This window comes from Rubrobacter tropicus (genome assembly GCF_011492945.1).
Taxonomy (GTDB): domain Bacteria; phylum Actinomycetota; class Rubrobacteria; order Rubrobacterales; family Rubrobacteraceae; genus Rubrobacter_D; species Rubrobacter_D tropicus.
Window position 1 is genome coordinate 4,155,225 of record NZ_CP045119.1, and the last position, 55,306, is coordinate 4,210,530.

56 protein-coding genes (1 of these 56 running past the window's edge) are annotated in these 55,306 nt (G+C 66.8%); 26 read left to right on the forward strand and 30 right to left on the reverse strand.

The genetic code is table 11. The features are described 5' to 3' along the window. Positions 1–50: 50 nt before the first annotated feature. The gene (locus GBA63_RS23825; protein WP_228282212.1) at positions 51–1,010 is read right to left on the reverse strand and encodes a universal stress protein; all 960 of its coding nucleotides are present in this window, start codon (positions 1,008–1,010) and stop codon (positions 51–53) included. A 342-nt stretch (positions 1,011–1,352) separates the two neighbouring features. Between GBA63_RS23825 and GBA63_RS20770 the strand changes: the two genes are divergently transcribed. The 3 genes from GBA63_RS20770 (at position 1,353) to GBA63_RS20780 (ending at position 3,308) form a co-directional block, all read left to right on the forward strand. Then, positions 1,353–2,396 (forward strand): FAD-binding oxidoreductase, encoded by a 1,044-nt coding sequence (locus tag GBA63_RS20770; RefSeq protein ID WP_166179259.1) that lies wholly within the window; start codon positions 1,353–1,355, stop codon positions 2,394–2,396. Continuing rightward, the gene (locus tag GBA63_RS20775) at positions 2,393–2,863 is read left to right on the forward strand and encodes a universal stress protein (protein WP_166179261.1); all 471 of its coding nucleotides are present in this window, start codon (positions 2,393–2,395) and stop codon (positions 2,861–2,863) included. Before GBA63_RS20770 ends, GBA63_RS20775 begins: the two co-directional genes overlap by 4 nt. A gap of 199 nt (positions 2,864–3,062) precedes the next feature. Continuing rightward, complete coding sequence (locus tag GBA63_RS20780; RefSeq protein WP_166179263.1) at positions 3,063–3,308, forward strand: hypothetical protein; 246 nt, start codon at positions 3,063–3,065, stop codon at positions 3,306–3,308. 9 nt (positions 3,309–3,317) lie between these two features. On the opposite strand, the gene GBA63_RS20785 is transcribed toward GBA63_RS20780, so the two are convergent. Continuing rightward, positions 3,318–3,821 (reverse strand): 2'-5' RNA ligase family protein, encoded by a 504-nt coding sequence (locus tag GBA63_RS20785; protein WP_166179265.1) that lies wholly within the window; start codon positions 3,819–3,821, stop codon positions 3,318–3,320. A gap of 98 nt (positions 3,822–3,919) precedes the next feature. Between GBA63_RS20785 and GBA63_RS20790 the strand changes: the two genes are divergently transcribed. Next, positions 3,920–4,417: a protease complex subunit PrcB family protein gene (locus GBA63_RS20790; protein WP_166179267.1), complete on the forward strand. Its 498-nt coding sequence runs from the start codon at positions 3,920–3,922 to the stop codon at positions 4,415–4,417. Positions 4,418–4,440: 23 nt separating this feature from the next. Continuing rightward, the gene (gene ligA, locus GBA63_RS20795) at positions 4,441–6,435 is read left to right on the forward strand and encodes an NAD-dependent DNA ligase LigA (RefSeq protein ID WP_166179269.1); all 1,995 of its coding nucleotides are present in this window, start codon (positions 4,441–4,443) and stop codon (positions 6,433–6,435) included. Positions 6,436–6,565: 130 nt separating this feature from the next. Here ligA and GBA63_RS20800 read toward each other — a convergent pair whose 3' ends face one another. Both GBA63_RS20800 and GBA63_RS20805 read right to left on the reverse strand, forming a co-directional pair. Continuing rightward, a complete protein-coding gene (locus GBA63_RS20800; RefSeq protein WP_207956962.1) occupies positions 6,566–8,152 on the reverse strand; it encodes a sulfatase family protein in 1,587 nt (528 codons plus the stop codon). Continuing rightward, positions 8,145–9,617: a glycosyltransferase family 39 protein gene (locus tag GBA63_RS20805; protein ID WP_166179271.1), complete on the reverse strand. Its 1,473-nt coding sequence runs from the start codon at positions 9,615–9,617 to the stop codon at positions 8,145–8,147. Before GBA63_RS20805 ends, GBA63_RS20800 begins: the two co-directional genes overlap by 8 nt. A 252-nt stretch (positions 9,618–9,869) precedes the next feature. Here GBA63_RS20805 and GBA63_RS20810 point away from each other — a divergent pair, with 252 nt between their 5' ends. From GBA63_RS20810 to GBA63_RS20820, 3 genes are all read left to right on the forward strand, one after another. Continuing rightward, a complete protein-coding gene (locus GBA63_RS20810) occupies positions 9,870–12,011 on the forward strand; it encodes a hypothetical protein (protein ID WP_166179273.1) in 2,142 nt (713 codons plus the stop codon). A gap of 91 nt (positions 12,012–12,102) precedes the next feature. Then, positions 12,103–13,080 carry a formylglycine-generating enzyme family protein gene (locus tag GBA63_RS20815; RefSeq protein ID WP_166179275.1) on the forward strand — a complete coding sequence of 326 codons (978 nt, stop codon included), beginning with the start codon at positions 12,103–12,105 and terminating at the stop codon, positions 13,078–13,080. Further along, positions 13,073–13,648 (forward strand): hypothetical protein, encoded by a 576-nt coding sequence (locus GBA63_RS20820; protein ID WP_166179277.1) that lies wholly within the window; start codon positions 13,073–13,075, stop codon positions 13,646–13,648. Before GBA63_RS20815 ends, GBA63_RS20820 begins: the two co-directional genes overlap by 8 nt. A gap of 135 nt (positions 13,649–13,783) precedes the next feature. Here GBA63_RS20820 and GBA63_RS20825 read toward each other — a convergent pair whose 3' ends face one another. Next, a complete protein-coding gene (locus GBA63_RS20825; protein WP_166179279.1) occupies positions 13,784–14,005 on the reverse strand; it encodes a hypothetical protein in 222 nt (73 codons plus the stop codon). 120 nt (positions 14,006–14,125) lie between these two features. On the opposite strand from GBA63_RS20825, the gene GBA63_RS20830 reads away from it, so the two are divergent. After that, on the forward strand, positions 14,126–14,431 hold the full coding sequence (locus tag GBA63_RS20830) for a hypothetical protein (RefSeq protein ID WP_166179281.1): 306 nt from the start codon (positions 14,126–14,128) through the stop codon (positions 14,429–14,431). 88 nt (positions 14,432–14,519) lie between these two features. Here GBA63_RS20830 and GBA63_RS20835 read toward each other — a convergent pair whose 3' ends face one another. The 5 genes from GBA63_RS20835 to GBA63_RS20855 are packed head-to-tail and all read right to left on the reverse strand — an operon-like array spanning position 14,520 to position 17,809. Beyond that, the gene (locus GBA63_RS20835; protein ID WP_166179283.1) at positions 14,520–14,990 is read right to left on the reverse strand and encodes a GNAT family N-acetyltransferase; all 471 of its coding nucleotides are present in this window, start codon (positions 14,988–14,990) and stop codon (positions 14,520–14,522) included. A gap of 57 nt (positions 14,991–15,047) precedes the next feature. Further along, on the reverse strand, positions 15,048–15,452 hold the full coding sequence (locus GBA63_RS20840; RefSeq protein WP_166179285.1) for a hypothetical protein: 405 nt from the start codon (positions 15,450–15,452) through the stop codon (positions 15,048–15,050). 24 nt (positions 15,453–15,476) lie between these two features. Continuing rightward, positions 15,477–16,460 carry an NAD-dependent epimerase/dehydratase family protein gene (locus GBA63_RS20845; protein WP_166179287.1) on the reverse strand — a complete coding sequence of 328 codons (984 nt, stop codon included), beginning with the start codon at positions 16,458–16,460 and terminating at the stop codon, positions 15,477–15,479. Then, positions 16,461–17,159 carry a metallophosphoesterase family protein gene (locus GBA63_RS20850; RefSeq protein WP_166179289.1) on the reverse strand — a complete coding sequence of 233 codons (699 nt, stop codon included), beginning with the start codon at positions 17,157–17,159 and terminating at the stop codon, positions 16,461–16,463. Positions 17,160–17,194: 35 nt separating this feature from the next. Beyond that, on the reverse strand, positions 17,195–17,809 hold the full coding sequence (locus tag GBA63_RS20855; RefSeq protein ID WP_166179291.1) for an ATP-dependent Clp protease proteolytic subunit: 615 nt from the start codon (positions 17,807–17,809) through the stop codon (positions 17,195–17,197). A 102-nt stretch (positions 17,810–17,911) separates the two neighbouring features. On the opposite strand from GBA63_RS20855, the gene GBA63_RS20860 reads away from it, so the two are divergent. Beyond that, positions 17,912–18,184, forward strand: a complete 273-nt coding sequence (locus GBA63_RS20860) for a helix-turn-helix domain-containing protein (protein WP_166179293.1) — start codon at positions 17,912–17,914, stop codon at positions 18,182–18,184. A gap of 22 nt (positions 18,185–18,206) precedes the next feature. Further along, the gene (locus GBA63_RS20865; RefSeq protein ID WP_166179295.1) at positions 18,207–19,340 is read left to right on the forward strand and encodes a GNAT family N-acetyltransferase; all 1,134 of its coding nucleotides are present in this window, start codon (positions 18,207–18,209) and stop codon (positions 19,338–19,340) included. 378 nt (positions 19,341–19,718) lie between these two features. Here GBA63_RS20865 and GBA63_RS20870 read toward each other — a convergent pair whose 3' ends face one another. The 5 genes from GBA63_RS20870 to GBA63_RS20890 all read right to left on the reverse strand — a co-directional run bounded on the left by GBA63_RS20870 (position 19,719) and on the right by GBA63_RS20890 (position 24,894). Further along, positions 19,719–20,186, reverse strand: a complete 468-nt coding sequence (locus GBA63_RS20870) for a hypothetical protein (protein ID WP_166179297.1) — start codon at positions 20,184–20,186, stop codon at positions 19,719–19,721. 60 nt (positions 20,187–20,246) lie between these two features. Continuing rightward, positions 20,247–21,170: an ABC transporter permease gene (locus tag GBA63_RS20875; protein ID WP_166179299.1), complete on the reverse strand. Its 924-nt coding sequence runs from the start codon at positions 21,168–21,170 to the stop codon at positions 20,247–20,249. Between the two features lie 2 nt (positions 21,171–21,172). Further along, complete coding sequence (locus tag GBA63_RS20880; protein ID WP_166179301.1) at positions 21,173–22,258, reverse strand: ABC transporter permease; 1,086 nt, start codon at positions 22,256–22,258, stop codon at positions 21,173–21,175. Then, positions 22,255–23,754, reverse strand: coding sequence for an ABC transporter ATP-binding protein (locus GBA63_RS20885; protein ID WP_166180464.1), 1,500 nt, complete (start codon positions 23,752–23,754; stop codon positions 22,255–22,257). The genes GBA63_RS20880 and GBA63_RS20885 overlap by 4 nt, the downstream gene beginning before the upstream one ends. Positions 23,755–23,832: 78 nt before the next feature. Then, a complete protein-coding gene (locus tag GBA63_RS20890; protein ID WP_166179303.1) occupies positions 23,833–24,894 on the reverse strand; it encodes a BMP family lipoprotein in 1,062 nt (353 codons plus the stop codon). 262 nt (positions 24,895–25,156) lie between these two features. Between GBA63_RS20890 and GBA63_RS20895 the strand changes: the two genes are divergently transcribed. Continuing rightward, a complete protein-coding gene (locus tag GBA63_RS20895; protein ID WP_166179304.1) occupies positions 25,157–26,149 on the forward strand; it encodes an NAD(P)-dependent oxidoreductase in 993 nt (330 codons plus the stop codon). Positions 26,150–26,152: 3 nt separating this feature from the next. On the opposite strand, the gene GBA63_RS20900 is transcribed toward GBA63_RS20895, so the two are convergent. Next, a complete protein-coding gene (locus tag GBA63_RS20900) occupies positions 26,153–26,350 on the reverse strand; it encodes a hypothetical protein (protein ID WP_166179306.1) in 198 nt (65 codons plus the stop codon). A gap of 140 nt (positions 26,351–26,490) precedes the next feature. On the opposite strand from GBA63_RS20900, the gene GBA63_RS20905 reads away from it, so the two are divergent. The 3 genes from GBA63_RS20905 to GBA63_RS20915 all read left to right on the forward strand — a co-directional run bounded on the left by GBA63_RS20905 (position 26,491) and on the right by GBA63_RS20915 (position 28,308). After that, positions 26,491–27,159: a DUF2225 domain-containing protein gene (locus tag GBA63_RS20905; protein ID WP_166179308.1), complete on the forward strand. Its 669-nt coding sequence runs from the start codon at positions 26,491–26,493 to the stop codon at positions 27,157–27,159. Between the two features lie 62 nt (positions 27,160–27,221). After that, entirely contained in the window at positions 27,222–27,644 is a 423-nt protein-coding gene (locus GBA63_RS20910) for a hypothetical protein (RefSeq protein WP_166179310.1), read from the forward strand. Positions 27,645–27,879: 235 nt separating this feature from the next. Then, on the forward strand, positions 27,880–28,308 hold the full coding sequence (locus GBA63_RS20915) for a class I SAM-dependent methyltransferase (RefSeq protein WP_166179312.1): 429 nt from the start codon (positions 27,880–27,882) through the stop codon (positions 28,306–28,308). 56 nt (positions 28,309–28,364) lie between these two features. Here GBA63_RS20915 and GBA63_RS20920 read toward each other — a convergent pair whose 3' ends face one another. Next, positions 28,365–29,216: an LCP family protein gene (locus GBA63_RS20920; RefSeq protein ID WP_166179314.1), complete on the reverse strand. Its 852-nt coding sequence runs from the start codon at positions 29,214–29,216 to the stop codon at positions 28,365–28,367. A gap of 60 nt (positions 29,217–29,276) precedes the next feature. On the opposite strand from GBA63_RS20920, the gene GBA63_RS20925 reads away from it, so the two are divergent. Continuing rightward, entirely contained in the window at positions 29,277–30,125 is an 849-nt protein-coding gene (locus tag GBA63_RS20925; protein WP_166179316.1) for a hypothetical protein, read from the forward strand. A gap of 182 nt (positions 30,126–30,307) precedes the next feature. Next, positions 30,308–31,396: a carboxylate-amine ligase gene (locus tag GBA63_RS20930; protein ID WP_166179318.1), complete on the forward strand. Its 1,089-nt coding sequence runs from the start codon at positions 30,308–30,310 to the stop codon at positions 31,394–31,396. Positions 31,397–31,447: 51 nt separating this feature from the next. Here GBA63_RS20930 and GBA63_RS20935 read toward each other — a convergent pair whose 3' ends face one another. Next, positions 31,448–33,028 carry a Na+/H+ antiporter gene (locus GBA63_RS20935; protein WP_166179320.1) on the reverse strand — a complete coding sequence of 527 codons (1,581 nt, stop codon included), beginning with the start codon at positions 33,026–33,028 and terminating at the stop codon, positions 31,448–31,450. Between the two features lie 137 nt (positions 33,029–33,165). Here GBA63_RS20935 and GBA63_RS20940 point away from each other — a divergent pair, with 137 nt between their 5' ends. Both GBA63_RS20940 and GBA63_RS20945 read left to right on the forward strand, forming a co-directional pair. Further along, positions 33,166–34,761, forward strand: coding sequence for an SLC13 family permease (locus GBA63_RS20940; protein ID WP_166179322.1), 1,596 nt, complete (start codon positions 33,166–33,168; stop codon positions 34,759–34,761). Between the two features lie 74 nt (positions 34,762–34,835). Further along, complete coding sequence (locus GBA63_RS20945) at positions 34,836–36,509, forward strand: alkaline phosphatase D family protein (protein ID WP_166179324.1); 1,674 nt, start codon at positions 34,836–34,838, stop codon at positions 36,507–36,509. Positions 36,510–36,641: 132 nt separating this feature from the next. Here GBA63_RS20945 and nrfD read toward each other — a convergent pair whose 3' ends face one another. The 4 genes from nrfD to fdh all read right to left on the reverse strand — a co-directional run bounded on the left by nrfD (position 36,642) and on the right by fdh (position 42,042). Then, positions 36,642–37,682: an NrfD/PsrC family molybdoenzyme membrane anchor subunit gene (gene nrfD, locus GBA63_RS20950; RefSeq protein ID WP_166179326.1), complete on the reverse strand. Its 1,041-nt coding sequence runs from the start codon at positions 37,680–37,682 to the stop codon at positions 36,642–36,644. Positions 37,683–37,768: 86 nt separating this feature from the next. Continuing rightward, positions 37,769–38,605 (reverse strand): 4Fe-4S dicluster domain-containing protein, encoded by an 837-nt coding sequence (locus tag GBA63_RS20955; protein WP_166179328.1) that lies wholly within the window; start codon positions 38,603–38,605, stop codon positions 37,769–37,771. Further along, on the reverse strand, positions 38,606–38,974 hold the full coding sequence (locus GBA63_RS20960; RefSeq protein ID WP_166179330.1) for a hypothetical protein: 369 nt from the start codon (positions 38,972–38,974) through the stop codon (positions 38,606–38,608). It abuts the gene before it with no gap. After that, positions 38,971–42,042 carry a formate dehydrogenase gene (gene fdh, locus GBA63_RS20965; protein WP_407690862.1) on the reverse strand — a complete coding sequence of 1,024 codons (3,072 nt, stop codon included), beginning with the start codon at positions 42,040–42,042 and terminating at the stop codon, positions 38,971–38,973. The genes GBA63_RS20960 and fdh overlap by 4 nt, the downstream gene beginning before the upstream one ends. A gap of 410 nt (positions 42,043–42,452) precedes the next feature. Here fdh and fdhA point away from each other — a divergent pair, with 410 nt between their 5' ends. Further along, positions 42,453–43,658 carry a formaldehyde dehydrogenase, glutathione-independent gene (fdhA, locus tag GBA63_RS20975; RefSeq protein WP_166179336.1) on the forward strand — a complete coding sequence of 402 codons (1,206 nt, stop codon included), beginning with the start codon at positions 42,453–42,455 and terminating at the stop codon, positions 43,656–43,658. Positions 43,659–43,765: 107 nt separating this feature from the next. Beyond that, positions 43,766–44,407, forward strand: a complete 642-nt coding sequence (locus GBA63_RS20980) for a Uma2 family endonuclease (protein WP_166179338.1) — start codon at positions 43,766–43,768, stop codon at positions 44,405–44,407. Here the strand turns inward: GBA63_RS20980 and GBA63_RS20985 are convergent. Further along, on the reverse strand, positions 44,404–44,622 hold the full coding sequence (locus GBA63_RS20985) for a hypothetical protein (protein WP_166179340.1): 219 nt from the start codon (positions 44,620–44,622) through the stop codon (positions 44,404–44,406). The genes GBA63_RS20980 and GBA63_RS20985 overlap by 4 nt on opposite strands. Before the next feature lie 86 nt (positions 44,623–44,708). Here GBA63_RS20985 and fdhD point away from each other — a divergent pair, with 86 nt between their 5' ends. The 5 genes from fdhD to GBA63_RS21010 all read left to right on the forward strand — a co-directional run bounded on the left by fdhD (position 44,709) and on the right by GBA63_RS21010 (position 49,614). After that, positions 44,709–45,590, forward strand: coding sequence for a formate dehydrogenase accessory sulfurtransferase FdhD (fdhD, locus tag GBA63_RS20990; RefSeq protein WP_166179342.1), 882 nt, complete (start codon positions 44,709–44,711; stop codon positions 45,588–45,590). Between the two features lie 100 nt (positions 45,591–45,690). Next, positions 45,691–46,962: an L-lactate MFS transporter gene (locus GBA63_RS20995; protein WP_166179344.1), complete on the forward strand. Its 1,272-nt coding sequence runs from the start codon at positions 45,691–45,693 to the stop codon at positions 46,960–46,962. Between the two features lie 97 nt (positions 46,963–47,059). Further along, positions 47,060–47,449 carry a DUF485 domain-containing protein gene (locus tag GBA63_RS21000; protein ID WP_228282219.1) on the forward strand — a complete coding sequence of 130 codons (390 nt, stop codon included), beginning with the start codon at positions 47,060–47,062 and terminating at the stop codon, positions 47,447–47,449. Then, positions 47,446–49,032: a solute symporter family protein gene (locus GBA63_RS21005; RefSeq protein WP_166179345.1), complete on the forward strand. Its 1,587-nt coding sequence runs from the start codon at positions 47,446–47,448 to the stop codon at positions 49,030–49,032. Before GBA63_RS21000 ends, GBA63_RS21005 begins: the two co-directional genes overlap by 4 nt. Before the next feature lie 87 nt (positions 49,033–49,119). Next, entirely contained in the window at positions 49,120–49,614 is a 495-nt protein-coding gene (locus GBA63_RS21010) for a GNAT family N-acetyltransferase (protein ID WP_166179347.1), read from the forward strand. 100 nt (positions 49,615–49,714) lie between these two features. On the opposite strand, the gene GBA63_RS21015 is transcribed toward GBA63_RS21010, so the two are convergent. The 7 genes from GBA63_RS21015 to GBA63_RS21045 all read right to left on the reverse strand — a co-directional run. Beyond that, complete coding sequence (locus tag GBA63_RS21015) at positions 49,715–50,152, reverse strand: OsmC family peroxiredoxin (protein ID WP_166179349.1); 438 nt, start codon at positions 50,150–50,152, stop codon at positions 49,715–49,717. A 62-nt stretch (positions 50,153–50,214) separates the two neighbouring features. Further along, the gene (locus GBA63_RS21020; protein ID WP_166179351.1) at positions 50,215–50,658 is read right to left on the reverse strand and encodes an OsmC family peroxiredoxin; all 444 of its coding nucleotides are present in this window, start codon (positions 50,656–50,658) and stop codon (positions 50,215–50,217) included. Positions 50,659–50,713: 55 nt separating this feature from the next. Continuing rightward, entirely contained in the window at positions 50,714–51,358 is a 645-nt protein-coding gene (locus GBA63_RS21025) for a cysteine hydrolase family protein (protein WP_166180468.1), read from the reverse strand. Positions 51,359–51,468: 110 nt separating this feature from the next. Continuing rightward, the gene (locus tag GBA63_RS21030) at positions 51,469–53,148 is read right to left on the reverse strand and encodes an alkaline phosphatase D family protein (protein WP_166180470.1); all 1,680 of its coding nucleotides are present in this window, start codon (positions 53,146–53,148) and stop codon (positions 51,469–51,471) included. A gap of 149 nt (positions 53,149–53,297) precedes the next feature. Further along, positions 53,298–54,164, reverse strand: coding sequence for a DMT family transporter (locus tag GBA63_RS21035; protein ID WP_166179353.1), 867 nt, complete (start codon positions 54,162–54,164; stop codon positions 53,298–53,300). A gap of 7 nt (positions 54,165–54,171) precedes the next feature. Beyond that, entirely contained in the window at positions 54,172–54,663 is a 492-nt protein-coding gene (locus tag GBA63_RS21040) for a GNAT family N-acetyltransferase (RefSeq protein ID WP_166179355.1), read from the reverse strand. A 48-nt stretch (positions 54,664–54,711) separates the two neighbouring features. Continuing rightward, on the reverse strand, positions 54,712–55,306 hold the 3' portion of the coding sequence (locus GBA63_RS21045) for an SIS domain-containing protein (protein ID WP_228282221.1). Its footprint extends 491 nt past the window's final position; the window shows 595 of its 1,086 coding nt (coding positions 492–1,086); the start codon falls outside the window, past its right edge — the gene reads right to left on this strand; the stop codon is at positions 54,712–54,714.

The following is a 55,306-nucleotide window of genomic DNA, read 5'->3' on the forward strand; positions in this document are numbered from 1 at the left end:
GACCGACCCTTCCCGGCCGCCGCCCGGTCGAAGATCGGGGTGGCGCTGGCCTAACCCTGGGCCGTCTCCTCGGTCGTCCGGGCGGGTGCGCCTTCGTCGTATTGGGTACTCCGCACCACCAGGACGGGGCAGTGGGCGTGACGGACCACGGAATCCGAGACGCTGCCGACGAGCGCGCGGCGGACGCCCCCGAGGCCGCGGCTGCCGATCACCACCATCCCCGCGTCGATCTCTTCGGCGAGTTCCACTATCTCCTCGTCGGGACGGCCCACTCCGAGGTACGTCTGGGCGACCGCGCCCCCGGCCGAGCGCACGCTTTCGGCCTGCTCGTCGAGGAACCTCCTCGCCTGCGCCCTGGCCTCTTCCAGGAGGGACTTCTTTACGTCCTCCGAGTACGAGTGGTGGCCGTAGAGCCGGGACTCGGTCGGCATCACGTAGATCACGTGCACGGGAGAGCCGGAGGCGGCGGAGATCTCGGCCGCGGCCCGGACCGCCCGTTTCGACTCCTCCGAACCGTCCACGGCGAGCACGACCGGGCCGCCCAGATCGGCGCCGTCTCTGCCACCGTCGCGCACGACCAAGACCGGGCAGTGGGCGTGGTGGACCACGGAGCCGGAGACGCTACCCATGACGGCCCGCCTTATGGGGCCGAGGCCCCGGCTGCCCACGACGATCAGCCCGGCCCGAACCTCCTCGGCGACCCGCACTATCTCGGCGTCGGGCCGTCCGACCGGGGCGTGGGTGGCCGCCACTCTGCCCGACGCTCCGACGGCCTCCGCTTCCGCCTCGAGCTTCTCGCGGGCCCTGCGCCTGGCCGCCTCGCGCACCTCTTCCCGAAGGTCCGGGTCGTAGATGACGGCTTCGGGGTAGGCGTGGACGCTCGGCATAGGCTCCGCGTGGATCAGGTGCAGCTCGGAGTCGAGCCCCTCGGCCAGGCTCATCGCCAGGCGCGCGGCCCGGCGCGCCTCCTCCGATCCGTCTACCGCCAGCAGTATCTTCGTCGGGAACATACCCGCCTCCTCCGTAGCCGTTTCCTCACCCGCTCTAAGCATCTTAAGCCCGTGAAACTTCTCGCGCATCTTAAGCCCCCGAGACCGCCGCGTCGTGGTCAGGGAAGCTCATCTGCCTGGGCAAGATTGTTCATTGTCGCCGTGCGGGCCGAGAGGGACGCCGGCCGCGCGCCTGGGCCGCGCGCCCGGACTATTCCGTTTTACGGAACAGCGGACGCGACACGCGGGACGCAACACGCGCAGGATGGTCAATCTTGTTCTACCGAACCGTCAAATCGGCTCAGGCCCCGCCGCCTTCCCGGGCGTAGGCTGACCACGACGACTACAGATGGGGGTGCGACCGTGGCCGAGACCCGGTACCAGGAGGCGATAGAGGCTTTGGCAGCGGCGTTCGGGGACCGCCTCGGGCTGACCCGGCCGGGTGGGGAAGCGTTCTTGTCGCCGGCGGGCGTAGAAGAGGCCAGGCTGATGGCCGAGATCTCCAACCGCTACTCGGTGCCGCTCGTTCCGCTCGGCGCGGGAACGGGGAACGGCTCCACCCCGGAGGGTCCCACCCCGGAGCGCGGCGTCCTCGTCCGCTTCGACCTGATGCAGGACGTTCGCCTGCCGGAGAACGATGAGACCTGGGTCGAGGCCGGGCCGGGGGCGTCCTGGCTGAACCTCGACGACGAACTTCGTGCCCGGGCCAGGGGGCTCGCCGTGTACCCCACGAGCGCCCCACGGGCGACGGTGGGCGGCTGGCTCGCAACCGACGGCCTCGGCGTTGGCTCCTTCGAGTTCGGACGGCTGCGCGAGAACGTCCTGTCGGCGACCGTGGTCTCAGCGCGAGGAGACCTCCGCGAGATACCGGGCGAAGATTTGGCCTCGCTGTCCCGGCCCGAAGGCTCAGGTAGCATCGTCGTGGGAGCGCGGCTGCGGACCAGACGGGCCGACGCGGACGCTCCATTAGCCGCCGCTTTCGGCAGCGCGGCGAACCTCGCGGCAACGGTCGAGAGCCTCTCCGATTCGCGGCCACCGCTCTGGCACCTGGCCTTCCTCAATCCCGTCCTTGCGCGGGCCAGGCACCTCGAAGGCGAGTACCTGCTTTTCGGAGCCTACCCGAGAGAAAGGGAAGAGGGCGTCGCGGGCCCCCTGGGCGAGGCGGTCGGGAAGAACCGGGGCCGCCTTCTCTGCGCGGCGGACGCGTACAGGGTCTGGGGCGAGCGGTTCTTCCCCGTGACGCCGTCCGCCGCCTCCGTGCCGGAGGTCGTCAGGGAGGTGGTGCCACTGACGGAGGTCCGGGACGCGCTGGCGCGGGCCGAGGGCCGGGGGACCGTCGCGACGCAGGGCTCGGTCTCCCGCTCCGGCGAGGCGCTGTTGCTGACGTTCGAGGAGGAAAGGCTATGAGCGGATTCCCGACAAACGTGCTGGCGGCCACCGATGGCAGCCCGCAGGCCCACCTGGCGCTCCAGATGGCGGTAGACCTGTCCTCGCGCACGGGGGCAGAGCTCCACGTAGTCCACGTCGGAGAGCTTGCGGCGATGTACCACCCCGAGATGCGGGGGTACGCGTACAGGCACGAGGCGAGCGAGCAAGAGGCGCGCCGCCTCCTCGACGAGGAGTCGGCGCGTCTCCGGGCTGCGGGCGTAGACGTCGCGAAGGCGCACCTGCGGATGGGCCGCGCCGACGTAGAGATAATCGAGCTCGCAGAGGAGCTCGGCGCTGACGTGATCGTCGTCGGAAGCCGCGGCCTGGGGGGCATCCGCCGCGCGCTCGTCGGCAGCGTCTCCGACTCCATAGTGCATCACGCCCACTGCCCCGTCCTCGTCGTCAGGAAAAAGGATGCCCGTGGCGACCCCGAAGGGCGGGGCTAAAGGCCAATTTTCCGGGGCCGCGGGTCGGGGCAGATCCCGACAGAGCCCCGGCGGGGAGGATGGGAAAACGCCGGGGCTCCGCCACGAATTGTACGCGAGGGTGAAGATTTCCCGACCCCCGAAACGTGACGGCGCCTCTTGCGTAACAAGAGACCACGCGAAAAACTCGGCCGCTTTGTGGGCCGGAAGTGAGGGAAAGATGAACCTGAAAGACAAGGTCCTTGGCTTCGCGCTCAGGGCGGCTGGCTCGGCGGGGGTCGCCTTCAAGGAGTTCGCGCGGTGGCTGTCGCCCTTCGGCTGGACCCGGCGGGACCTCTCCCCCGTGCTGCGCGGGATGCGCGAGGAAGGCCTGGCCGAGCTTACCGAAGACCCGGACGGCGAGATACTCGACGTGCGACTCACCGAGAGGGGCGAACGCAAGATGGCCGAGACGGCCTCCCGCTAAAGGGCGGCACTACCCCCGGAACCCGTAAGCCCCGACCGGCTCCCACGGCCCCCCGAGATACCGCCACAACAGCAGCCCCTCGGCCCCTACCTCGAAAGGCGCGAACGCCCCTTCGAGGCGACGGTGCAGGGCGCGCGCCTCTTCCGGCTGGACCTTGTTCTGGACGGTCACGTGCGGGCGGAAACCTTTTCGGTCCTGGGCGCCGAGCCAGGGCCACCACCCGTCGGCCAGCTCCCTTCTTACGGCCGTCAGCCTCGGGGATTCGAGCCTGTAGCCGACGCCCCTTCCCATAAAGACGAGCCCCGTCGCGGTCAGGGAGAAAGGCTCCTGTTCGCGGCAGTGGTCTCGCAGGTTCTCCCCTATCTCGCCTTCCCGGTCGCCCGGCAGTTTGTGGAAGAGGGTCAGGTGGGCCGGGATGAAGTTGCGCTCTTTCGGGAAGTGGTCTTCGCGCAGGCGGTCGAACCTCTCCTGTGAAAGATCGTCCATCTTGAGCGTCAGGATCAAAGGTTCCATCCTCGTACGGCCCCCTTTGCAGAAGGATTTACAGGGGATCATAGGACGGTCCGGCGGCGGGGGCCGGGTGAGGCCGCACATCGTGTAAGCTCTCCGCAGTGGTACGCCTCGGACCCATCCTGCTCCTGTTCCTGCTCTCCGCCTGCTCGGCGGCCGACGATTCCGGCCCGTCGGAGGCCCCGCCGGAGGCACGGGAACCGCGAGACCTTCGCGTGGATCGCCTGGCCGCCGGGGCTCCCGGCGAGGGTCCCCAGCGTCCCCGGGTCGTGGTGGCCCCATCTGCGGAAGCCCTGTCCGAAGAGCTCGGCGCGGAGATACAGGGCTCCGGAAAGGGCACTTACATCGTCGTTTACTCGGGCGAGAGGCCGACCGGCGGGTACTCCGTCAACGTTGCGGGGGCGAGGATCGAGGGCGACCGGGTTACCGTTCGGGTCTCGCTCAAGGGGCCGCCTTCGGACGCCATCGTCACGCAGGTGCTGACTTATCCGTACGTGATCTCGGTCCTGCACGGTCTGGCGCCGGAGGACAAAACGTTTACTTTCGTGGACGGGAGCGGCGGGAAGCTCGATTGGCCGGTTCGGCGGGTTGGAGGTTAGCGGCCCTTGCGTATAATTCGCGCGTGACGGAGAAGACGGACGTTCGGGGTAAGATCGAGGACCTGCGGGAGCAGGTCCGGTACCACAACCGCCGTTACCACATAGAGGACTCGCCGGAGATCCCGGACGCCGAGTACGACGCCCTCGTTAGCGAACTGGAGTCGCTGGAAGCCGAGCACCCCGAGCTCGTCACCCCCGACTCGCCGACCCAGCGCGTCGGCGGGGAACCGATCGAGGGCTTCGAGGAGGTCCGCCACGCCGTCCCGATGCTCTCGCTGGCGAACGCCCGGAAGACCGAGGACCTGCGCGAGTGGGACGCCCGCGTGCGGCGCCTGCTGGGCGAAGACGAGACGCCGCGCTACGTCACGGAGCTCAAGATAGACGGCCTCGCGGTCTCGTTGCGCTACGAGAACGGCCGGCTCGTGCGGGGCGCCACGCGGGGCAACGGGACCATAGGCGAAGACGTCTCGGCCCAGCTGCGAACTATACGGTCCGTCCCCGACCGGCTCGACGACGACCCGCCCGCCGTCCTGGAGCCGCGCGGCGAGGCGTACATAACCCTCGCGGACTTCGAGAAGCTCAACAAGAGGCTCGAAGCCGAGGAGAAGAAGACCTTCGCCAACCCCAGGAACCTGGCCGCGGGGTCCATCCGGCAGCTAGACCCGAAGGTGACGGCCCGGCGGCCCCTGACCATCCTGCTCTACGGCGTGGGCGAGGGAGGCGAGATCTTCGAGAGCCACTCCGGCATGCTCGCCGCCCTGAAAAGCTACGGCCTGCGCGTGAACCCTTACCGTGTCCACGACGACATAGATTCCGTCGTGTCCGAGTGCGAAAAATGGACCAGGGAGAGGGAGTCGGTCGGGTACCAGATCGACGGTGTCGTGGTCAAGGTCGACTCGCGGGAGCAGCAGCTCGCCCTCGGTTCCGTGGCGAAGTCGCCGCGGTGGGCCATCGCCTACAAGTTCGAGCCGCTGGCCGGACGGACGAAGCTTTTGGACATCATCATCAACGTGGGACGGACGGGGGCGCTGACGCCGCAGGCCGTGCTCGAGCCGGTCAACGTGGGCGGGGTGACGATCTCCAAAGCCACGCTGCACAACGAGGACTACGTAAAGGAGAAGGGAATCCTCATCGGGGATGAGGTGGTGATAGAGCGGGCGGGGGACGTGATCCCGCAGGTCGTCAAAGCCGTCGTGGAAGCGCGGGACGGGAGCGAGCGCGAGTTCGCGATGCCGACCCACTGCCCGGTCTGCGGCGAGCCGGTCTTCCGCCCCGAGGGAGAGGCCGTCACCCGGTGCGTGAACGCCCGGTGCCCGGCGCAGGCGCTGGAGCACATCATCCACTGGGCGTCCAAGTCCGCGATGGACATAGACGGCTTCGGCGAGAAGCTCGCAAAACGCCTCTTCGACCTCGGCTTCATCAAGGACGCGGCCGACGTGTACGGGCTCGAAGCGGGGCAGCTCGTACCGCTCGATGGCTTCGGCGAGAAGAGCGCGGAGAACCTGATCCGGGCGATATCCAAGAGCAAGGAACAACCCTTCTCCCGCGTCCTCTACGCCCTCGGCATCCGCCACGTCGGGGCCGTCACCGCCGAGCTCATAGCGACCCGCTTCTCCGGAGAGGACCTGATAAACGGCGCAACGGTCGACGGGCTGGCCGAGATCAAAGGCGTGGGAGAGGTGGTCGCCCGCGCCGTCGTCGAGTACTTCTCCCTTCAAGACAACCAGGACCTCGTCCGGCGCCTGATGGACGTGGGCCTGAACTTCGAGAAGGAGGCCGGCCGCCCCACGGAAGGACCGCTCGCCGGAAAGCGCGTAGTCATAACCGGCACCCTGGAGAAGCCCCGCAGCTTCTACGTCGAGCGACTGGAAGCGGCCGGCGGAACCTTCACCTCCTCGGTCAGCAAGAACACAGACTACGTCCTGGCCGGAGAAGACGCGGGCTCGAAGCTGGAGAGGGCAAGGGAGCTTGGCGTCCCGCTTCTGGACGAGGCCGGTTTCGAGGAGCTGCTCTCCTAAAGCGGTTTGCGAAGAGGTTGGGCCTCTTTGCAGGGCTATCGGCTTTCGGCGGTCAGCCTTCAGCAAGAACAAAAAGCCGACCGCTGACCGCCGAAAGCGGAGGCGAAGCCGGAGCGGGCCGATAGCTGCTCTAAAGCGGCGGCTTCGAGGTTCGCCTGGGGAACTTCGACCAGGCCCCGGCGAGGTGCATTAGCAGCTCGTTCTGGAGGCGCTCCCTCGTTTCGAGGTGCTTCGGGTCTTCGTAGAGGTTGGTGGACTCGTTGGGGTCGTTCTTCAAGTCGTAGAGCTCGCCTTTGGCCTCGTCTGCGCGGGAGATCGCGCCGGCGGCGGTGCCGGGTGTGTGGGTGATGAGCTTCCAGTCGCGCTCGCGCCACATGTAGGCCGGGGCCTGTTCGCGCGGCTCGTAGCCGGTGCCGTGCATCTCGCAGAAGGCGCCGGAACGGTTGGGCTCGGCGAGGAGGCTCCTTCCGGGCAACTCCGGCGGCTTGGACCCGCCGGAGACGGAGAGGAGGGTCGGCAGGACGTCCACGAGTTCCGCGGGGCGGTCGTCGGTGGTGTTGCGGAGGCTTTCCGGGACGCCGGCTCCGGCCAGGATCATCGGCACCCGCACGCTCGGGTCGTAGAGGCAGTACTTGCTGAAACGCTGGCGGTCGCCGAGCATCTCGCCGTGGTCGGAGACGAAGACAACGAAGGTGTTCTCCGCCTCCCCCGTCTCCTCCAGCCTGTCCAGCACGCGCCCGAACTGCTCGTCTGCGTAGGTGCAGAGGGCGTAGTAGCGCAGGGTCGTCCGTCGGCGCTCCTCTTCGGTGGTCGAGGCGAGCCACTTCTCCCACTGCCACGGGTCGGCGTGGCCGGAGAGGTCAGCGTTCGGAGGGGGTTTTGTGGGCGGCGGCATGTCTTCGAGGTCGTAGAGGTCCTCGTAGCCGGGCGGAACGTTGAAGGAGGCGTGGGGGAAGTCGAAGGAGAGGTAGAGGAAGAAGGGGCGATCTCCGTCCCTGTCGTTCTCCAGGAAGTCTAGGGCTTCGTCTGTCAGCCAGGCTTCGGTGTGTTTTTCGGGTGGGACGGAGCTTGTGAGGCCCCTGTAGCCCCCGATGGTCTCGCCGGAGCCGAAGGGGCGCCGCTCGGCTTCGAGGGCGGCGAAGGCTTCGGGGAGCTCGTCGCCCATCTGGGCGGCGCCCGGCTCGACGCGGCCCGGCTCGTCGGTGTTGCGCATGGCCCGGACCTCGAAGCCGCGCCTGGATGGCTCCACTTCGGCGTTGGGGGCGAGGTTCTCGCCCATGTACCAGTGGGTCTTGCCGAAGCCCGCCGTCTGGTAGCCGGCGTCGAGCAGGCGCTGGGCCATGACGGGGGCCGGGAGCCCGTCGTCGGTCGGGATCATCTGCGCGTTGTGCCTGACGCCGACCTGGGAAGGGTAGAGTCCAGTCATCATGGAGTAACGGCTCGGCACGCACATCGGCGCGTTGCAGACGGCCTGCGTGAACCTGACGCCGCGGGCGGCGAGCCGGTCCAGGTTCGGCGTCCGGACCAGCGGGTCGACGCTCCCCAGCGCGTCGAAGCGGTGCTGGTCTGTCATCAGGAAGAGGATGTTCGGCCCCCTGGCCCCGGGCGCCTCCTCCCCCCCGCAACCGGCAAGGCCCAAAGTGTAGGCCCCGGCGAGCAGGCCGCCCGAGGCCTTGAGGAAACCCCGGCGCGTCAGACGGCGGCCGGGTTCAGCCACGCTCGTCCACGCGGAACTCGGCCACCCACGTCCCGTAAAACGGCCTGTAGCCGACGAGGTCGAACTCCGTCTTTAGTTTGGAGACCAGCTCCGGGGTCGGCTGCTTGTGGGACATGAAATAGAAGATCTCGCTGTACCCGTCCTCCTCTACCCGATCCATCAGGGCGGGAAAGTCCTCCGCGGTGCAGGCGTCCGCGTCCCCGCGCTCGCCCGGCACACCGTCGTTGAGGTAATAGTCCAGGCGGTCGTCGATGTCGCAGCGGACGAGGAGGGTCTGGGGGGTCTCGTTCTCGTTTATGTATGCTGCGGCTGCCCGGATCTGCTCCTTGTTCGGCTGGGAGTAGTAGCCAAGGTTGACGAAGAGGTTGAAGAGGCTCGCGGCGGCGAAAACGAGTACCAAAGACCACTGAAGAGCCGTACCGGCGGTCTTGCCCGGAAGCACGGCGGTCGTCCCGCGCGCGACCAGCAGGTACGCGGCGGGCATCGAGACGAGCAGGTTCTTGTGCGTAAGCAACTGGACCGAGGACTGGGAGAGGGCGTAGCCGACTACGAAAGGCCCGACGAACCAGGCCAGGAGAAGCAGGCCCGTCGGGAAGGGGGCCTGCTTCTCCTCCCGGCGCTTCCGGAAGAAGGAAAGGATCAGGAGCGGGACGCAGAGCGCTGCGGCCATCAACGCGAGGAGTTCGGAGCGTCCGAAAATGAAGAGGACGTAGTTGGGAAAAGTGGAGAGGGTGGCGTCTCCGATCCAGGCCCCCTGGGCCGTGCTGTTGCGCATCTGGTAGGCCATGCCTGGCAACCACGGGGCGTAGGCAAGGGAGATGGGAATATAGATCAGGGCTATCTTCAAGGGAGCGCGGTACGCCAGAAAGACCAGCGCCGCGCCCTGAAGGAAGATCAGGAGCGCCCCGAAGTAGTGGACGTAGGCGCAGAGCGTGGCGGCCAGGATATAGGCGATGGTTTCGGCCGTGGGAAGTCTGCTTTCTTCGCGGAGGCCCCGCATCACGCCCAACCAAAGGTAGGCCGTGACTATGGAGAGCAGGATCAGGACCGAATAAGACCGCGTCTCCTGGCTGAAGTAGACGCCGGCCCAGGAGACGGCGACGAGAAGGGCCGCGATGAGCCCCTCGCGCTCGGAGTAGATCCTACGCCCGAGCAGGTACATCGCGGGTATGCAGAGCCACCCGGCGATGGCCGAAGGCAACCTCAACGCCCACTCGGAATCCCCGAAGACGTTTTGGGCGAAGTGCAGGATAATGAAGTACCCGGGCGGGTGTATGTCCTCCCGCACGTTCGAGACGACGCCGAGCACCCCGTCGGCGCGGCTGAAATACCAGCTCGCCAGCTCGTCGCTCCAAAGCGACTGGATGCCGAGACCGTAAAACCGCAAGGCCCCGCCGAGGACCATGACGGCCCCGAGCGCCAACGGCGCCCAACTTTTTCGCAGGAACACGACGGCGTCCGACACTTACGGACGCATCTCGGATTCCGGATACTTAACGGGAACACGAGGCGGACGGTTGCCGCTTTTCTCTAACGTTCGGGGCTGCAATTCTTTTGCGCTCCGTCTCTTTCGGGTGATCCCCGGCGGGGCTCGAACGGTAGGATGTTAGCGCGATCGCGGCAACGCTATGTAAACGTTCTGTAAAATCTGTTCGAAGGCCTCTGTGGTGCTGGTAAGCTGTTCCGGTGCGGCGGCTGAGGGACACGGGGACCGGGCGTGCTCTCTGACCTGATCCTGACCCTCCCGGTCGCGCTCCTCGTCGGCGTGGCCCCCGGCTACTTCTGGGCTCGACTCCTCTCCCCGAACTCGGGATGGGCCGAACGCCTGGCCTGGTCGTCGGCGCTCTCCCTGAGCCTGGTTACGGTCCTCGCGTTCGCGCTGGCCAGGATTTCGGGGGGTGGCGTCACGCTCCCAATCGCCGTCGCCGCCCCGCTGGTCGTGCTCGGCGCGGGCGTCGCGGCCTTCGCCCGCTTCGGCCCGCCGAAAGGGAAAGACGAGCCACTCCTGACCCCACCACGGGGGATGCCCGTTCCCGCGCTCGCTCTGGTGGCCGTCGCGTTCGCGCTCGTCGCGGCATCCGTCCTGCTTGACCCATCCGGGTTCTGGCTCGCCGGGGCGTGCGAGGGATGGCCCACCGGCACCTGCCGGACGGCCGGGGAGGCGCAGCGGTTCGTGCTGCCCGTAGCGCTTCTCCTGGCAGGCGCCGGGGCCGCGCACCTCGTCTTTTCCCGCCGGGACCGGGAGCCCGGCGAGACCCCGGAGACCGGACCTTCCGCGGCTCTCACGGGCGTCCGGTTCCTGCTTCCTGCGGTGCTCTTGCTCGCGCTGGTGCGGGGATATATCGGGCCGATCCTGCATGATTGGCCCTTCGTCAGGGGGCTCGACCACTACTCACACGCCGTCATGACGGACATGATGCTGACGCGGGGGGACACGGGCTCGTACCTGGTCTATCCGCCCGGGTTCCACGTTTTCACGGCGATCATCTCGCGCCTGACCGGGTTGGAGCCGCTGGAGATCTTCCCGGTCCTCGGCCCTTCCCTGATGGTTCTTCCAGCCCTGGCCCTGTACGTGCTCGGGAACCGCCTCTGGGGCCCCGTCTACGGGATCGCCGCCGCCTTCTTCACCGTGCTAGCCGGCGGGACCTACTACTTCTACAACGACGCCATGTACCCCAACCAGGTCGCATCCCAGTTCCTGATGGTTCTCGCCGTGGTCGCCTTGCTAAAGTCCTATTCCGCGCCCACCATCCGCAACGGCCTGCTCCTCGCCGTTGTCGGTTCCGCCGTCGTCTTCTACCACCAGGTCTCGGGCCTCTACCTCGCTTCGCTGCTCGCGGTCATCGGCCTGATCTTCGTCCCGTACCTCCTCCTGCGCCACGGGCGCACCGGGCTCGTGCTGCTCGCCTCGCTGGCCCTGCTCGGCCTTCTATCGGTCGCCTACGCCTGGGATACCTACGATCTGGGACGGGAGATGGCCGGGCTCATAGGAGCGTCAGAGGCCGCTGGCACGACCTCGGACGTCGGCGCCGTCTTCGGCTCGCAGCCGGCATACAGCGTGGGGTCCTTGATCGGGGCGATACTCTCCCAGCCCGTCGCCTGGCTCGGCCTGCTCGGCGCCCTCTTGCTACTCGCCGATCCGGCAAGACGGCCGCGGGAGGTGCTCGTGCGCGCCACGCTGCTTGCGTGGGTCCTGATCCTGTTCGCCGGCAGCCGGACCTCCCTGAGTGGCTTCCCCCAACGCTTCGGCCGGGACCTCGGCATCCCGCTCTCCCTGCTCGGGGCCCTGGCTTTCGTGGTCCTTCTGGCAACGCTGCTCAAGAGACGAAGCTCCGGGCCAGCGGTCTTCGCCGGCTCGATGGCCGTGCTCCTGGCGGTCTCGCTCGTGGGCCTGCGCGGGGCACAAAGCTTCGACCAGGCCGCCGGAGAGAGCCCCCACCTCTTGATGTCATCCGGCATCGCCGAGGCCGGAGAATGGCTGGCGGCGCGCAACGAGGGCGGGAACATCATGGTCAGCCCGCAGGAGAACCAGGTGCCGAGCCGCATGATGCTCGCCATGGGCCACTACGACGCGCTCCAGTCCTACCCCGAGAACGGCATCAGGGACCCCAGGCACATGCCCCCCTCGGGCCCCGACCCCCTATGGGACACCCTCTGGGTCATGTACCACCCGGTCGGGGAGAAGACGCAAGACCTCCTCGAAAAACACGACGTACGATACGTGGTGCTGTACAAGAAGATGCCGGACCGTCCGGTTACGCCCTTCTGGAGGCTCTTCGAGCCACAGGTCGACCTCTACGAAAACGTCTTCGAGAACGAAGCCGTCCTGATAGTGAGACCCCGCCTCAGCGGGGTCTAGCTGGTCAGCATTTCAGCCGGTCGGCTTGTCAGCTTTTTGGAGGTGTTGGTAGGCTATTGTGGCGGGGTCTCGGTACGGTGATGATGGGAGGATGCTGGGTAGTAGGGAGAAGCGACGAGAACCGCGGCAGGGCGAGTCCTCGTGCTGCGTGCCCACGCGGTCCTCGGGGGAGGTCTCGCGGGCGCCGGGGCCATCGATAGACACGCGCCCTACGCCAGGGATGGTCCGGCTCCCCGGCGGCGAGTTCCTAATGGGCGCGGACGACGGCAAGGGTTTCCCGCGGGACGGCGAGGGTCCCGTCCGAAGGGTCAGGCTCTCGCCGTTTTCCATCTCCCCCCACGCGACGACGAACGCCGAGTTCTCCCGCTTCGTGGAGGAGACCGGCCACAGGACCGAGGCCGAAGAGTTCGGCTGGTCCTTCGTCTTCTACGGGTTCGTGCAGCCTGGCGCGAAGGTGAAGGGCATGATCGGGGACGCCCCCTGGTGGAAGGGCGTCGACGGCGCCTACTGGCGGGAACCGGAGGGACCCGGATCGGGCATAGACGGCCGCATGGACCACCCCGTCGTCCACGTTTCGCACGACGACGCCGTTGCCTACTGCGCCTGGGCGGGCGTGCGGCTACCGACGGAGGCCGAGTGGGAGTACGCCGCCAGGGGCGGCCTAAAGGGACGTCGCTTTCCCTGGGGCAACACCCTGACCCCGAACGGGGAGCACCGCTGCAACATCTGGCAGGGCGAGTTCCCGACCCGCAACACCGCCGAGGACGGTTACGGGGGCACCTGCTCGGTCGACGCCTTCCCGCCCAACGGCTTCGGGCTCCACAACGTCTCCGGCAACGTGTGGGAGTGGTGCTCGGACTGGTTCAGCGCTACGTTCCACAGGGACGGCGGCAAGGGCGTTCGGGAAGATCCCTCCGGGCCGCAGAAGGGGACGGTCAGGGTGATCCGGGGCGGCTCCTACCTGTGCCACAAGTCCTACTGCAACCGCTACCGGGTGGCTGCCCGCTCGTCCAACACCCCCGACTCGTCCACCGCCAACACGGGCTTCCGCTGCGCGGCCGATGGCTAGCATCGCGCTGCCGTTCGCGTTGCGCGGTCTCGACGGCCTCGTGACGGTGGAGAGGGTCGTTAACGACGATCCGCGGCGCTGGGGCTACGACGTGCTTGGAAGATTCCCGGCGGACCAGGCCGAGGGCTTCCCGGTGGTCAGGGCCTCGGTGGGCTACCCCGCCGAGGGCTACCGCTCCGCGATGGGTTGGATCCAGCTCGTGTACCACGGCGAGGACCCGGAGAACCCCGAGGTTCTGGTGGACCTGCCCCCGCAGCACGCCGACGCGGGCACGCCCTACGCATTCTGGGGGTTCTGCCCGTCCTTCTTCGACGCCCCGTCCACGCGGCAGGCAGATATTCACTGGGTCGCGGACGCGTTTTTGGCGACGAGTCCCGACGCGCTCATGACCCGTACGGTCATGCCGGTCTGCGGCTTCAGGTGGGGGTACGCCACCACCCGAAAACCGCCCGTGCTGTCGCCGCTGGAGCGGGTCGGGGCCGAAGCCTGGGACCGGGCACGCGCCGCGCTGATCGAACGCTGCCCGGGCTGGGAATTCCTCGAAGCCGACGAGGCTTTCGGCGTCTAAAGCGGTTTGCAGAGAGTTAGAACCTCTTTACAAGGCTATCAGCGGTCGGCTTTCAGCAAGAACAAAAAAGCCGACCGCTGATGGCTGATAGCTGACGGCGCGGATCGCGGTGGCTCAACGCCACCGCGATCCGCTCTAAGCGGGATCGGCCCCTTCTCGGGATCGCCGGCCCTTCTCCCTGGCCCGTTCGATGTACTTCTCCGCGGCCTCCGGGTTGTTGTAGCTGAGGACTCCGCCGGTCATGGGGTTGTTGATCTCGTAGTGTCCCCCGGCCTCGTGGTCGATGATGACCGGATAGTAGCGGTCGCCCACCTTCTTTATGCCGTACTCCGTGACGCCCCTGTTCTCGTCTTCCATACCGTCTCCTTCCGTCGTGCGAAGTTACCACACGGTCTTTTCGTCCGAGGTTCCGGTTTAAATATCGGGCGTAGTTGGTAGGGTTTAGGTTCGTAATGCACGCTCCGAACGGGAGAAGGCATGATCACGGTAACCGAAGAAGCCAGGGAGCTCTTCCTGAGCGTCGAGCGTCCCGAGGGGACCATCTTGCGCCTCGACCCGGTGATGGACGAGAGCACGGGCGAGACCCAGATCGGGCTCTCCGCGGGCGAACCGCAGGGCGACGACCAGGTAGTCGAGCACGAAGGCGAGAGCCTACTGCACATCGCCGGCCCCGTCAGCGAAGCCCTCGACGGCAGCACCCTGAACCTAGTGGACACCCCCGACGGCCCGGCCATAGGCCTCGCCACTCCCGACCAGGGTCCGTCCGTCAACGGGTCCTCGTAGAGACGCACCACCGGGACGCCATCACGAGGCGGGCGTCGGTCTCGGACGTGCCGCGATCAACCGCGAACGGCACGGGGCCGGCGTCTTCTCAACGGAGGTCCCTCCGAAATAACACCTTCTCCTTACCGTCACCGTCGTAGTCCGAGTGGACGCTCACGCCGTCCGTTTCTAGATCCCCCTCCACCACCTCGAAACCCATCCGCCCGTGAAAGGCAACGGACCCTTTGTTGACCGGGGAGGTGATGGCCCGCACCGAACGGCACCCCCGGCGGCGGACCTCCCCGAAGAATTCCTCGTACAACCGGCGCCCGAGCCCACCCGGCCTGTGCCCCGGATGGACCCCGACGAAGTGAACGTAGGCCTCCTCGCCGTGACTCCCGACGATGCCCACCAGAAACGCGACCAGCTCGCCGTCCTCCTCGACAGCGAAGCTCGTCTCCCGGAAGAGCCGGAAGAAGAGGCGCGGCAGCTTATCCGCCACGCGGCGCCCGCCCCACCATCCATCGACGACGGCGACGACGGCCGCGTGGTCCGATTCGCGGAGCTCCCTGAACTTCATACCCCTGAGTCTATAGGCGACGCCTGTGGATCGCCCGGGGCGGTCTTCGAAACGTCTTCAGACGGCCTGCGTCAGCGCGGCGACCTCGGCGGGGTCCAGGGGTTCGCGGCGTGAGGTCCCGAGGGTAACGCGCCGGACGAAGCCCGCGCCCACGAGCTTCGGGCTGTAGGAGGGGAACGTGTGGAGAAAGTACTTGCCCGGGCCGCGGCGGCGGGCCGGGCGGTGCTCGATCCAGAGTACAGGACGCGCAAGGTCGGGCAGACCGTCTGGAAAGTGGTCCCGGATGACCTCGGCCGCCAGGTAGCCGGTCGTCTCCTTCGTGACGGCGCCCCCGACCTCGGGAAGCGCCTCGCAGACCACGACCGGCGCGTCGCCACCTGCGCCTTTGTAGACCCGGATCCAACAGCAAGAACCGAGCCCGTAACCGGTCCGGTAGTGCATGTACTCGTGCGTGAGGTTCATACCACCTCCCTCTTTCCCGTGCCCCTACAGGTTGGACCCCCGCCAGGCCCGGAGCAACTCCCGCTCCCGATCTCGCGCCATACCCGCCTCGATCCCAGCCTCGTGACCATCGCCTTCGAGAGCGCCGCGAACGGTCTCGGTCAGCGGCCTGAAGGCGAGCCCGGCCCTCAAAGCCTCGTCCACGCTTACGGAGAGGATGCCGGCCATCTCTTCGGGGACCCAGAACGGCAACTCTTCCCACGTCCGCACGCCCGCGTCGAGAAGGAACTCTTCGGGGGTCCACACGAACCCGGCGTCGCTGCCCGTGGCCTCGCGGATACCTTCCAGCATCCCGCGCATGGTGAGCTCATACTCGGGGCCCGTGGCGTTGTACACGCCCGTGCTTCGGCCCTCCGCCATGCGCAGCATCCAGCCCGCCAGGTCGCGGACGTCGATGAGTTGCACCGGCCTGTCGGGGTCCCCGGGGGCCAGGATCTCTCCCCCTTCCGCGACCCGACGGCACCAGTAGGAGAAACGGTTCGTGCGGTCGTTCGGGCCGACGATCATGCCGGGGCGGACCACGAGCGTCCGCCCCGGCATCGCGGCCTCGGCCGCCCGCTCGCACCCGATCTTCAACTCCCCGTAGAGCTCGATACTCGACTCCTCCGGCTCGGGGTCCGGCGGCGCGAGCACCGGCGCGCCCTCGTCCATGCCCACGCGCCCGAAATCCCCGTAGACGGAGATGCTCGATACGAACGTGTAATGCTCGACCGACTCGGCCAGGAGCCCGGCCGAAGCCCGCACGTCGCGGGACAGGTAACCGCTCGTGTCGATGGCCGCGCTCCAGCTTCGCCCCCGCAGCGCGGAGAGGTCTCCCGCGCGCTCTCCGCGCAACTCCTCGACGTCGGGGAACGGGCCGGGGTTGCTCTTCCCCCGGTTGAAGAGCGTGACGCGGTGGCCACGTTCGAGCGCCGCGCGGGTGAGGTGAAGGCCGAGGAACCTGCTGCCGCCCAGGATCAGGAGGTCCACCTACGCCTCCTTCCAAAGTCCGGCCCACCATCCCGCGTGCGGCATGCCGCTGTCCAAGGCTTCGCGCCGGATCTTCTCCGTGTCGAGTGGCAGCCGGCGCAACTCCACCGCCAGACGTCTGTCCTCGAGATCGACGAGCGCGTACTCCGCCACCGGCGGATTCAGCCCGACGCTGCCAGGGTTGATCAGCGTGGTCTCTCCGTACTGCCTCACGAATTGCTCGTGCGTGTGCCCGCCGGCCATCACGGCGGTCTCGCGTTCGGAGAACATACGGGCCAACTCCTCTTCCGGGGTCGTGACGATGATGCTGTCGTCGAACGAGAGCGGCGAGCCGTGGAAGCACAGAAGCTCGCGGCCAGAACCGAGCGAAATCTCCAGCGTCGGTTGGAACTCGCGCAGGTAGTCGAGGTGCTCGGGCGCGAGTTGCTCGGCGCACCAGCGGTCGATCTCGACGATCCTGCGCCCCTCCTCGTCTCTGGCGTCTGGTGTTTCCCGCAACAGCTCGTCGTCCGCGTTTCCCATAACGACGGGGCACCCGACCCCGCGCAGGCGTTCGACGGTCTCGCGCGGTTGCGGGCCGGTGGCGGCCACGTCGCCGAGGCACAGAACGCGGTCGGGACGCCCGCGATAGAGGTCTTCGAGCACGGTCTCCAGGGCGGTCAGGTTGCCGTGGAGGTCCGAGATCAGGGCTACCCGCACGAGCGTCTCCTCCCGTAGGCCCGATTCGGGCCTCGCTAACCCGCCTCTCCGGGCCGGGTGACCACCCTGTCGATGACGCCGTACTCGACCGCCTCCTCGGGGCTCAGGATGTAGTCGCGGTCGGTGTCGCGTTCGATCTTCTCGAAAGGCTGGCCCGTCGCCTCCGCCATGATCTCGTTGATCCTGCGCTTGGTGAAGACGATCTCCTTGGCGTGAATCTCCACGTCTGACGCCTGACCCCCGATCCCACCCTGGATGGCCGGCTGATGAAGCAGTATCCGCGTGTTCGGCAAGGCGCTCCTCTTGCCCTTCGTCCCCGACGCGAGCAAGAACGCCCCGGCCGACGCCGCCATCCCGAGCGCCGTCGTCGCCACGTCGGCGTTTACGAAGCGCATGGTGTCGTGCATCGCGAGCATCGCGGAGATGCTCCCGCCGGGCGAGTTTATGTACATGTTGATGTCCTGCTCGGGGTCCTCGGAGTCGAGGTGGAGGAGCTGCGCCATCACCACGTTCGCCACCTGGTCGTCCACCGGCGTGCCGAGGAAGATGATCCTGTCTTTGAGCAGCCTGGAGTAGATGTCCATCGTCCGCTCGCCGCGCGGGCTCTGCTCCGTGACGTACGGGATTACCAGCCTCGGATCGAAACTCATCGTCAAGCCCACCTCTCTCTCGCCTACGGGCTATACTTCGGGAGAGTAACATTGATGCAGTGTTTCGGCAAGTTTTTTGCAGTGTTTTGGAGGTAAGGGGTTATGGAGCCGGATCGTTTGCGGGTGCTCAGGCTGCGGGCGGTGATGAGCCAGGAGCAGTTGGCGGACAGGAGTGGTGTGGCGCGGGACACGATCTCCAAGCTGGAGACGGGCCAGCGCAGGGCTTACCCTTCCACGATCCGCAAGCTCGCCCTCGGCCTCGACGTGAAGCCGCAGATGCTCATGGGTGGCGTAGAATACCTGGATGAAAGACCCGTGGAGGAGGCTGAGAAGGTTTCGGAGAAGCCCGAGGCCGACAGGAAGATCGGGTTCTAGGACCATCTCTTTCGCGGGTACGTTGCGCGTCGGCCTGATCGACGCCGTGGAGCAGGTAGGCGAGGCGGCCTGGCGCGCGCTTGAGCCCCCGGACTTCCCGTTCTTCGACTACGAGTTCCTCGACGCCCTTGAGAAGTCGGGAAGCGTGGGCCCCGGCACCGGCTGGTCGCCGGTACACCTCGTCTGCGAGAGCGAGGGGCGGCTCGTCGGCATCATGCCCCTCTACCTCAAGACAGACTCTTACGGGGAGTACGTCTTCGACTGGGAGTGGGCGCACGCCTACCACCAGCACGGCGTCCCCTACTACCCGAAGCTCGTCGCCGCCGTGCCGTTCACGCCCGCGACCGGGCCGAGGATCCTCGTCAGGCCAGACGTGGACAGGGAGGCCATCGTCCGTACGTTGCTCGACGCGGCGCGGGAGGTCGGCGAGGAGAACCGGGCAAGCTCCACGCACGCGCTCTTCGTGCCGGAGGGGGACCTCGAAGACTTCCAGGAACGCGGGTTCGCGGTGCGCCACTCGTTGCAGTTCCACTGGCGCAACCGGGGTCACGCATCGTTCGACGACTATCTTGAGACGCTCGTGAGCAAGCGCCGGCGTCAGATCTCGCGCGAGCGCCGCCAGCTCGCCGAAGAGAACCTGACGATAGAGCGCCTGACGGGCGAGGCGCTCGAACCGTCCCACGCCGACACGATGTACCGCTTCTACATGGCGACCGCCGACAGGAAGTGGGGCTCTCCGTATCTGAACAGGGCCTTCTTCAGAGAAGTCTTCAGCACCATGAAAGACCGCCTCCTCTTCGTGCTGGCCCGGGACGAGGCGGGGCGTCCCATAGCCGGCACCATCAACTTCTACAAGGACGCAGCCCTCTTCGGCCGTCACTGGGGCGCCGTCGAAGACCGCCGCAACCTCCACTTCGAGCTCTGCTACTACCAGACCATCGAATTCGCCATCGAGCGGGAGATAAAGCTCTTCGAGGCGGGGGCCCAGGGCGAGCACAAGCTGGCGCGTGGTTTCCTCCCCACCCTCACCCGCAGCGCCCACGAGCTCCGCCACCCGGCCTTCAGGCGGGCCATCGAGCGCTTCGTCGAAGAGGAGAAGGAGTACCTCGATCAGGCCGTGGAGGAGTACTCCAGGCACGACCCTTACAAGAAATAACCGTCCGCGAAGGTTTACTGGTTTTAGAGCGACTCCCGTAAGAGATGAACCGGGAGGTTCGTGAGGCTCTAAAGCGGATCGCAGTGGCATTGAGCCACTGCGATCCGCGCGGTCAGCTATCAGCCCGCTTCGGCTCCGCCTCCGCTTTCAGCGGTCAGCTTCTTTGCTCTTGCTAAAAGCTGATGGCTGATGGCTGATGGCTGATAGCCTAAGGTTCTGAGGCATTCAGGTTCAAAGGGGTGCGTCACGAAACTTCGGGCAAGACCCATCCCCCACCCCCAAGAGCCCAAGAACCCGAAAACCTGAAGCACTCTACGACCCTTGGCCTATTCGCGAAGGTTCCCATCCTTCCGCGAACCGCTGCAGGGGGTATCGCTGTTACGGGCGGTGGCGGGTCAGGGCGGAGAAGATCAGACCCCACGCGGCGCCGAAGACGGCGTGGTCCAGCACGGGTAGAAGGACCTTGACGGTCTGCTGCTCCCACGGCGGCGAATGAACGCCCGCGAGCGGCAGCCAGCTCGACCACCCCACGCCCCAGGCGAGTACACCCAGCGACGAGCCAACCGCGGCCTCTTCGCCCGCCCCGCCGCCCTCCCGGCGCAGGAGGCCGAAGGCCACTCCTGCGCCGACGCCGTAGGAGACGTGCGCGGTGGCGGCCAGGGCCCGCCGGGTGTTCGGCGATAGCCCGTCCGCCGCGAAAACCTCCTCGACCCGGTCGACGACCTGCGTCGGGGCCGTATCGAAGACGACGCCCGTCTTCTTCAAGACCCCGCGCAACGCCGACAGGACGAGCGTGCCCCCTGCCCCCCCGAGCGCCCCGGCAAGGATTCTGCCTCTCGCGTCCATGTGGCATCCTCCTCGTTTGCCGGGCCCCGTCAAATCAGGTTGTACCCAGAGGCGGGGCATCTACTCCTTGCGGTAGGGCTTGCCGATGGCGGCGGGGGCGATGGCGCGTCCGCCGAAAGCGGCGAGGGCGACGATGGTGAGCACGTAGGGAATCATCTGTAAGAACTCGTTGGGTATGACCTCCTGTGGGGCCCTGAAGGTGACGGCCAGGGCGAAGCCGAAAAGCAGGGCCGCCCCCGCGGCGCCTATGGGGTTCCACCGGCCGAATATGAGGGCCGCCAGCGCGATAAACCCCCTGCCGTTGGTCATCCCCTCGGTGAAGGCGGAGAGGAGGCCCATCGAAAGATATATACCGCCCAGAGAGGCCAGAAGCCCCGAGAGCGCGACGCCGTAGTAGCGCATCCTGCCCACGCTCACGCCGGCTGTGTCAACCGCCTCGGGAGACTCGCCCGTCGCCCGCAGCCGGAGCCCGAAGGGGGTTCGGAAGAGTACGAAAAACGTGACGGGGACCATCACGTACATCAGGTAGACCAGAACGCTCTGGGAGAAGAGAGCGGGGCCTACAACCGGGATGCTGCTGAGGAGAGGTATCGGAACCTCGCCGAAACCCTCGACGCGCGGGGAGGTTCCGCCGGAGCCGAAAACCGAGACCATCAGGAAGCCCGTTCCGCCCAGAGCCAGCAGGTTAATGGCGGTGCCGGATATGATCTGGTCGGCCTCGAACGTGACGCACATGAGCGCGTGGATCAGGGCGAAGAGGAGGCCCGCCGCGAGCGCGAAGCCAAGGGCGACCACCGCGCTCCCCGAGAGAAAGGCCCCCACAACACCAGCGAACGCGCTGATAAGCATCAGCCCTTCCAGGCCGATGTTTACCACCCCGCTCCTCTCGCTGAACATGCCGCCAAGGGCGGCGAAGACGAGCGGCGTGGCGTTCCGGATCGTCGAGGCGAGGAGTTGGCCGGGGGCGCCGAAGATCTCGTCCACTACTAACCCAACCCTTTCTCAAGGCGGGCGCCGGCCAGGGCGCGGGCGCGCTTGCCGAGCAGGAGCTCGACGAGCTTGGTGGCGGTAACGAGCAGCAGGATCACCGCGAGCAGCACGTTGGTGAGTTGCAACGGCACGTCCGTCGAGAACTGCATCTCCTGCGCGCCCGAGGCGAGCCCGCCGAAGAGCAGGGCTCCGAGCACCACGCCTGCCGGGTGGTTGCGCCCGAGCAGCGCCACCCCGATGCCGTTGAAGCCCAGGTTCGTGACGAACGGTATCGTCATCTTGCCGTAGACGCCGAGAACCTCGACCCCGCCGCCGATGGCCGCGAAGGCCCCGCCGATGGCGAGGGCGAGGACGGTGTTGGTCCCGATGCCCATGCCGGCGTAGTTCGCGGCGCCCGGCGAGAGGCCGACCGCCCGGATCTGAAACCCCCTTCTGGTCCTCCACAGCAGCAGGTAAGCCACCACCGCCGCGACGAGCGCGAGCAGGAACCCGTAGTTGGCCCGCCCGAGCCCCAGCCCGACAAACGGGATGCGGGCCGCGAAATCTATGGCGTCGGTGCCGGGGACGAGACCTTCGGTTCTCAGGGGCTTGAGCGCCAGGTAGGTGGCCAGGTTGATCCCTATAAAGTTCAGCATGATAGTGGTGATGACCTCGTGCGCCCCGAAACGCGCCTTGAGGACACCCGGTATCGCGCCCCACAAGAAGCCCGTCACGACGCAGGCGAGCAAGACCAGCGGTATCGAGAGGGCGCCGAGGGAGCCCAGAGTCACCCCGAGCCAGGCGGCGGTGATGGCCCCGATATAGAGCTGGCCCTCGCCCCCTATATTGAAGAGCCCGGCCCTGAAGGCGACGGCGACGGCGAGGCCGGTGAAGATCAGGGGCGTCGCCCCGAGCAGCGTCCGGCCTATGGCGGTCGGGGAACCCACGGCCCCCCGCACGAGCGCGGAGTAGGCCGTCAACGGGTTGTTGCCCGTCGCAAGCACGATCAGTGCCCCGAGCACGAACGAGATGAGAATGGCGATGAGGGGGAAAACGAGCGCGCCCCCCGCGTCCACCAGCGCCCGGCGCAGCCTGTTGCTCAAGCGTCCTCCCTGCCAACCCGCCCGGCCATCAACAGGCCGAGCTCCTCGTCGGTCGCGTCCGGGCCGACCTCGCCGACGATCCTGCCGTCGTAGATGACGGCTATGCGGTCGGAGAGCGAGCGGACCTCTTCGAGCTCCAGGGAGATTAGCAGGATGGCCTTACCGCGGGAGCGCTGGTCGAGGAGCTGGCGGTGGATGAACTCGATCGCGCCGACATCCACGCCGCGGGTCGGCTGGGCGGCGATGATGACGCCGGGGTCGCCGGAGAGCTCGCGGGCGAGCACGGCCTTCTGCTGGTTTCCGCCGGAGAGTGAGCCTGCCCTCGCGTCGGGGTCGGGCGGTCGGACGTCGTAGGCGCGCAGGGATTCCGCCGCGCGGCGGCGCATGGCCTTGGGGAAGATCCAACCCCACCTGGAGAACGGGGCTTCATCGTAGGTCTTTAGCGCGTAGTTCTCCGAGAGGGAGAAGTCCTGGACGAGTCCCTTCGTCCCCCGGTCCTCGGGCACGTAGGCTAGCCCGCGGCCCTGGCGGCCGTTGGCCCCCACCCGCGTCACGTCCTCGCCGTCGAGGTAGACCCTGCCCTCCTCGATAGGCCGGGTTCCGGCGAGCGCCTCGGCGAGCTCCGTCTGGCCGTTGCCGTCCACGCCTGCTATACCCAGTATCTCCCCCCCGCGCACCTCTAGGCTGATCCCGTCGACCGCCCTCGTCCCGGAGCCGGACAAGACGACGAGCCCCTCCGCCGAGAGCCGCGGCTCCCCGACCTCGGCCTCCGTCTTCTCGACGCGCAAGAGGACCTCGCGGCCGACCATCAGGCGGGCGAGCTCCCCCTCGTCCGTCCCGGCGGTCTCGACCGTCTCAACCACCTTGCCGTCGCGGATGATGGTGATGCGCTCCGAGATACCCAACAGCTCGCCCAGCTTGTGGGTTATCAGGATTACGGAGAGGCCGTCGGCGACGAGCTCCTTCAGTACGGAGAAGAGGTCTTCGGTCTCCTGCGGGGTCAGGACGGCGGTCGGCTCGTCGAGGACGAGGATGCGGGCCTCGCGGTAAAGGGTCTTCAAGATCTCGACCCGCTGCTGCTCGCCCACCGAGAGTTCCGCGACCCGCGCCCTCGGGTTCACCCGCAAACCGTAGCGCCCGGAGAGTTCTTCGGTGTCCTTTATGGCCCTCGCGAGGTCGAGGGTGGCGCCCTTGCGGGGTTCGGCGCCGAGCACGATGTTCTCGGCCACGGTGAGGGCCGGGATCAGGGTGAAGTGCTGGTGGACCATCCCGATGCCGCGGGAGACCGCGTCCTTGGGGTCCTTGATCTCGGCCCGCTCCCCATCGACGAAGATCTCGCCCTCGTCCGGCGAGTAGAGGCCGTACAGGATCTTCATCAGGGTGGATTTGCCCGCCCCGTTCTCGCCGAGAAGACCAAGTATCTCACCCCGCCCGAGCGTGATCGAAACGCCGTCGTTCGCCCTGACCGGCCCGAACGTCTTGGTTACGCCTCGCATCTCGAGGACGACCGGGGCCTCGACCCTGGCCGCGCCCCCGCTCGCGCGCTCCTCCGTCAACGCCTGATCCCCCGCCCGCTACTGCGGCGCTTCGGGGACCTCGATGTCGCCGTTTATGATGCCCTTCTGGGCCGCGTCCACCTCGTCCTTGACCTCCTGGGGGACGTCGTTGTCGAAGCGGCCGAACGGCGCCAGGCTCAGGCCTTTCTCCTTGAGGCCGAGGTCGATGACCTCACCGCCGGGGAAGTTGCCGTCGTTGGCGTCGCTTATGGCCTGGTAGACCGCGTTGTCCACGCGCTTGACTACCGAGGTCAGGATCGGGGCGTCGGGGACCAGCTTGCCCTGGTCGGCGTCTACGCCGATGGCGAAGGCGTCCTGTTCCTTGGCCGCGTCAAAGAGGCCGGCGCCCGTGGCGCCGGAGGCGTGGTAGATGATGTCCGCGCCGTCGTTGATCTGCTGCAGCGAGATCTCCTTGCCCCTCGCCGGGTCGTTGAACGCGTCAGGCGTCGAGCCGGCGTACTGGACGAGCACCTCGCAGTCCGAGCACACTGACTCGACCCCCGCGACGTACCCGGCCTCGAACTTGCCTATGAGGTCCGACTCCTGTCCGCCGAGAAAGCCCACAACCTTGTCGTCGGGGGTGGTGTACTGCGTCTCTTCCTGGGTCATGAGCCCGGCGACGACGCCGGCGAGGTAGCTGCCCTCCTGCTCCCTGAAGACGAGGCTCGCCGCGTTCTTGGGCTCGACCACGGAGTCCACGATGGCGAAGTTGGTGTCAGGGTACTGCGGGGCGATCTCGTTGACCGCGTCTGTCATGAGGAACCCGACGGCGAACACGGGGTCGTACCCCTGGTCGGCGAGCTGGGTGAGGTTGTTGACGTAGTCGGTGGCGGCGCTTGACTCCAGGGTTTCGGTCTCCGCATTGAACTCTTTCTTGGCCCTCTGCAGCCCGGCGTAGGCCGAATCGTTGAAGCTCTGGTCGCCGAGGCCGCCGACGTCGAGCACGAGGGCCGGGCGCACGTTCGAACCACCACCGCCTCCTCCTCCGCCCTGGTCCCCGCCGCCTCCACCGCCGCCGCATCCTACGGCCACCAGCGCCGCAGCTAGTGCCAGTGAGATCGAACCAACTCTGGTACGCACAGGACCTCCTTTTTCGCCAACCGCCTCCCGCGCGTGACCCGCCGGGCTTCCGGTCTCAACGTGACAGATCGTTGACAGGCATCATATAGAGTCAGGGCCAACCGCGCAAAGGAGAAGACTACTGCAACCTCCACGAGACGACGACTTCGCCCGCGAGCTGGAATGGCTCCGCTATTTCACGCCGGCCACGGCCGAGGCCGCCAGGACCCTGCCCTCTCTAACCGGCGAACGCCTGCTCGTCGTCTGCCACCTCGACCTGAAGATGGTCCCCTACTTCGAGGCCCTCCTCACGGCCGGCGCCGAGGTCCACGCCTGCGCCGCCAACCCGGCCACGACGAGGAACGACGTCGCCGAACACCTCGAGACGCTCGGCGTAAGAGTCCCTGCCCGCAAGGACGACCCGCCGCAGCGCCACGCGGCCCACCTGCGGACGGCCATCGAAGCCGGTCCCACCCTGCTCTCCGAGATGGGCGCCGATGCCACGGCCGCGACGGGCGGGAGGCTCGCCACCGCGCGCGGCGGCCTTGAGGCAACAGGCACGGGCATAGCCCGCCTGAAGGAACTCGACCTCTCCTACCCCGTCTTCGACTGGGATTCGGTCCCCATGAAGCAGGGCCTCCACAACCGCCACCTCGTCGGCCTGATGGCGGCGAACACCTTCCTCGACGTCACGGGCCTCTCCCTCTACGGCAAGACGGTCCTCGTCGTCGGCTACGGGCCCGTCGGCCGCGGTATCGCCGACGCGGCGCGCTCCTTCGGCGCCGTCGTGGAGGTCTGCGACCCGGATCCCGCCGCCCGACTCGCCGCGGCCCACCTCGGCTTCCCGACCCCGACCCTCGAGGCCGGCCTACCCCGCGCCGACGTCGTATTCACCGCCACCGGCCGAGACGGGGTCATCCCCATCGAGGCGCTCTCCTGCTGCAAGAACGATGCCTTCCTCGCAAACCTCGGCCACACGAGCGGCGAGCTACCCGTCGAAGATCTGCGCCGGCACGCCGTGGGCCGTCCGCGTCGCCACGTCGAGCGGATCACGTTGGACGGTAAGGCGCTCTACCTGCTCGCCGGCGGCGCGATGTTCAACCTGGCGGCCGGGCCCGGAGACCCCTACGACACCTTCGACCTCGTCACCGCGCTCGTGATCGAGGCGACGGGCTTTCTAGCGACAGAAGGCGTCGAGTACCCGCCAGGCATCCACCCGCTGCCCAAAAAGGTTCAGGACCGCGCGGCCAGAGGCCGCCTGGAGTCCGGGGCATAGAACCTACTGCAACAACTTCCTGAGGTTCTCTTCGAGGTAGTCGGCCGTGACGGGGCCTTCGGGATGGTAGGCGACGGCCTCCTTGCAGAGGTGGTAGAGGGCCAGGGTGCGGGTCGGGGTGAGCCGGCGGCTCCCGGCCTGCTCCAAGACCAGGCGCATAAGTTCCAGGGCGACCTCGGCCTCGCTCTTCTGTGGCTCCACGCGCGCGTCTCCTCCCCTGGTTTGCCGGCCCGATTATATCGGCCCGGGGCGGCGCTATGGTAAACTTTTGGTCGCTTTGATCTTACCGAGCGGCCCTAGAACGGACCCGGCGACCGTCCCCGACCATGCGTGCGAGAACCGTGGGTAGGTCGGGCCCGAGCCACGTTACGTGTCCCGTCTGCGGGTATGCTTTCAGGGCCTCTCACGTCGGCACCTACGTCACCATCGGCAGGGAGTCGGACTTTTGTCCCAAGATCCCGGGCCGTCCGTCCGACGGCGCGCGCCTGATCCGGAACGGCATCACCATGTGCCCGGCCTGCTCTTTCGCCGCCGGCGAGGACTTCGGCGGCCTCTACCTCTCCTTCGACGAGCGCTACGACGTGGAAGTGCGTTTGGAAGAGGACGGCCTGCTCAGGGTCTTCCGGTCGAACTCCCCGCCGTGGCTCGCCTTCCACGCGGCCGAGATCTGCGGCAAGGCCCGCGGCGCCCGTTCCCGCGACCTCGGCGACCTGTGCCTGCGCGCCTCCTGGGTCTGCCGCAAAGAACGCGAACGCCCCTTCGAGAGCACCTTCCAGCTGAGGGCCGTCCGCCACTTCATCCGCTCCCTCCAGGACGAGAACCTCGTGGGACGCGAACTCTCCGTCACGGCCTACCTCGTCGGCGAGCTAAACCGCCGTCTCGGCAACCACCGGGAAGCCCTCAACTGGTACGTCAACGCGGGCCGCACCACGGAAGGAGACCCCCGCGTCGCCTGGCTCGACAGGCTCATAGACAAACAGAAGAAGCTGGCCGAGGAGCAGGCGGCCTGAACAGGCGCCGGGTTTCGGGGGCCGCACTTGCTCTGCGGTCCGGCCGCGCATAAGATTGGCGTATGTCCTCTAGCTTCATGAGCCTGCCGTTCTGGATCCCGCGCGGCCTGGGCGTCGTCGACGGTATTGCAAGGGTCTACGAATCGGAGCTGGTGCTCGAGTTCGAGGTAAATGAGAGCATGTTCAGGATAGGGACCAGGGAGGTCGTACTCCCCTTCGAAGAGATCGAGTCCGTCTCCTTCAGGAGGCGAGGCCTGCTCAGGAACGCCCTGCTCTTCAGCGCCAGGCGCCTGCACCCGGCCAGCAGCGTCCCCGGCAGCAGGGCCGGGCAATTTGCCCTCTACGTCACGCGCGAGCACAAAAACAAGGCCAGGGAGGTCGAATCCCTGGTGTCCTACGGGCTCGCCCGGAGGGACCTGAGCGGCATGAGAGACGCGCTGACCCCGCGCCGCAGAAACCTTCGGACGTTCGACGACATCACGTAGGACACACCCGGCGACCTCGGGTGTCGACCCGTACCGCGTCACGCCGGAAGACGACCTCCACAACGCCCGGACACGCCGGCTGCTGGAGCGGGCCTACCTGGAGGCCGAAGATCCACGCGCGGGCTCCGGCTTCCGGGGAGACGCGAACCGTTGGGAACTCGCCCGTAGGCCCATCGCCTCCGCGATAGACCGAAACGGGGCCTTTCTCGACGTAGGCTGTGCCAACGGGCTCTTGATGGAGAGCCTCTTCGAATGGTCAGAAGAAGACGGGTTTCGGATCGAGCCGTACGGCCTTGAGCTCATCCCCTCCCTGGCCGCCCTGGCCCGGAAGCGGTTGCCCCGCTGGAAAGGCAGGATCTTTGCAGGCGACGTCATGAGCTGGGAGCCGCCGCTCCGCTTCGACTTCGTGCGCACAGAGCTTGAATACGTTCCCAGGCATCGCCGAAAGGGCATGATCGAACGCCTGCTCCGCGACTACCTGGCCCCCGGCGGACGCCTGATCCTCTGTTCCTACGGCAGCTCCCGCCGCCCCGAACCCAGGGCCGAACCAGTCGCCGATATGCTGAACGATTGGGGCTACGAGATAGCCGGCGAGACCGAAGCCGCCGACACCAACAACGTAGTCATAACCCGCGTAGCCTGGACCGACCGGCCCGCAAGCTGAAACGCTGACAGGCTGAAAGCGCAGGCGAAGCCGAAGCGTGCTGACCGGCTGAATCGTTATTCGACCGTCCGCGCCACCACCTCGTCCCCTGCCTGTTTGTCAGGTACCCAGTAGGAGATGCCTTCTATGTACTGCGGGGCGCCGGGGTAGAGTTCGGCTTCTTCTATGCCGGAGAGGCGGGTGCGGATGCCGAACCGGGCGGCCTGTAGGGGGTTCATGTTGGTGTCGATGTTACGCCAGGTCGCGCGGGCCGTCGCGGGCAGGCGGGGAAGGTTGGCCGGAGACGTGGACTCCCGGGCGAGCTGCTGGAGAAACTTCTGCTGGCGGCCGATGCGGCCTATGTCTGCGGTGGGACCGCCCCTGTAGCGGACGTAGGCGAGGGCTTCAAAGCCGTCGAGCTCGCGGGTGCCGGCCGGGATGGAGACGCGCCGGCCCTCTATGCCGACCTCTATCGGCTCGTTCACTTCGAGGGTGATGCCGCCCATGGCGTCCACTATGTCTTTTACGCCGCCGAAGTTCACCACCACGTAGTCGTCCACGGGGACGCCGGTGAGGTTCTCGACGGTCTCGACGGTGAGATCGGGGCCGCCGGTGGCGAAGGCGGCGTTGATCTTGTCCTCCCCCACGCCCGGTATGTCGACGAGCGTGTCGCGGGGAACGGCGAGCATCCCGCCCCCCGCCTTCGTGAGCACGATCGTGTCCGACCGCGACGCCCCGCCCGCGGACGCGTCGCTACCGAGCAACACGGCCCGCTGCGTTCCGAAAGGGAGGAACAGGTACGCGAGCAGGAGCAGGAAGAGGAGAAGCAGGAAGAGCACCGCCAGTTTCAGCAGACCGCCGCGGCGCTTCTCCCCCGCCGGCCTTCCCGCTTTGAAGACCTTCATGCCCATGGAGCCAACTTCTACCACGCGAAAGGACGCCGCGGCGGGTGGCCGGGTGATATTTCACCCAACTTTGGGGGCCGGCATGTGGGTATACTGGTCGTCATGGAGAAGCTCAGGACAGAGTCGTTCGGGCTCGAAGAGGAGCGGGTGGCCTGGGAGGGCCTGGCCGCCTCCTGCGCCGGGCCGATCCGGCGCGCCGGGGCCTTCTTGCTTGTCGGCTTCGTCTTCTTCGTCGCGGCGACGACGGCCGTCGTCCTGTTCTACAACCTTTTCGGCTCCAGCTACGTCGAGGGCGCCGGCGTGACGGTGCCGCAGGGGGCGTTTTACGCAACGATGCTTCTGGGCCTGGCGCTCGCCGTCGGCGGCTACCTGGTCTGGCTCTTCAAGAGCCTCCGCTCCTTCCGGGGGTTTCGACGCGTGCTCCTTCGGGGCGGGATCGACCCGAAGCGCCCGACCTCCGGCGGCCTCAAGGCATACTCGGACGAGCAGCTACTGGAGTTGCGTTCCAGGTACGAGCGGATGCCCGTGGGCGGGCTCAGGGACCGCTTCGAACGCACCTTCGGCTTCCACAAGGGCGATTCCTTCTCGCTCGGGCCGCTGAGCGTCATGCCCGGCACCTTCGAGATGGGGTCTTTAAGAATGGAGTGGGAGACGCAGGGCATCCTGCGCTCCGGCGAGCCGATGCAGCCGATCGGCTGGTGGACCGAGGGACGCCGCCGCCTCCTGCCGCGCAAGCCGGACGAGGTCCGTAAGCTCGTCTACACCCTCCGCTACACGGACGCCTCCGTGCGCGAGCTCAAGCGCCGCTACGGCTACCGCACCGAGCGCTGGTACGCCACCGTCCCCGAAGGAAAGCTCTTCGATGCCGTCCGCGACCTTGAGACTTCCCAGCGAATTCACGTCGCCCTCGGCCGCCGCTCGCTAGTCAGCTAGTCAGCACGCTCCGGCTCCGCCTACGCTCTCGGCGCGCTTCGCCCTGCTTCGCAGGGCTCGCTTTCAGCTTGTCAGCTTTTTGGTTTGTTGGCGGATGTACTTTGGGATGGGTTTTTCTGTGGGTCGCCGTGTTTGGGCGTTGTGGGCGCGAAGATGCGGCGGGGTGCTGTTAGAGTAGGCGGATGGAGAACGCTTTCGGCGTCGGTCCGGCGTATACCGTTGGGATCGAGGAGGAGTTTCAGCTAGTAGATCCTTCCTCTCGCGCGTTGGTCCCGGCGGTGGAGCGGGTGATCTCATCCGGAGGCGGCACGGGCCTCGTTACCTCGGAACTTTCGCGGTCCTGCGTGGAGATGGTCTCGCCGGTCTTCGGAAACGTCGCCGATCTCGCGAGGGAGTTGCCCCTTCTGCGCCGGGAGGTCTCGGGGCTGGCGCGGAACGGCGGGGCCGAGATCGTCGCGGCCGGCACGCATCCTTTCTCTGACCCGACGGAGCAGCCGCTCGCGGATGGCGACCACAACGCCCGCATAGAGGAGGAGATGGGCTGGGTGGCCCGGACCCAGGCGATCTACGGCCTGCACATCCACGTCGCTGTCTCCGACGGCGAGGCGGCGATAGGGGCCGTCAACGAGCTTGCCCGGTGGGTGCCGCTCCTCGTCGCGCTCTCTGCCAACTCCCCGTTCTGGCGCGGGTCCGACACCAGGCTCGCCTCGACCCGCATCAAGATCTTCGAGATGTTTCCCCGCTCCGGCCTGCCGCCGGCCTTTCGCGACTGGGAGGACTTCGTCGAACACGTCGAGACCCTCATCGCCTGCGGAAGCATCCCCGACTACTCCTGGTGCTGGTGGGACGCCCGTCCCCACCTCAAGTTCGGCACGGTCGAGCTCCGCGCCCCCGACGTCCAGACGGACGCCTCCCACACCGCCTCCCTCGTCGCCCTCGTCCAGTGCCTCGTCGCGAGCGCCGACGGCCGCGAGCCGGAAGACCCCCTCTTCATCGCCGAGAACAAGTGGCGCGCCGTCCGACGCGGCCTCGACGCGACCTTCTACGACTTCCCCGCCGGGGAGTCCGTCCCGGCCCGCGCGATGGCCCGGACGCTCGTCGAAGAATTGCGCCCCGTCTCGCAAGGACTCGGTTGTGAGGCCGAGCTCGAAGGCATCCTGGAGATCGCGGACCACGGCAACGGGGCCGAACGTCAGCGGGAAGCCTTCGGGAGAAACGGCTCGCTGGAGGATCTGGTCGACCACGTCGCGCGCGCCACCACGCCCGGCTGACAGGCTGAAAGCCGCCGTTGGGCGGCGCGCTGACTGGCTGACCAGCTCCCCTCACCCGCCGATACGGGACTCCTCTAGATCCAGGTCTCGTTCGATACGGCGCATGGTCTCGGGGCTGATCTCACCCATGTCCCGCATCCGGATGATGGCCTCCCGCTCGGCCTCGATGAGGTCCCGGCGCCAGTTGCGCCAGGTGGCGGAGCTCTCGGCGTACTCCCGGGTTACGCCGCCGGCCTCGATGCCGGATTCGTAGCGTCGGATGCGGTCTTCGTAGTAGTCCCTCATGCCCTGCTCGTTTTGCGGCGGGAGGCTGTTCTCCGCGCACATCCTCTCAAGCCGGTCGAGGGCCGCGCGGGCGCCTTCGAGGCGGGCCCGAAGCTCGGCGGTGGTATCCGTCTCGCCTTCGAGGCGAAGGCGGTTTATGAGGGTAGGGAGGGTGAGCCCCTGCAGAACCAGCGTAGCCAGGATCACGGCGAAGGTTATGAAGAGGATCAGGTCTCGGACCTCATAGGCCTGGCCGTCGACGACGGTGGGCACGGTAAGGGCCGCCGCCAGCGAGACGCCACCCCTCATGCCGCTCCAGCTCATCACCAGGTACTCCTGCGGGGTGCCGCGCCCGTACCGGCTGCGGAGGAGCCGGTCGAAAACGGGGTGCAGGTAGGGCACCGTGAAGAAGAAAGCCGTGCGCGTGAGCAGGAGGGCGACGTAGACGAGGGCGGCGTAGAGCAGGATCTGCCAGAAGGCGTACTCCCCGAGGTTCCCGATAATCGAGGGTAGCTGCTGGCCGACCAGGACGAACAGCAGCGCTTCCAGAACGAAGACCAGCACGCCCCAGAACGCGACGGCCTGGATGCGCGTCGAGGCGTTCGCGAAGAGCCTCGGGGCCCGCCAGCCCTGGACCATCCCGTAGGCGACCACCGCCAGGATGCCGGAGACGCCGAGAAGCCGCTCCGAACAGATGTAGACGCCGTACGGGATCAGGACGGAGAAGGTGATCTGGATGGACGGGTCCCGCAGCCTCCCCCACAGCGGCAGCACGACCCTGGCGACCACGAGGCCGAAGAGGATCCCACCCCCGCCGACGAGCAGAAAGTCCAACCCGGCCTCCCACAACGAGAACGTCCCCGTGGTCACGGCGACCAGCGCGACCCTGAAGGCGACGAGGCCGGTGCCGTCGTTGATAAGGCTCTCGCCGCCGACGACCGTGCCGACCCTCTCCGGGACGCCGAGGCGGCGGAAGATCGCCTCCGCGGCCACAGGGTCCGTGGGGGCGAGTATGGCACCGAGCACGAAGGAGGCCGCCCACGGCAGCCCGACGACGAAGTGGGCGACCGCGGCGACACCCAAGGTCGTCAGGAGGACCAGGCCCACCGAGAGAAGCGTTATCGCCCGGAGGTGGGCGCGCAGGTCCAGCGGCGAGAAGGCGTAGGCCGAGGAGTTCAGGAGGGGGGGCAGGAAGATCACGAAGATAACCTCGGGCGGTATCTCCACCGTCGGAAGCCCCGGCGTGAAGCCGAGCGTGAGCCCGCCGAGGACCAAAAAGATCGGGTACGGAACCCGGGCGACCCGCGCCAACTGCGCGAGCAGCGCCGCCATCCCGAGCAGGAAAATGAGCGCTTCTATCTGTCCCATGCATTCTCTCTAGAAGCCGTGAGGAACTCCTGACGGAAGCATCTTACAGCACGCCCGCTTCGGGAAAAACGGACCACGGAAACGCTATACTGCGCCGCAGGGTAGGGAAGCATGTTTCGCGCGAGGAGGGGAGTATTTTGACCGAAGACGTGAGGCCGGGCGGCACCTACAAGACCCTTGCAGAGCAAAGAGAGGTGCTCACGCCTGCGGAGGAGCGCTTCGAGAAGATACGCCAGACGAGCGGCCTCTTTCTCGGCCCCATAGTCTTCCTCATCATGTACCTGTTGCCGCTGCCCCTGGACGCGAACCAGCAGACCCTGGCCGCCATCCTCTCGTTCACCATAGTCTACTGGCTCTCCGAGGCGATCCCGATCCCCGTTACGGCGGTCCTGGCGCTCGCCCTGTGCGTGCTCTTCAACGTACCGGGCGTCGGACCGAACGCCGACGACGCTCCGGGCGACGTGGTCTTCGGGGGCTTCATAGACCCGGTCATCTTCCTGTTCATCGGGGCTTTCATTATCGCGCAGGCCATGATCACGCACGGTCTGGACAGGCGCTTCGCCTTCCTGGTCCTCTCCATCCCCGGCGTCGCCAAGTCAACCTACGGCGTCATCATCGCCTTCGGGGCGATAGCCGCCTTCATCAGCGCGTTCATCTCGAACACGACCACGGCCGCGATGCTGCTGCCCATCGGCCTGGGCATGATGGGGGCATTGGGCGGGATGGTGAAGGAGCAGTCAGACACCGACAGGGACACGAGCCGGCTGCGCTTCGGCACGGCGCTGATGCTCATGATCTCCTACGGCGCCGGCGTCGGGGGGCTCCTCACCCCTATCGGCACCCCCCCGAACCTTATAGGCATAGCATTTATCGAGGAGGAGACGAACGTCAGGATCACGTTCTTCGACTGGGTCCTCACCGCCGCCCCGATAGTCTTCCTGATGTTCGTGGCCCTGTGCTTCATCCTGATCCTGCTGAACCGCCCCGAGACTCGCCGCCTCGAAGGCGCCGACGCGTTCATAGCCGAGCAGCGCCGCGGCCTCGGCTCCTTCTCGACGGGCGAACGCAACACCCTCATAGCCTTCTTGGTCGCCGTTACCCTGTGGACCCTCCCGGGTCTCACGGCCCTGATCTTCGGCGACGAGTCCACGGTCTACAGCGTCCTCTACAGCCGCCTGGACGAGGGCACGGTCGCAATCGTCGCGGCGGCCCTGCTGTTCCTGCTGCCGATAAACTGGGCAGAACGCCGCTTCACCCTGAACTGGAACGACGCGGCCCGCATAGACTGGGGCACCGTCATCCTCTTCGGCTGCGGCATCGCGCTGGGCACCCTACTCTCCGACACGGGCCTCGCGGAGGTCATAGGCAAGGGCATCGCAGACCTCTTCGGCTTTACGAGCCTGCTCGCGGTCTCGGCGGTCTCCGCCCTGATCGCCATCGTCATCTCCGAGACGACCAGCAATACCGCGAGCGCCACGATCGTCGTGCCCATAGTCATACCGATAGCCGCCGCCGCGGGCCTCGACCCGCTGGTTCCGGCGCTTGCCGCCGTCTTCGGGGCCTCGTTCGGCTTCATGATGCCGGTCTCGACGCCGCAGAACGCCGTCGTCTACGGATCGGGCATGATCCCGATAACCAAGATGGTCCGCTCCGGCATAGTCTTCGACATCATCGGCCTGATCCTGATAGTCCTCCTGATCCCGATCATGGCGGGTATCTTCCTGGCCGGTTAGCGGGAGCCGGGAAACGGGGATTCGCGTGAACGGACAGGCATGCGCCTGGCCCGTTCCTGACGCATAATCACCGCATGAACCCCAAACTGATACTCGGCCCGCTCTTGCGCTACGCCGGCGACACGGACGCCACGATCTGGGTGGAGACGCAAACTCCCTGCGAAGTCGAAGTGACCGCGGACGGCGCCGCGCACCGCTCGCCCACCTTCGCGGTCGAGGGCCACCATTACGCGCTCGTACGCGTCACGGGCCTGCAACCCGCCTCCCTCTACGAGTACTCGGTCAGCGTGGACGGCGAGACGGTCTGGCCCGAGACCAACTCGGACTTCCCGGCCTCCACCATAAAGACGACGGGGTCGGACGGGGAGATGGTCCTGGCCTACGGCTCCTGCCGGGTCGCCGTCCCGCACGAGCCGCCCTACACTTTAGAGCGCGGCATCGTCAAGCGCGGCGGCCTGGACGACCAGAGCTTCGAGCGCGACGCCCTCTTCGCCCTCGCCCACGAGATGATGGGGAGCCCCAGGGCAGGCTGGCCCGACGCCCTGCTGATGCTCGGAGACCAGATCTACGCCGACGAGCCGTCCCCCGGGACCATGGACTTTATCCGCTCCCGCCGCGACCCGGACCATCCCCCGGGTGTCGCGGACTTCGAGGAGTACACCCGCCTCTACCGGGACGCCTGGGGCGACCCGACGATTCGCTGGCTCCTCTCGACCCTCCCCTCGGCCATGATCTTCGACGACCACGACGTCCACGACGACTGGAACGCCTCCAAGACCTGGGTCGAGACCATGCGCGCCAAACCCTGGTGGGAGGAGCGAATAGTCGGGGCTTTTTCGTCTTACTGGGTCTACCAGCACCTCGGCAACCTCTCCCCGCAAGAGCTCGAAGACGACGAGCTCTTCAACCGCGTCGGCGAAGCGGACGACGCAACCCGCATCCTGCGCGAGTTCGCCTACAGGGCGGACCGCGAGGTGGGGGGTACCCGCTGGAGCTTCCACCGCGACTTCGGCCGGGTGCGCCTGATCGTCGCCGACTCCCGCGCCGGCCGGATCCTGACGCCGGGCAAGCGCTCGATGCTGGACGAGAGGGAGTGGGAGTGGCTCCGCGAGAAGGCGACGGGCGACTTCGACCACCTCCTCTTCGGCACCTCGATGCCCTTTCTCCTCTCCCCCGGATTCCACCACCTCGAAGCGGCGAGCGAGGCGATCTGCGACGGCGCCCTGGGCCGCCGGGCGGCGAAGGTCGGCGAGTTCCTGCGCCAGAACGTGGACCTCGAACACTGGCCCGCCTTCAACGCCTCCTTCAGGGACCTCGCCTCCCTCCTCCGCTCCGTGGCCGCCGGCGAACGCTCCGAAGACGGCGCCCCTGCCACCACGGTAGTCCTCTCCGGCGACGTCCACCACGGCTACCTCGCCAGGGCGACCTTCGGCGACGGCGCCCACAACCCCGTCTACCAGGCCGTCGGCTCCCCCCTGCGCAACCCTTTGGGCGTCCCGGAACGCCTCTTCATGCGCGCCGGATGGTCGAGCCCGGTCGAAAGGTTCGGCAGGTGGCTCGCCCGCCTCTCCGGCGTGACCGACCCGCCCGTCAGCTGGCGCCTCGTCCACGAAAAGCCCTGGTTCCGCAACCACGTCTCGACCATAAGGCTCCGCGGCCGAAACGCCGTCCTGAAGGTCGAGAGAACGACGCCCGAAGACGCAGAAAGCCCGCACCTGGAAGAGCTCCTGGAACACAGGCTTGCCTAAGGAAGCTTGTCAGCCTGTCAGCCCGCTGCGGCTTCGCCTCCGCTCTCAGCCGTCAGCTTTTTGCCCTTGCTGAAAGCTGACGGCTGAAAGCTGACAGCCCTGCGAAAAGGCCCTGCCTCTTCGCAAACCGCTTTAAACCTTATCCTCCGGCTGCGGGGCGTTCTCGCCGCTGGTGAAGGTAAAGTAGGCCTCGGGGTCGTCGGCGCTGATCCTGCCGGCCCGGATCATGGCGAAGCGGAACGCGAGGCCGCCGATCAGGACGAGTACGGAGGCGAGGATGCTCTTCCGCCGGTCCTCCTCGCCACGGAGCAGCGCGAACGGGGCCGCGATGCCGCCGATAAGCGTTCCCCCGACGAAGAGCGGGGCGACGGTCTTCGAGAAGAGGGGTTTCGCCCACCGGCTCATACGGAAGAGGGAGGCCGCAATCAGGCCGGCTTCTATGAGGATGGTAGCCTTCTCCGCCCGGTGAAGGGCGTGCAACGTCTCCGGCCTGCCCGACCGCGTCAGGCGCAGGTAGAGCGAGAGCCAAGAGAGCGCCGTCGATAGGCCCGAGGTCAGAAAGACGGGCCCCATAAAGACCCAGTTGCGCGCCCAGATCGGGACGGAGGTCGCGCTTATGAGGTTGCCGGTGTTCGAGCCGACGTTCAGGCCGACGGGCAGGGCGAGCAGCGAGAGCAGCCGGTCCGGGATGAGCTTCGTGAGGCGCACCAGGACGTTGTCCGTGCCCAGGAGACCGTCTTCCGCGGCCTGGCGGGCGGCTATGAGGCCGGCCAGGTTCCCGAAGGCTACCAGCGACCAGCTCTGGGTGGACATCGGGGAGCGGAGCTTGATGACGCGCATCATGTTGAGGAAGCGTTCCGGGCGGCCGAGGTCCCAGATCAAAAGTATCGGGCTCAGGACCATGGTGACGAGCACGGTGTAGCGGCTGACGCGCTGGAGGTCCTTGTCCCCGTGGCCGAGGATCTGGGCCACCGTCGAGAACATCTGGACGCCGGCCCCGATGCCCCCGATCCAGAAATACACGGGCACCTGCCACGTCCAGTGCGCGTGCTTTATCGGCGGGATCCCGTAGTAGTGCTTGTCTTTCCGGTTGGGATCGGTCTCCGGATGGTGGGAAGTCTGTACCTTCCCGTTGCCCTGCTGCACCGAATCCTGTCGCGTCGTCTCGCTCACTTATATCCCCCTACCCTGTACAAAGGACCGACTCCAACACCGCCACCCGGCAACAAACCCGGAAGCTGTATGTTGAGAGTTGATAGCTAATCCCTGAACGCTAGCGCCACGACCGCGCCGAGCACCGTCGCCGCGACCGCGCTGGCTATGACACCCCCCCTGAACTTCTCTTGCGGCAAGAACGGGTGGCGGGGCAGGTTGTAGACCTCGGGCTCGTCCATGAGGATGAACTTGGAGTGGTTGCCGTCTATGCCGCCCGTCCCCCCGACCTCCGGCGTCCCCCAGACGTAGGCCTGCGTGTAGCCCTTGTCCTGGAGTTCTTGGACGCGCTGCTCGGCTATGACCTTTAAATCTTCGACGTCGCCGAACTGGATGGAGTTGGTGGGGCAGGCCTTGGCGCACGCCGGCTCCAGGCCGTCTATCTGACGGTCGTAGCATAGGGTGCATTTGAAGGCGCGGCCGTCGTTTGGGACCTGGGTTATCACGCCGTATGGGCAGGCCGGGACGCAGTAGCCACAACCGTTGCAGATGTCGGGCTGGATGTAGACGTTGTCGAACTCGTTGCGGATGATCGAGCCGGTCGGGCACGCCTGCTGGCACGGTGCGGCGACGCAGTGCTTGCACACGTCGCTCATAAACGCCCAGCGACCGAGGGCGTCGAGTTCGGCGCCGCCGGGGAGGGGCTCCGTCACGTCCTCAGCTAGCGCGACGAGGTCGACGTCGCCGGTGAGGCGGCGCTTTTTCGGGTTCTCTATGAACGCGACGTGGCGCCAAGTCGTTCCGGACAACTGCTTGGTGTTGTCGTAGGAGTCGCCGGTGAACTCGTAGCCGTCGGCGGGGAGCTGGTTCCACTGCTTGCAGGCCACCTCGCAGGCCTTGCAGCCGATGCAGACCGTGGTGTCGGTCAGGAATCCCGTTGCCATCTACTTCCCTCCCAGGATCTTACGCCGGATCTCCGCCACGGGCGCCGCCGGATCGCTGCTGACGCGGAACATCTTGTGCCCGAGCGCTACGCGTTGTTGCCGGTACACCCTGTCCACCATGCCCGTCCCCATGTTGTAGTAGACGCCGGGCTCGAGCACCTTCGCGCTCCTTATCGGCTTGAGGCGCTTCTTGGCCATCGCGGGGTTGTCCGCGAGGTACTGGCCCAACTCCATGAGGTCCTGGGTTATGGCCTCCCGGCGCGTACTCTCGGCGAGCCACGTCTCGCTCGGGGTGTCTGCCGGGGAGACGCGCGTGCCCCTGGGGGTCCGCACGTCCCCCGCTTCCTGGGTGTCCCTGTAGTCGGTCACACCTTGCCCGCTTCCAGGTTGGCGGTGAAGGCCTTGGCCTCGTGGATGGCGACGTTGGCCTCCAACGCGACCGGAATCAGGTTGTTTACCACGTCGCCCTTGACCACGCCGTTCGGGCCCCAGTGGTAGGGGAGGCCGATGGTGTGGATCTGACGCCCGTCCAGGTTGTAGACGGGGATGCGGTCTGAGACCAGCGCCCTGCAGTGGACCTTGCCACGGCTCGTAGAGACGGTGACGAAGTCCGCGTTCTCGACGCCCACCTCGGCGGCGAGGGTCGGGCTGATCTCGCAGAACAACTCCGGCTGCAACTCCGAAAGCCACGGAAGCCAACGGCTCATCGCCCCGCTGGTGTGGTGCTCGGTGAGCCTGTACGTGGTGACCACGTGCGGGAACCTCGGGTCCATCGGTTTGTTGTACGGGTTGTCGGGCCGGTCGAAGAGCCTGGCGGTCGGGCTGTACTGGACCTCGTCGTAGAGCAGGTTCGGCACGGGGGACTCGACGGGCTCGTAATGGATCGGCAGCGGCCCGTCCTTGAGACCGACCGGCGCGAAGAGCCAGCCCTTCCCGTCGCCCTGCATGATGAAGGGGCCGTCGCCGGGGATGGCGTCGACGCCCTTCGCGTCCGGGTCCGGGCGGTAGTCCGGGCGCTTGTCCGCCTGGAAGTCGGGGACGTCATTGCCCACCCACTTGCCCTGATCCTCGTCCCACCAGACGAACTTTTTGCGCTCCGACCAGGGCTTACCCTCGGGGTCTGCGGAGGCGCGGTTATATAGGACGCGCCTGTTTGCCGGCCACGCCCAGCCCCACTCGGTGGCGACGTTCGGCTGCTCGGTCCAGGGCTTGCGGCGCCTGGCCTGGTTGACGCCGTTGGCCATAACGCCCGAGTAGATCCAACCCCCGCAAGCGGTCGAGCCGTCGTCCTTGAGCGCGGCGAAGCCTGCCACCGGCGAGCCGTCGGCGACGTTGTAGCCGTTGACCTCCCTGGTGATGCTCTCTATGTTGGGCTCGTCGTGCTCGCCCTCCAGGGGGTAATCCCAGGTCATCGCCTGGATGAGCGCGTCGCGCTCGTCGGCCGAGTCCTTGTACAGCTCCTTGATCCTGCGCCCCAGGTGGTAGACGAACCACGCGTCGCTTCTCGCGTCGTCCGGCGGCTCGACGGCCTTGTCGTGCCACTGGAGCATGCGCTGGGTCTGGGTGAAGGAGCCGTCTTTCTCGGCGACGAGGGCGGCCGGGATAAAGAAGACCTCGGTGCCGCACTCCTCCGGCTTTACGCCGTCCATCTTCCAGGCCGTGGCCGTCTCTATCTCGTAGGCGTCGACGACGACCAGCCAGTCGAGGGCGCGCAGGGCGTCGCGGGCGAGGTTGGCGTGCGGCCCGCCGACGGCGAAGTTCTGGCCGAAGTTGAAGGCGCCCTTCACCTCGCGGTCCTTCATCGCCATGATCGAGGGGTAGTACGAGTGGTCCCCGTTTATGCGCGGGAAGCGGTCGAAGAGCGCGCCCTCTTCCGGATCAAACGCCTCACCGTACCAGGCCTTCATCAGGCTGGTGGCGTACTTGGGGAAGTTGGCGAGCCAGCCGGTGCCGGCCGTCCCGTCTTCTATGTAGTCGCGCCAGGTGTCGTGGTTCTTGTTGGCGTCGGGCATCCCGAGGTAGCCGGGCAGGATGTTGTAGAGGGTGGCTATGTCCGTCGAGCCCTGGATGGTCGCGTGCCCGCGCAGGGCCATGATGCCGCCGCCGGGACGTCCGATGTTGCCGAGCAAAAGCTGGAGGATGGCGGCCGTCCGGATCAGCTGCACGCCCTTGGAGTGCTGGGTCCAGCCGACGGAGTAGACGAGCGCGGTCGTCCTGTCGCGGCCGGAGTTCTCGGTGATGAGCCTCGCGACCTCCAAAAAGGCCTCGCGCGGGGTGCCGCAGACCTTCTCGACCATCTCAGGGGTGTACTTGGCGAAGTGGCGCTTGAGGATCTGGAAGACGCAGCGCTCGTGCTGAAGGGTCATGTCCGTCGGGCGAGGCTGGTCGGGGGGCATCTCGCTCTGCCCGCCCGACTCTCCGACGATGTTCCCCTGGCTCCCGCCGACGGCGGCGTAGTCTATGGGGTGGCCCTCGTAGCGCCAGCTCGACGGGTCGTACTGGGTCCTCTCCTCGTCCCACCCGGAGAAGAGGCCCGTCGCCCCCGCGTCTTCGAAGTCCTCGGAGACTATCGTCGCCGCGTTCGTGTAGGCTTTGACGTACTCCTCGAAGTGCTCCTCGTTCTGGAGGACGTAGTTGATCAGGCCTCCCAGGAACGCTATGTCCGTGCCCGGCCTGATGGGCGCGTAGACGTCGCACAGGGCGCTCGTGCGGGTGAAGCGGGGGTCTATGTGGATAAGCTTCGCCCCGTTCTTTTCCTTGGCGATCATGGGGTGGCGGAACCCGACCGGGTGCGCCTCGGCCATGTTCGAGCCCTCTATGAGGATGCAGTCGGCGTTCTGGAGGTCCTGAAGCGAAGTGGTGGCCCCACCCCTACCGTACGTGATGCCCAGACCGGGCACCGTGGAGGAGTGTCATATGCGCGCCTGGTTGGTTATCCGGGTAAAGCCCATCGAGTGGAAGAGCTTGGTGATGAGGTAGTTCTCCTCGTTGTCTATCGTGGCCCCGCCGATGGAGGAGACGGCCTGGGAGCGGCGGAGCTTCTTGCCGCCTTCGTCGTCCTCCTCCCAGTTCGCGTCGCGGGTCTCCTTCATGCGCGCGGCGATCATGTCGAGCGCCTCCTCGAGCGAGAGGTCTTCCCACTCGCCCGAATACGGGCGCCTGTACCGGACCTTCGTCCAGCGGTAGGGCGAGTTGTGCAGGCCGAAGGTGGCCGAGCCCTTGGGGCAGAGGGTTCCCGCGTTCACCGGGGAATCGGGGTTGCCCTCGATATCTATGATGCGCCCGTCGCGGTGGTAGACGAGGGTGGAGCAGCCTACCGCGCAGTACGGGCAGACGCTCACCGCTTTCTTCACGCCGTCGTCCGAAAGACGCGAGCGGATGTTGCGGGTCGCCGGGCTTACCGGGTGTTCGACCGTCGTTCCGACGTGGTTCCGGATCTTCTTCCAGAGCCCGTCCTTTTCCGTGAGCTTGAGAAACACTCCCCGCTCCTCTCTCTATTCCTGGTAAACCCCGGGGCTAACGCGAAGCCGTCCGCAAGACCGGCCTCTCCCCTTCCACCTTCATACTATGCTCCCCCCATTCTAGCGCGGTGAAACCCGCTACGAAACACCCCCTTTCGTGAAGGGCCGAAGGGCGCCCGAATCTGGAGCGCCAGATACGTTGTGCGGGGTCCGGGCATCTGCTACGGTGTCCAGATAACCGGTGAATCGACTACCGGGAGAAAGGGAAAGGAGGTCGTCCAGAAGCAGAAGCCCCCGTCTCTGGCGGAGGGCTTTAGCGACGCGCCAGAGGGGCGCTTACATAGGTCAATGCATGTAGGCGGAGTTCTAGATAGGAGCCTTAGTTTATGGCCGACAACAGAGTAGTGGTCTACAAAGGACCGGGAGAAGTAGCCGTAGAAAACATCGAGTACCCGAAGCTCGAGGTGCCGCAAGAAGTGGCGAGCGCGATGGGGATGAGCGTCGCCGCCCCGCACGCCGTGATACTCAAGATAGTCTCGACCAACATCTGCGGTTCGGACCAGCACATGGTCAGGGGCCGGACGACGGCCCCCGTGGGGCAGACCTTGGGGCACGAGATCACGGGCGAGATCGTCGAGAAGGGCGACGACGTCCAGTTCCTCGACGTGGGCGACATCTGTTCCGTCCCGTTCAACATCGCCTGCGGGCGTTGTAGGAACTGCAAGGAGCGCAAGACCGGCGTCTGCCTGAACGTCAACCCGGCGCGGGCCGGCAGCGCTTACGGCTACGTGGACATGGGCGGTTGGATCGGCGGCCAGGCCGAGTACGTGCTCGTCCCGTTCGCGGACTTCAACCTCTTGAAGTTCCCCGACCGCGAGCAGGCGCTGGAGAAGATCCTCGACCTGACGATGCTTAGCGACATCTTCCCGACCGGCTACCACGGCGCCTACACCGCCCAGGTGACCACGGGATCTACGGTCTACGTCGCCGGCGCCGGCCCCGTCGGGTTGGCCGCGGCCCACGCGGCGCAGTTGCTGGGTGCGGCCGTCGTGATCGTGGGCGACCTCAACGAGGAGCGTCTGGCGCAGGCGAGGTCCTTCGGATGCGAGACCGTCGACGTTTCGCAGGGGCCGCTCGAGGAGCTGATCGCGGGCATCGTGGGCGAGCCCGAGGTGGACTGCGCGGTCGACGCGGTGGGCTTCGAGGCCTCGGCCAAGCCCGGCGAGGAGGCCCCGGCGGTGGTCCTCAACCAGATCCAGACCGTCACCCGCGCGGGCGGCTCGCTCGGCATCCCGGGCCTGTACGTCACGGGCGACCCCGGTGCCGCGGACCCCGAGGCGCAGGAGGGGACGCTCAAGATAAGGTTCGGCCTCGGCTGGGCCAAGAGCCACGCGTTCTTCACGGGCCAGTGCCCGGTGATGAAGTACAACCGCGGGCTGATGATGAGCATCCTGCACGACAAGGCCCAGATCGCCAAGGCCGTCAACGCCACGGTGATCTCCCTCGACGAAGCCCCGCAGGGCTACAAGGACTTCGACAAGGGTGCCGCCAAGAAGTACGTCCTCAACCCGCACGGCATGATCCCGGCCTAAACAGAACGGACATAAAGGCGGTAACGGAAGGGCCGGAGAGATCCGGCCCTTCTTCTTGTCCCTGCGCGGCTATAGAATCACGGCGTAGGCGCCGAAAAGGACCCCAGATGGAGACGGTCAAGAGCCCGGCGGAGCAGAAGGTCATCCTCCACAACGCGAGTTGGGAGACCTACGAGCGCCTCATGGACGAGCGTGGGGATCGTCGGGTGCCGCGGTTTACCTACGACCGGGGAGAGCTGGAGATTATGAGCCCGTCCACGGAGCGCGAGAGCATCGCCTGCTTCCTGGAATTGCTAGTGGCTTTGGTCGCCGGAGAGACGGACGTAAACGCGTACGGTGTCGGTTCCACGACCTTCAAGCGCGAGGACCTGGAACGCGGCTTCGAGCCCGATGCCTGCTTCTACGTGCAGAACGAGGAACGCATCCGCGGCAAGCCCAGGATAGAGCTTGGTATAGATCCGCCGCCCGATCTGGTAATCGAGGTTGATATAACGAGCCCATCGCTGTCCAAGTTCTCTGTCTGCGCGCGGATCGGGGTCCCCGAGATCTGGCGTCACGATGGGGAGCGGGCGTCGGTTTTCGTACTGCGAGAGGGCGGGTACGCGGAGGTCGCAATGAGCGAGGTCCTACCGTCCCTCTCCGGCCCGGTCCTCTCGCGCTTCGTCGAAGAGAGCCGGTCCCTGGGTAGCGCGGCCTGGATACGCGAAGTTCGCGGGTGGGCACGGAGCAACGCCGGGGCATCCGGCTAGAGTTGCTGCCCTCGCCTCACCTCGTACCCGATCTCCTGCAGCCGCGCCATGAGCCACAACTCGGCCGCCTCCTCGTCTCCTCCAACGTATTTCAGCGGAACGGTCATGGTCTGCTCCTGGCCGAGACCGCCGAAGAGGATGGTTATGGCCTCCTCGTCGCGGGAGACCTCGGCCTCCGGGTAGCGGGCGACGTTCGGCAGGCCGGTTAGTCTCAACGCTTCTTCTCCGTTCGGAACATGGCGCGCATATTAGCACCTGGCCCCTGCTAAACTTCGCGAAAGGGTCGGATACGGAGAAACGGATGCTACAGAAGACCGGCAGGGCGCGGAGCGGCAACAAGACCAAGGCGCGGGTGAGGGTCGTCGAAGACGGCCGGGCGCGCGTAAAGTCCGACCACCTCGCGACCGAAGAGCCGATGGAGATCAGGCTCGTGACGGGCGGCGGGAGGCAGACCGTAGCCGTCACCATGCGCACGCCCGGCGCGGACTTCGAGCTGGCGGCGGGTTTCCTGTACGGGGAGGGCATCATCTCCTCGCGGGAGGAGGTAAAGAAAATCAGCTACTGCGTCGACTCCGACGTCGACGCCGAGCAGCGCTACAACATCGTCAACGTGGAGCTGAGGGGCGACCGGGAGTACGACCTGCGCTCCCTGGAGCGCCACTTCTACACCACGAGCGCCTGCGGGGTGTGCGGCAAGGCCAGCCTGGAGCAGTTGGAGTTGCGCGGTTGCCCCGTGGTGCCGCCCGGGCCGGAGGTCTCATCGGAGACGATCTACTCGTTGCCGGAGAAGTTGCGGGAGGCGCAGGGCCTCTTCGAGGCGACGGGCGGGCTTCACGCGGCGGCGCTCTTCGACGCGGAGGGGAACCTTCTGGCGACGCGCGAGGACGTGGGCAGGCACAACGCGACAGATAAGCTCGTCGGGTGGGCCTTGCTCGAAGACAGGTTGCCGCTCTCGGAGAACGTGGTGATGGTGAGCGGACGGAGCTCGTTCGAGATCCTGCAGAAGTGCCTGACGGCAGGGGTGCCCGTCGTCTGCGCCGTCTCCGCCCCGAGCAGCCTCGCCGTCGACGTCGCCAGGGAGTTCGGGATGACGCTCGTCGGGTTCTTGCGCGGGGGGCGGTTCAACGTATACGCCGGGTTTGATAGGATTCTCCTCGGAGAGGGTAAAGAGCCCGCAACGTAGTCCGGCAAAAGAGGAGGCCGGCGGGACAAAGGGGAGGATCTCAGGAGAACATCCGCAGGCTCGTTCGTTCAAGGTGTTTCGATGACAGGGGAGGAGTTAGATGGCAAGTCAGACGGCCAACGATGCCGGTAACAGGGTGATCATTGCTATCGCGGGGGTAGTCATGCAGGTGGCGCTCGGGGCGGTCTACGCCTGGAGCGTGTTCCGCGACCCGCTGGCGCAGGCGTACGGCGGCGCCTCGGCGACCGCCGTCAACACGACGTTCAGCATCACGATCTTCACGCTCGGGTTCGCCGCCTTTGCCGGTGGCCTGTGGATGGGTCGCTCGGGGCCGCGCATCGTGGCGCTCACGGCCGGGGTGCTCTACGGGCTGGGGATCTTCCTGGCGAGCTTCGCCGAGGGTAGCCTGGTGCTGCTGTACCTGACCTACGGCCTGATCGCCGGCGCCGGCATCGGCCTCGGCTACATCGTGCCGGTCGCCACCCTTATCAAGTGGTTTCCCGACAAACGCGGCTTCATAACGGGCATCGCCGTGGCGGGCTTCGGCGGCGGGGCGTTCGTGACGGCGTTCGTAGCCCGCGGGCTCGTCGCGTCCTCAGGACCTTTCTCGGCCTTCGCCATCCTCGGCATCGTCTACCTCGTCATGGTCGTCGGCGCGGCGCTGTTCATGCGGAACCCGCCGGAGGGCTACCGCCCCCCGGGCTGGGAACCGGAGGAGAGCGGGACGGGTGGCGCCTCGGCCGCGAACTACGATCTGGGCGGCGCCCTCAAGACCTGGCAGTGGTTCGCGCTCTGGGCGCTTCTCTTCCTCAACGTCACGGCCGGCATCGCCATCATCACGGAGGCCGCGCCGATAGCGCAGACCATCTCGGGCGTCAGCGCCGCCGTCGCGGCCTCGCTGGTGAGCATCATCTCCGTCGGCAACGCCCTGGGCAGGTTCTTCTGGGCCTGGCTCTCGGACGCCATCGGCCGCAAGTGGGTCTTCTTCGTCATGTTCCTCCTGCAGGCGGTGCTCCTGGTGCTACTGCCGCTCCTGGGAGCCGCGTCGTTCGTGCTGCTCGCGATCCTCGCCTTCATCGTCGTCTCCTGCTACGGCGGCGGGTTCGGGACGATGCCGGCGTTCAGCGCCGACTACTTCGGCTCGGCGAACGTCGGCAAGATCTACGGCCTCATGCTCACCGCCTGGAGCTTCGGCGGCGTGCTCGGGCCGCTCCTGATCTCCTACATCATCGACTCGACCGACTCGTACTCGCTAGCCTTCTTTATCCTCGCCGGGATTATGGTAGGCAGCGCGGTCGTCGCCTTTATCGTCCGCCCGCCGAGGCGCGGCTCGGAAGTCCCGGCCGCCCAGCCCGAAGGGGCCAGGGCTTAAGGACCATCACGGCCGGAGCATCCGAACCCCCCGCGCCTTCGGGCCGGGGGGTTCTCTCTCGCCGCGGCCCCTTTCGTGTACGCCGAAGCGTATACGCTTGACTGTATACAAGGCATCCCATATAGTGCCCATTCGTTCGGGAAAGGACGAAAGGAGCAGGGTGGAGCGTAATGACGAGTGGGTTCGCGTCGAGCGGACTTCAGCGTTCAAGGAATTGATGCGAAAGAAGAAGGCTTTCATCTTACCTGCGATGATCTTTTTCTTCGTCTTCTACTTCACGCTGCCGTTCTTGACGGCTTTTACTACGGTGTTGAACGCCACGGCGTTCGGGCCGATATCCTGGGCGTACGTGTACGCCTTCGCGCAGTTCGTCATGACGTGGGGTCTCGCCTACGCGTACATAGGCCAGGCGAACAAGTGGGACGACCTGGTGGATGACGCCCGGCGAGAGGCGGCGCAGGGGTCCGCGGAAGGGAGCAGGGCATGAGCACGACCGACATCACCGCCTTCGCGTTCTTTATCCTGATCATCGCCATCACGCTCGCCATCACCTACTGGGCGGCCAAGCGGAACACGGACACCAGCCACCACTACGTGGCGGGGGGCGAGATCACGAGTTGGCAGAACGGCCTCGCCATCTCCGGCGACTACCTCTCGGCGGCATCCTTCCTCGGCATAGCCGGGGCGATAGCCCTCGAAGGCTTCTCGGGTTTCTACCTTTCGATCGGCTTTCTGGTGGCGTTCTTGGTGGTCCTCCTGCTCGTGGCCGAGCCCCTGAGGAACCTCGGCAAGTACACCGTCGGCGACGTGCTCACGGCGCGGTTCAACGCCCGCGGGGTGCGCTCGGCATCGGCGCTCAACACGCTGGCGATCAGCATGTTCTACATGATCGCTCAGCTCATCGGCGCGGGCGCGCTCATAAGCCTGCTGTTGCCGATCTCGTTCAACCTGGCGGTCATCATCGTGGGCGTCCTGATGACCGTGTACGTCGTGGCCGGCGGGATGGTGGCCACCACCTGGATCCAGATCACCAAGGCCGTCTTGCTGATCTTGGGCTCCATCGGCCTGTCGATCGCCGTGCTCGCCCAGTTCGGCTTCAACCCGGTAGCGCTCTTCGCCGCGGTGGAGAGCGAGGTCGGCCGCGAGGCGATCGTGCCCGCCCCGCCCGGCGGCCTCGTGCCCGGGCTTGACACGATCTCGCTGAACATCGCCCTGGTCCTTGGGACGGCGGGGCTGCCGCACATCCTGATCCGGTTCCTCACGGTGCCCGACGCGAAGGCGGCCCGCCGCTCGATCATCGTGGCGACGTGGGTGATCGGGGGGTTCTACCTCCTGACCCCTATCCTCGGCTACGGTGCGACGCTCCTGGTCGGCCGGGACACCATCGCCCAGCAGGACCCGGGCGGCAACCTTGCCGCCCCGCTGCTCGCGGAGGCCCTCGGCGGCCCGATCTTCCTGGCGTTCATCTCGGCGGTCGCCTTCGCGACGATCGTGGCCGTGGTGGCGGGCCTCGTCATCGCCGCCTCCAGCGCCTTCGCCCACGACTTCTACACCAACGTGATACGCCACGGCGAGGCGTCCGAGCAGGAGCAGTTCAAGGCCGCCCGCTACACCTCCGCGGGCATCGCGATCACCGCCATAATCCTGGCCCTGCTCCTGCAGGGCGCGAACGTGGCGTTCCTCGTGGCGCTGGCCTTCGCCGTCGCCGCGAGCGCGAACGTCCCGGTCATCCTGCTCCTGATATTCTGGAAAGGCTTCAACACGGCCGGCGCGATCGCCGGCATGCTGACCGGCCTCATATCCTCGGTCGGCCTGGTGGTCCTGAGCCCCACCATCCTTGGCGACGCGGCCATCTTCCCCCTGACGAGCCCGGCCATCGTCTCCGTACCCTTGGGCTTCCTTGCCTGCTACCTGGGCACCAAGCTCGGCGGCAAGAGCGCCGAACGCGAGATGAGAGAGGGGCGCCAAACGTCCTACGACGAGATCTACGTCCGCGCCAACACCGGCATCTCCAACATCGAGCAGGAGATCCGGGAATCCGCCCCGGAGACGGGGCAGCGCACCTCGTAACACCCTGCTAGCCCGCACCAACCGGAGCCCCCGTCTTCACCGGCGGGGGCTCTCCTTGTATGCTCACCCCGCTATGGGAGCCCACCCGTGGACATAACGGTCAGGCACGCCGAACCCTCGGACGCCGATGCCCTGCACCGCATCTTCCAAGCACGCTCCGTCGTGGCAGGCACCCTGCAACTCCCCTTCCCGAGACTAAGCCTCTGGCAGGAGCGTCTCCGAAACCCGCCGGAAGGCCTCTACCAGCTAGTCGCCTGCGTCGAAGACGAGGTAGTCGGAGAACTGACCCTCAGCACCACCCCGAACCGCCCGAGGCTGGGCCACGTCGGGAGCATCGGCATGGCCGTGCGCGACGAGTGGCAGGGCAAGGGCGTCGGGACCGCGCTGATGGAGGCCGCGCTCGACCTCGCACACAACTGGCTGGCCCTCACCCGTATCGAGCTAGAAGTCTACACGGACAACGCGGCCGGCATAGCCCTCTACGAGAGGTTCGGCTTCGAGAGGGAAGGAACCCACCGCCGCTACGCCTTCCGCGACGGCGGGTACGTTGACGCCTATTCCATGGCCCGCCTGAAAGGGTGAGCCTGGAGCCGTCAGCCATCAGCCCGCTCCGGCTTCGCCTCCGCTCTCGGCGGTCGGCTTTTTGCCCTTGCTGAGAGCCGACCGCTGATGGCTGACGGCTTTAGTCCAGGGTGGCGTTTACCCGGACGTCGACGTTGCCGCGCAGGGCGTTGGTTACGGGGCAGACCTGATCGGCCTGCTCGACGGCCTGCTGGAAGCCGTCGGCGTCGAGGCCGGGGACGCGGCCGCGGACGTCAAGGGTCTCGGTCGTGATCTTCAGGCTCCCCATGTCGAGCACGCAGGTGGCGTTTATCCTGAGCTCCTCAGGGTCGTTGCCGCCCTCATGGAGCACGTTGGAGAGCGCCATCGCGTAGCAGGAGGCGTGGGCGGCCGCTATCAACTCCTCGGGAGAGGTGTTGCCGTTCGGGTTCTCCGTACGGGTGGCGAAGCTTACGTTGGCCCCCGACCAGGCCCCGCTGCTCGCGAGGTCGAAGGTGCCGGAGCCGCTCTGCAGGTCGCCGTTCCAGACCACTTCCGCACGCCGTTCCGCTGTAGCCATGCCCTTCTCCAATCTGTTTTTTCGGATACTACGCCGTCCATCCTACCCGGGTGCGGCGGGATCTAATCCGCAAGCGTGGTGTTGACCCTGATCTCGACGTTCCCTTTGAGGGCGTTGGAGACCGGGCATACCTGGTGAGCGCTTTCGGCGGCATCCCGAAAACCCTCGGCGTCCAGTTCGGGCACCCTCCCCCGGACTTCGAGGTCTATCGTCGTGATCCTGAAGCCTTCGGGGGTCTGGTCGAGGGTACACTCGGCCTCGACGTCGATGTTCTCCGGCGGCGTTCCGCGCTCGGCGAGGACGAGCGAGAGGGCCATCGCGTAGCAGGAGGCGTGGGCCGCGGCTATTAGTTCCTCGGGGCTCGTGGTCTCCTCCGCGGGGCTCGTGCGCGAGGCCCACGTCACCGGAACTTCGCCCACCATCCATTTACCAACGGTGAAGCTGCCGCGTCCCTCTTCGAGGGTTCCCTTCCAGTCCACCTCGGCCCGCCGCTTCGCAAGCGCCATAGCGCTCCTTCCCTGATAGGTACGAGCCCGAATGCTACCAGAGCCGGGGGAACGTTTACCCGTTGCGGGCGGCCTCCTCCATCTTGCTCCGGTAGGCCTCGGGGTCTGCCCCTTCCAGACGCAGGGCGCCCGAGGTCGTGATCGCGCCGTTGAAAAGGAAAGCCGTCTGGCGGAGGGATGACTCGAGGTCGAACGGGTCGAGGGCGGAGGTGGCGTCTTTGGGGATGACTACGTCGTACCAGCGCAGCGCGGCGCTCGCGGCCGTGTAGTGGACGCAGATGTTGGCGACCGTGCCGCAAAGTACGAGCGTCTTGGTGTCCCACAGCCTCAAGAAGTGGTCCAGGTGGGTGCCGTAGAAGGCGTCGTAACGGACTTTCTTTATCACGAGCTCGTCCTCGCGCGGCGCCAGCTCGTCGACTATCTCCCAGCCCCACGACCCATCGCGGGCGTGCTCGGGCCAGATCTCCCACTCCGGGTCGCCCTCCGAGTGCGTGTCCTGGGTGAAGACGACCTTCGCCCCGGCCCTGCGGGCCGCCTCGATCAAACCCCGGATCGCCGGGATGGTCCCCTCCGCGTCGGGGACGACCAGCGAACCGCCTTCTTTGACGAAGTCGTTCTGCATGTCCACCACGACGAGGGTCGTGCTCGCCGGGTCGAGGCGAAGCTCCCCGTGTACCTCGTACTGCGGAACCTCCACCATACGGGCCATACGGACCTCCTCAAGATCGCAGGAATCACCGTACAGTCTACCGCCCGGACGGTATGGTACGCCGTCCGGGCGGTCGGGATAGGGCGCGTGAAGAGAACCCGTTAGCGGCGGTTCTTCCTGCGGCCGGCCTCTTCCTGGGCTTTGATCCTCTTGGCGTCCGACTCGACGAGCGCGGAGGAGACGCGCGTGCCCTGAACGGCGTTGGCGTCCACCTGCTGAAGGCCCGGGTTCCCTGCCTCGATGGCGAAAGACGCCCTGGTGTAGACCGGCGCCCCCGGCTGCTTGACGAAAGGCAAGACCCTGTAGTCCGCGCGCCACTGCTCGGGCGTGAGGGTGCAGCGCACGTAGCCGCGCTGGCCGTTGAAGAACTTTATGTGTGGGTTCTCCGCGACTACGTTCTCCTGATTCGGGCTAGTGTCCGCGCCGTCGCCGCCGGAGGTTACGGAGGTGCCGACGAACTCGCTGCCGAACGTCGCGGAAGCCGGATCATCGTAGTTCGCCTTCAGGTCGCACGCCCAGTTGTTGTGAACGTCGCCGGTCAGGACCACCGGGTTGAGAGAGCCGCGCTCCTGGATAAAGTTCGAGATGCGGTTCCGCGAGCCGACGTAGCCGTCCCAGGCGTCCATGGAGAAGCGCTGGGTGTCGTCGGTATTGAAGTCCCGCTGGGCGAAGAAGACCTGCTGGGCGAGCACGTTCCAGGTCGCCCCGGAGGCGGCGAGCCCGTTAAGGAGCCACTGCTCCTGCTCGTTGCCGGTGAGGGTGCGATTGGGATCCAGGCTCTCCGGATTGGGCGGATCGGTGCCGTCGTTTGCGGCCTGGTCGTCGCGGTACTGGCGGGTGTCGAGCACGTTGAACTCGGCGAGGTTGCCGTAGGCCAGGCGCCGGTAGAGGAGCATGTCCGGGCCGGTTGGTACCGAGGACCGCCGGAGGGGCATATGCTCGTAGTACGCCTGGTAGGCCGCCGCCCGCCGTCTGAGGAACGCCTCGGTGGTCGGCGTCGGGGTCCTCGCCTCGGGGACCTCGTCGGCGTAGTTGTTCTCGACCTCGTGGTCGTCCCAGGTCACAGCCCAGGGGAACGCCGCGTGCGCCGCCTGGAGATCCTCATCGGTACGGTACTGGGCGTGGCGGTTGCGGTAGTCCGAGAGCGTGACGATCTCGGGCCCCGAGTGCGCCCGGACGTTGCCGCCGGGAGCCACGTACTCGTTGGGGCCGTACTCGTAGATGTAGTCCCCGAGGTGGAAGACGAGGTCGAGCTGCTCCTGCTCGGCCATCCTGCGGTAGGCCGTGAAGTAGCCGTGCTCGTACTGCTGGCACGAGACGATGGCGAAGCTCATCTCGGCCAGGCCAGCCCCGGCCGCGGGCGCCGTCTTCGTGCGGCCCACGGGCGAGAGGTCCCGCCCGGCCCGGAAGCGGTAGAAGTACTCGCTACCCGGGTTCAGCCCACCGACCTCGACGTGCACGGAGTGGGCGAGCTCGGGGCGGGCGAACGTGGAACCCTCCAGCACGACGTTGCTGAATCCCTCGTCGGTGGCGACCTGCCACTGGACGGGCACCTTCTTGTCCGGCATCCCGCCGCCGTTGAGCGGATCGGGGGCCAGCCGCGTCCAGAGCACGACGCCGTCGGGCAGGGGGTCCCCCGAGGCGACGCCGAGCTTGAACGGGTAGTCCGGGAATCGCGGTTGAGCCCAGACCCTCTCGGTAAACGGCCCGTAGCCGAAGATCAGGGCCGCGGCACCCGCCCCGCCCAGCTTCACGAACGTCCTGCGGTCGATCTCGCCCATGCGCGAGACCGCCTCCACGCGCCGCTGCTCCCAGTTGCCCCGAATCGTCACGAAGACCCCTCCAGTGATTCTCTTGCACGCCGCGGCAAGCATAGCAACGGGCCTTTCGAGATAGGTTTAATGGAAGTAAGTTTTGCTTTAAGGCTTGGTTAAACGCCCTGTTTCTTTCCCCGCCGCAGGACGGGCAGGACCTCCCCGATCGCGAGCGCGGAGAGGATGAGGGCCGCGCCGAAGATCTGGACCGCCACGAGCCTGTCGCCCGCGAGCCAGTAGCCGAAGAGTGCCGCGAAGACGGGCTCCATGGTCAGTATGATCGCGGTCCGCGCCGCCGGGATACGTTGCTGCACCGTCGTCTGGACCAGGAACGCACCCGCCGAGGCGAGAAGCCCCGTTACGAGCAGCGCTACCCAGACCTCGGGCGGCGGAAAGGTAACGGGGGCGAAGAAGGGCCAGGCGACTACGAAGAGCAGGGCCATCGCCAGGATCTGGGCCAGGGTCAGACCGCCCGCGTCGTGGCCGGCCGCGTACCGGGAGAGGAGCGCGATGTGCAGGCCGAGCGCCGCCGCGCAGAAGAGGGTGAGCAGATCCCCCCAGTTGGCGCCCTCCGGCCCGCCGCCCGCCAGAAGGACCATCCCGACGAGGCTCAACACGACGGCCACCAGGACCTGCCGCGAGGCGCTCGCCCCGAAGAGTACCCTGTCGGCTAAAGGGGCGAAGACCACGAAGAGGCCCGTGATGAGGCCCGAGTTGGTCGGCGTCGTGAAGAGCAGGCCCGTCGTCTGGAACAGGTAGCCCGCCGCGAGCACCACCCCGATGCCGCCCCCCACGAGCAGCGACCGCCGGGTGAGCCTGCTGCCGTAGACCGGGGCGAGCGCGGCGCCCGCCAACGCGAACCGAACGGCCAGGAAAGGCAGCACGCCGTAGAGCGCGATGGCGTCCTGGACGACCACGAAAGTCCAGCCCCACACGGCCGTGACGGCGACGAGCAGAAGCGTGTACACGAACCGGACGCCCATCAGGCGGTCACTTTAGACGGGCCATGGCGTGGGCGTCCACGTACTCGCCGTTTCGGAAGGCGAACCGCCTGTGGGTCCCTTCCCTCTCGAAGCCGAACCTCTCGTAGAGGGCTATGCCGGCCGCGTTGTCCGCGTACACGCACAGGTCCAGCCTCGTGAGGCCGAGCCAGTTGTCCGCGAGGTCGAGCGCGGCCTCCATCAGCGCGGTCCCGACGCCCTTCCCCTGCCAGTCGTCGCGCACGGCTATCCCGAAGTGCCCCGAGTGCCGGGTCCTCGGGTTCGCGTAGACCATGAGCGCGAGGTGCCCGACGACCTCGCCCCGCACGTAGGCCACGAGGGGGACGTTGTCGTCCCGTCGTCCTGAGAGCTCCTCGCGCCAGTCCTCCTCCGAAGAGAAAGGTATACCGAGCGTCCCTGCCATCGCGTTCGGGGAGGAGTAGACGAGGTGTACGGCTTTGTAGTCCTCGGGTTCGGCACGTCGAACTACGACTTCGCGCACGCCCGTACTCCTCCTTCGCAAGCTCGAAAAGCACGGGCGCCAGTCTACCTACAATCGCCCCGAGACGTCGGCCTTCGCGAAGCGCGGGTCCTCGGCCCGGAAGCTGTCCGGGTTGGTCCCGCGCGCGAGCGCGAGGTGGTAGGAGAATAGTTGCAGCGGAACGAGGCAGGTGAGCGCGGAGAAGGGTTCCGGAACGGGGGGTACCGTCAGCCGCGCGGCGCCGGCCGGCACGTCACCCGAGCCGTCGTCCACCACGATGACCGCGGCGCCGACATCTTCGGCAAGGTCGGCTATCTCGAGGGTGCGTTTCCGCGCCGGTCCCTCCGGGGCTATCAGGACGAAAAGGTCATCGGCCTCGACGCACTGGAAGGGGCCGTGGAGCATCGTTTCCGTGGGGAGGCCCTCCGCCTGGAGGTAGGAGGTCTCCTTGATCTTGAGCGCTATTTCCGCCGCCGTCACCGCGTTCGGCCCGGCCCCAACCAGCCAGATCCTGCGCCGGCCCAGATGCTTCCTGGCGAGATCCGTCACCCCGTCCTCGACCCCAAGCGCCATCCGCAGCGCGGCCGGGATCTCATCTTCCAAAACACCGACGCCCAGCGTCTCCGCGCCGGTCCGGTGGCCTCCCAGCCGTCCGGCGAGAAGG

What these genes read in the sequence shown, in the direction of transcription:
- GBA63_RS21015 (WP_166179349.1), bottom strand. Translation starts at nt 50,152, where the DNA reads ATGGCTACAGCGGAACGGCGTGCGGAAGTGGTCTGGAACGGCGACCTG.
- GBA63_RS21025 (WP_166180468.1), bottom strand. Translation starts at nt 51,358, where the DNA reads ATGGTGGAGGTTCCGCAGTACGAGGTACACGGGGAGCTTCGCCTCGAC.
- GBA63_RS20955 (WP_166179328.1), bottom strand. Translation starts at nt 38,605, where the DNA reads ATGGCAACGGGATTCCTGACCGACACCACGGTCTGCATCGGCTGCAAG.
- GBA63_RS20815 (WP_166179275.1), top strand. Translation starts at nt 12,103, where the DNA reads ATGCTGGGTAGTAGGGAGAAGCGACGAGAACCGCGGCAGGGCGAGTCC.
- fdhA (WP_166179336.1), top strand. Translation starts at nt 42,453, where the DNA reads ATGGCCGACAACAGAGTAGTGGTCTACAAAGGACCGGGAGAAGTAGCC.
- GBA63_RS20835 (WP_166179283.1), bottom strand. Translation starts at nt 14,990, where the DNA reads ATGAAGTTCAGGGAGCTCCGCGAATCGGACCACGCGGCCGTCGTCGCC.
- GBA63_RS20915 (WP_166179312.1), top strand. Translation starts at nt 27,880, where the DNA reads ATGGAGAGCCTCTTCGAATGGTCAGAAGAAGACGGGTTTCGGATCGAG.
- GBA63_RS20830 (WP_166179281.1), top strand. Translation starts at nt 14,126, where the DNA reads ATGATCACGGTAACCGAAGAAGCCAGGGAGCTCTTCCTGAGCGTCGAG.
- GBA63_RS21030 (WP_166180470.1), bottom strand. Translation starts at nt 53,148, where the DNA reads ATGGGCGAGATCGACCGCAGGACGTTCGTGAAGCTGGGCGGGGCGGGT.
- GBA63_RS20840 (WP_166179285.1), bottom strand. Translation starts at nt 15,452, where the DNA reads ATGAACCTCACGCACGAGTACATGCACTACCGGACCGGTTACGGGCTC.
- GBA63_RS20935 (WP_166179320.1), bottom strand. Translation starts at nt 33,028, where the DNA reads ATGGGACAGATAGAAGCGCTCATTTTCCTGCTCGGGATGGCGGCGCTG.
- GBA63_RS20855 (WP_166179291.1), bottom strand. Translation starts at nt 17,809, where the DNA reads ATGAGTTTCGATCCGAGGCTGGTAATCCCGTACGTCACGGAGCAGAGC.
- GBA63_RS20885 (WP_166180464.1), bottom strand. Translation starts at nt 23,754, where the DNA reads ATGCGAGGCGTAACCAAGACGTTCGGGCCGGTCAGGGCGAACGACGGC.
- GBA63_RS20995 (WP_166179344.1), top strand. Translation starts at nt 45,691, where the DNA reads ATGGCAAGTCAGACGGCCAACGATGCCGGTAACAGGGTGATCATTGCT.
- GBA63_RS23825 (WP_228282212.1), bottom strand. Translation starts at nt 1,010, where the DNA reads ATGTTCCCGACGAAGATACTGCTGGCGGTAGACGGATCGGAGGAGGCG.
- GBA63_RS21020 (WP_166179351.1), bottom strand. Translation starts at nt 50,658, where the DNA reads ATGGCGCTTGCGAAGCGGCGGGCCGAGGTGGACTGGAAGGGAACCCTC.
- GBA63_RS21035 (WP_166179353.1), bottom strand. Translation starts at nt 54,164, where the DNA reads ATGGGCGTCCGGTTCGTGTACACGCTTCTGCTCGTCGCCGTCACGGCC.
- GBA63_RS20780 (WP_166179263.1), top strand. Translation starts at nt 3,063, where the DNA reads ATGAACCTGAAAGACAAGGTCCTTGGCTTCGCGCTCAGGGCGGCTGGC.
- GBA63_RS20775 (WP_166179261.1), top strand. Translation starts at nt 2,393, where the DNA reads ATGAGCGGATTCCCGACAAACGTGCTGGCGGCCACCGATGGCAGCCCG.
- GBA63_RS20860 (WP_166179293.1), top strand. Translation starts at nt 17,912, where the DNA reads ATGGAGCCGGATCGTTTGCGGGTGCTCAGGCTGCGGGCGGTGATGAGC.
- GBA63_RS20825 (WP_166179279.1), bottom strand. Translation starts at nt 14,005, where the DNA reads ATGGAAGACGAGAACAGGGGCGTCACGGAGTACGGCATAAAGAAGGTG.
- GBA63_RS20945 (WP_166179324.1), top strand. Translation starts at nt 34,836, where the DNA reads ATGAACCCCAAACTGATACTCGGCCCGCTCTTGCGCTACGCCGGCGAC.
- GBA63_RS20930 (WP_166179318.1), top strand. Translation starts at nt 30,308, where the DNA reads ATGGAGAACGCTTTCGGCGTCGGTCCGGCGTATACCGTTGGGATCGAG.
- GBA63_RS20785 (WP_166179265.1), bottom strand. Translation starts at nt 3,821, where the DNA reads ATGGAACCTTTGATCCTGACGCTCAAGATGGACGATCTTTCACAGGAG.
- GBA63_RS20980 (WP_166179338.1), top strand. Translation starts at nt 43,766, where the DNA reads ATGGAGACGGTCAAGAGCCCGGCGGAGCAGAAGGTCATCCTCCACAAC.
- GBA63_RS20895 (WP_166179304.1), top strand. Translation starts at nt 25,157, where the DNA reads ATGGTCCCCTACTTCGAGGCCCTCCTCACGGCCGGCGCCGAGGTCCAC.
- fdhD (WP_166179342.1), top strand. Translation starts at nt 44,709, where the DNA reads ATGCTACAGAAGACCGGCAGGGCGCGGAGCGGCAACAAGACCAAGGCG.
- GBA63_RS21005 (WP_166179345.1), top strand. Translation starts at nt 47,446, where the DNA reads ATGAGCACGACCGACATCACCGCCTTCGCGTTCTTTATCCTGATCATC.
- GBA63_RS20870 (WP_166179297.1), bottom strand. Translation starts at nt 20,186, where the DNA reads ATGGACGCGAGAGGCAGAATCCTTGCCGGGGCGCTCGGGGGGGCAGGG.
- GBA63_RS20910 (WP_166179310.1), top strand. Translation starts at nt 27,222, where the DNA reads ATGTCCTCTAGCTTCATGAGCCTGCCGTTCTGGATCCCGCGCGGCCTG.
- GBA63_RS20820 (WP_166179277.1), top strand. Translation starts at nt 13,073, where the DNA reads ATGGCTAGCATCGCGCTGCCGTTCGCGTTGCGCGGTCTCGACGGCCTC.